64 protein-coding genes, 1 tRNA gene and 1 pseudogene (1 of these 66 running past the window's edge) are annotated in these 52541 nt (G+C 66.1%); 29 read left to right on the top strand and 37 right to left on the bottom strand.

Features of this window, described 5'->3' with window-relative positions; translation table 11 throughout:
- Positions 1-623 carry the 3' portion of a lipoyl protein ligase domain-containing protein gene (locus VB734_RS07370; protein ID WP_231594734.1) on the top strand. 145 nt of this gene lie to the left of the window's left edge, so only the last 623 of its 768 coding nucleotides appear in the window; its start codon lies off the left edge, out of view; the stop codon is at positions 621-623.
- A gap of 26 nt (positions 624-649) precedes the next feature.
- Here the strand turns inward: VB734_RS07370 and VB734_RS07365 are convergent, their stop codons facing one another.
- A complete protein-coding gene (locus VB734_RS07365) occupies positions 650-1876 on the bottom strand; it encodes a site-2 protease family protein (protein WP_197164238.1) in 1227 nt (408 codons plus the stop codon).
- 82 nt (positions 1877-1958) lie between these two features.
- Between VB734_RS07365 and VB734_RS07360 the strand changes: the two genes are divergently transcribed.
- On the top strand, positions 1959-2618 hold the full coding sequence (locus VB734_RS07360; protein WP_322781451.1) for a phosphoribosylanthranilate isomerase: 660 nt from the start codon (positions 1959-1961) through the stop codon (positions 2616-2618).
- Positions 2619-2620: 2 nt separating this feature from the next.
- Here the strand turns inward: VB734_RS07360 and folE are convergent, their stop codons facing one another.
- From folE to VB734_RS07330, 6 genes are all read right to left on the bottom strand, one after another.
- Complete coding sequence (gene folE, locus VB734_RS07355; RefSeq protein ID WP_197164242.1) at positions 2621-3364, bottom strand: GTP cyclohydrolase I; 744 nt, start codon at positions 3362-3364, stop codon at positions 2621-2623.
- Between the two features lie 7 nt (positions 3365-3371).
- Positions 3372-4082, bottom strand: coding sequence for an SDR family oxidoreductase (locus VB734_RS07350; RefSeq protein ID WP_197164243.1), 711 nt, complete (start codon positions 4080-4082; stop codon positions 3372-3374).
- Between the two features lie 24 nt (positions 4083-4106).
- A complete protein-coding gene (locus VB734_RS07345; protein WP_322781452.1) occupies positions 4107-5096 on the bottom strand; it encodes an acetyl-CoA carboxylase carboxyltransferase subunit alpha in 990 nt (329 codons plus the stop codon).
- A gap of 76 nt (positions 5097-5172) precedes the next feature.
- On the bottom strand, positions 5173-6219 hold the full coding sequence (locus VB734_RS07340; RefSeq protein WP_197164247.1) for a long-chain acyl-[acyl-carrier-protein] reductase: 1047 nt from the start codon (positions 6217-6219) through the stop codon (positions 5173-5175).
- A 66-nt stretch (positions 6220-6285) separates the two neighbouring features.
- The gene (locus VB734_RS07335) at positions 6286-7047 is read right to left on the bottom strand and encodes an aldehyde oxygenase (deformylating) (RefSeq protein WP_231594736.1); all 762 of its coding nucleotides are present in this window, start codon (positions 7045-7047) and stop codon (positions 6286-6288) included.
- 58 nt (positions 7048-7105) lie between these two features.
- Positions 7106-7900, bottom strand: coding sequence for a creatininase family protein (locus VB734_RS07330; protein ID WP_197164249.1), 795 nt, complete (start codon positions 7898-7900; stop codon positions 7106-7108).
- A 51-nt stretch (positions 7901-7951) separates the two neighbouring features.
- Between VB734_RS07330 and VB734_RS07325 the strand changes: the two are divergent.
- The 3 genes and pseudogenes from VB734_RS07325 (at position 7952) to pgeF (ending at position 10965) form a co-directional block, all read left to right on the top strand.
- Positions 7952-9244 (top strand): annotated as a pseudogene (locus VB734_RS07325) (S1 RNA-binding domain-containing protein).
- The gene (locus tag VB734_RS07320) at positions 9241-10140 is read left to right on the top strand and encodes a Tab2/Atab2 family RNA-binding protein (protein ID WP_322781453.1); all 900 of its coding nucleotides are present in this window, start codon (positions 9241-9243) and stop codon (positions 10138-10140) included. The pseudogene VB734_RS07325 and the gene VB734_RS07320 overlap by 4 nt, the downstream one beginning before the upstream one ends.
- 12 nt (positions 10141-10152) lie before the next feature.
- Complete coding sequence (gene pgeF, locus VB734_RS07315) at positions 10153-10965, top strand: peptidoglycan editing factor PgeF (protein WP_197164255.1); 813 nt, start codon at positions 10153-10155, stop codon at positions 10963-10965.
- On the opposite strand, the gene VB734_RS07310 is transcribed toward pgeF, so the two are convergent.
- On the bottom strand, positions 10925-12601 hold the full coding sequence (locus VB734_RS07310; protein WP_197164257.1) for an NAD(P)/FAD-dependent oxidoreductase: 1677 nt from the start codon (positions 12599-12601) through the stop codon (positions 10925-10927). The genes pgeF and VB734_RS07310 overlap by 41 nt on opposite strands.
- 122 nt (positions 12602-12723) lie before the next feature.
- Here VB734_RS07310 and VB734_RS07305 point away from each other — a divergent pair, with 122 nt between their 5' ends.
- On the top strand, positions 12724-12858 hold the full coding sequence (locus tag VB734_RS07305) for a hypothetical protein (RefSeq protein WP_255518516.1): 135 nt from the start codon (positions 12724-12726) through the stop codon (positions 12856-12858).
- A 36-nt stretch (positions 12859-12894) separates the two neighbouring features.
- Positions 12895-13635 (top strand): MBL fold metallo-hydrolase, encoded by a 741-nt coding sequence (locus tag VB734_RS07300; RefSeq protein ID WP_322781454.1) that lies wholly within the window; start codon positions 12895-12897, stop codon positions 13633-13635.
- A 31-nt stretch (positions 13636-13666) separates the two neighbouring features.
- Here VB734_RS07300 and VB734_RS07295 read toward each other — a convergent pair whose 3' ends face one another.
- A complete protein-coding gene (locus VB734_RS07295) occupies positions 13667-14506 on the bottom strand; it encodes an Npun_R2479 family HD domain-containing metalloprotein (RefSeq protein WP_322781455.1) in 840 nt (279 codons plus the stop codon).
- Between the two features lie 129 nt (positions 14507-14635).
- On the opposite strand from VB734_RS07295, the gene gorA reads away from it, so the two are divergent.
- A complete protein-coding gene (gene gorA, locus VB734_RS07290) occupies positions 14636-16054 on the top strand; it encodes a glutathione-disulfide reductase (RefSeq protein ID WP_197166876.1) in 1419 nt (472 codons plus the stop codon).
- A 102-nt stretch (positions 16055-16156) separates the two neighbouring features.
- On the top strand, positions 16157-16990 hold the full coding sequence (locus VB734_RS07285; RefSeq protein ID WP_197164288.1) for a response regulator transcription factor: 834 nt from the start codon (positions 16157-16159) through the stop codon (positions 16988-16990).
- A gap of 298 nt (positions 16991-17288) precedes the next feature.
- Here the strand turns inward: VB734_RS07285 and VB734_RS07280 are convergent, their stop codons facing one another.
- On the bottom strand, positions 17289-17861 hold the full coding sequence (locus VB734_RS07280; protein WP_322781456.1) for a ferritin: 573 nt from the start codon (positions 17859-17861) through the stop codon (positions 17289-17291).
- Positions 17862-18027: 166 nt separating this feature from the next.
- On the opposite strand from VB734_RS07280, the gene VB734_RS07275 reads away from it, so the two are divergent.
- Both VB734_RS07275 and VB734_RS07270 read left to right on the top strand, forming a co-directional pair.
- Positions 18028-18300, top strand: a complete 273-nt coding sequence (locus VB734_RS07275; RefSeq protein WP_197164292.1) for a hypothetical protein — start codon at positions 18028-18030, stop codon at positions 18298-18300.
- 91 nt (positions 18301-18391) lie between these two features.
- Positions 18392-19696, top strand: a complete 1305-nt coding sequence (locus tag VB734_RS07270) for an NAD(P)/FAD-dependent oxidoreductase (protein ID WP_197164300.1) — start codon at positions 18392-18394, stop codon at positions 19694-19696.
- Here the strand turns inward: VB734_RS07270 and VB734_RS07265 are convergent.
- Positions 19669-20517, bottom strand: a complete 849-nt coding sequence (locus VB734_RS07265; protein WP_322781457.1) for a lysophospholipid acyltransferase family protein — start codon at positions 20515-20517, stop codon at positions 19669-19671. The genes VB734_RS07270 and VB734_RS07265 overlap by 28 nt on opposite strands.
- A 197-nt stretch (positions 20518-20714) precedes the next feature.
- Between VB734_RS07265 and VB734_RS07260 the strand changes: the two genes are divergently transcribed.
- The gene (locus VB734_RS07260; protein ID WP_197164304.1) at positions 20715-21209 is read left to right on the top strand and encodes a hypothetical protein; all 495 of its coding nucleotides are present in this window, start codon (positions 20715-20717) and stop codon (positions 21207-21209) included.
- Here the strand turns inward: VB734_RS07260 and cysK are convergent.
- Positions 21143-22129, bottom strand: a complete 987-nt coding sequence (gene cysK, locus VB734_RS07255) for a cysteine synthase A (protein ID WP_197164306.1) — start codon at positions 22127-22129, stop codon at positions 21143-21145. The genes VB734_RS07260 and cysK overlap by 67 nt on opposite strands.
- A gap of 48 nt (positions 22130-22177) precedes the next feature.
- On the bottom strand, positions 22178-23260 hold the full coding sequence (locus VB734_RS07250) for a calcium/sodium antiporter (protein WP_197164316.1): 1083 nt from the start codon (positions 23258-23260) through the stop codon (positions 22178-22180).
- 226 nt (positions 23261-23486) lie between these two features.
- Here VB734_RS07250 and VB734_RS07245 point away from each other — a divergent pair, with 226 nt between their 5' ends.
- Positions 23487-25181 (top strand): SulP family inorganic anion transporter, encoded by a 1695-nt coding sequence (locus tag VB734_RS07245; protein WP_231594737.1) that lies wholly within the window; start codon positions 23487-23489, stop codon positions 25179-25181.
- Positions 25182-25190: 9 nt separating this feature from the next.
- Here VB734_RS07245 and VB734_RS07240 read toward each other — a convergent pair whose 3' ends face one another.
- From VB734_RS07240 to VB734_RS07220, 5 genes are all read right to left on the bottom strand, one after another.
- Positions 25191-25742, bottom strand: a complete 552-nt coding sequence (locus VB734_RS07240) for a hypothetical protein (RefSeq protein ID WP_322781458.1) — start codon at positions 25740-25742, stop codon at positions 25191-25193.
- A gap of 369 nt (positions 25743-26111) precedes the next feature.
- Positions 26112-26261 carry a hypothetical protein gene (locus VB734_RS07235; RefSeq protein ID WP_197164322.1) on the bottom strand — a complete coding sequence of 50 codons (150 nt, stop codon included), beginning with the start codon at positions 26259-26261 and terminating at the stop codon, positions 26112-26114.
- Positions 26262-26711: 450 nt separating this feature from the next.
- Positions 26712-27872: a CobW family GTP-binding protein gene (locus VB734_RS07230; protein WP_197164324.1), complete on the bottom strand. Its 1161-nt coding sequence runs from the start codon at positions 27870-27872 to the stop codon at positions 26712-26714.
- 104 nt (positions 27873-27976) lie between these two features.
- The gene (locus VB734_RS07225) at positions 27977-29581 is read right to left on the bottom strand and encodes an iron uptake porin (RefSeq protein ID WP_322781459.1); all 1605 of its coding nucleotides are present in this window, start codon (positions 29579-29581) and stop codon (positions 27977-27979) included.
- 56 nt (positions 29582-29637) lie between these two features.
- Entirely contained in the window at positions 29638-30216 is a 579-nt protein-coding gene (locus VB734_RS07220; RefSeq protein WP_322781460.1) for a hypothetical protein, read from the bottom strand.
- Between VB734_RS07220 and VB734_RS07215 the strand changes: the two genes are divergently transcribed.
- Positions 30205-30375 (top strand): hypothetical protein, encoded by a 171-nt coding sequence (locus VB734_RS07215; RefSeq protein WP_197164332.1) that lies wholly within the window; start codon positions 30205-30207, stop codon positions 30373-30375. The two genes, VB734_RS07220 and VB734_RS07215, sit on opposite strands and share 12 nt — an antisense overlap.
- A 136-nt stretch (positions 30376-30511) precedes the next feature.
- Here the strand turns inward: VB734_RS07215 and VB734_RS07210 are convergent, their stop codons facing one another.
- Together VB734_RS07210 and VB734_RS07205 are read right to left on the bottom strand one after the other, a co-directional pair.
- Positions 30512-31489 carry a multicopper oxidase domain-containing protein gene (locus VB734_RS07210; protein WP_231594739.1) on the bottom strand — a complete coding sequence of 326 codons (978 nt, stop codon included), beginning with the start codon at positions 31487-31489 and terminating at the stop codon, positions 30512-30514.
- Positions 31490-31563: 74 nt separating this feature from the next.
- Complete coding sequence (locus VB734_RS07205) at positions 31564-32610, bottom strand: metal ABC transporter substrate-binding protein (RefSeq protein WP_231595012.1); 1047 nt, start codon at positions 32608-32610, stop codon at positions 31564-31566.
- A gap of 130 nt (positions 32611-32740) precedes the next feature.
- On the opposite strand from VB734_RS07205, the gene VB734_RS07200 reads away from it, so the two are divergent.
- The gene (locus tag VB734_RS07200; protein ID WP_197164346.1) at positions 32741-33436 is read left to right on the top strand and encodes a metal ABC transporter ATP-binding protein; all 696 of its coding nucleotides are present in this window, start codon (positions 32741-32743) and stop codon (positions 33434-33436) included.
- Positions 33437-33447: 11 nt separating this feature from the next.
- Here VB734_RS07200 and VB734_RS07195 read toward each other — a convergent pair whose 3' ends face one another.
- Entirely contained in the window at positions 33448-33861 is a 414-nt protein-coding gene (locus VB734_RS07195) for a transcriptional repressor (protein WP_322781461.1), read from the bottom strand.
- 71 nt (positions 33862-33932) lie between these two features.
- On the opposite strand from VB734_RS07195, the gene VB734_RS07190 reads away from it, so the two are divergent.
- The gene (locus VB734_RS07190) at positions 33933-34736 is read left to right on the top strand and encodes a metal ABC transporter permease (protein ID WP_197164348.1); all 804 of its coding nucleotides are present in this window, start codon (positions 33933-33935) and stop codon (positions 34734-34736) included.
- Here the strand turns inward: VB734_RS07190 and VB734_RS07185 are convergent.
- The 4 genes from VB734_RS07185 to VB734_RS07170 are packed head-to-tail and all read right to left on the bottom strand — an operon-like array spanning position 34725 to position 38213.
- Positions 34725-36107, bottom strand: a complete 1383-nt coding sequence (locus tag VB734_RS07185; RefSeq protein ID WP_197164349.1) for a hypothetical protein — start codon at positions 36105-36107, stop codon at positions 34725-34727. The genes VB734_RS07190 and VB734_RS07185 overlap by 12 nt on opposite strands.
- Positions 36104-36799 (bottom strand): TIGR03943 family putative permease subunit, encoded by a 696-nt coding sequence (locus VB734_RS07180; RefSeq protein ID WP_197164351.1) that lies wholly within the window; start codon positions 36797-36799, stop codon positions 36104-36106. Before VB734_RS07180 ends, VB734_RS07185 begins: the two co-directional genes overlap by 4 nt.
- Positions 36775-37740 carry a permease gene (locus VB734_RS07175; RefSeq protein WP_197166878.1) on the bottom strand — a complete coding sequence of 322 codons (966 nt, stop codon included), beginning with the start codon at positions 37738-37740 and terminating at the stop codon, positions 36775-36777. The genes VB734_RS07180 and VB734_RS07175 overlap by 25 nt, the downstream gene beginning before the upstream one ends.
- Positions 37741-37745: 5 nt before the next feature.
- The gene (locus tag VB734_RS07170; RefSeq protein WP_197164353.1) at positions 37746-38213 is read right to left on the bottom strand and encodes a 6-carboxytetrahydropterin synthase; all 468 of its coding nucleotides are present in this window, start codon (positions 38211-38213) and stop codon (positions 37746-37748) included.
- A 41-nt stretch (positions 38214-38254) separates the two neighbouring features.
- On the opposite strand from VB734_RS07170, the gene hisIE reads away from it, so the two are divergent.
- Positions 38255-38953 (top strand): bifunctional phosphoribosyl-AMP cyclohydrolase/phosphoribosyl-ATP diphosphatase HisIE, encoded by a 699-nt coding sequence (gene hisIE / locus VB734_RS07165; RefSeq protein ID WP_370594561.1) that lies wholly within the window; start codon positions 38255-38257, stop codon positions 38951-38953.
- Between the two features lie 37 nt (positions 38954-38990).
- Positions 38991-39347, top strand: a complete 357-nt coding sequence (locus VB734_RS07160) for a hypothetical protein (protein WP_370594562.1) — start codon at positions 38991-38993, stop codon at positions 39345-39347.
- Here the strand turns inward: VB734_RS07160 and VB734_RS07155 are convergent.
- Positions 39344-40093 (bottom strand): matrixin family metalloprotease, encoded by a 750-nt coding sequence (locus VB734_RS07155; RefSeq protein ID WP_231594740.1) that lies wholly within the window; start codon positions 40091-40093, stop codon positions 39344-39346. The two genes, VB734_RS07160 and VB734_RS07155, sit on opposite strands and share 4 nt — an antisense overlap.
- A gap of 9 nt (positions 40094-40102) precedes the next feature.
- Entirely contained in the window at positions 40103-40609 is a 507-nt protein-coding gene (locus VB734_RS07150; protein WP_197164355.1) for a DUF2214 family protein, read from the bottom strand.
- 212 nt (positions 40610-40821) lie between these two features.
- Between VB734_RS07150 and VB734_RS07145 the strand changes: the two genes are divergently transcribed.
- The 5 genes from VB734_RS07145 (at position 40822) to VB734_RS07125 (ending at position 43446) form a co-directional block, all read left to right on the top strand.
- Positions 40822-41745: a sigma-70 family RNA polymerase sigma factor gene (locus tag VB734_RS07145; protein WP_197164357.1), complete on the top strand. Its 924-nt coding sequence runs from the start codon at positions 40822-40824 to the stop codon at positions 41743-41745.
- Positions 41746-41840: 95 nt separating this feature from the next.
- Positions 41841-42263 (top strand): YkvA family protein, encoded by a 423-nt coding sequence (locus VB734_RS07140; RefSeq protein WP_231594741.1) that lies wholly within the window; start codon positions 41841-41843, stop codon positions 42261-42263.
- Positions 42263-42625: a hypothetical protein gene (locus VB734_RS07135; RefSeq protein WP_197164359.1), complete on the top strand. Its 363-nt coding sequence runs from the start codon at positions 42263-42265 to the stop codon at positions 42623-42625. The genes VB734_RS07140 and VB734_RS07135 overlap by 1 nt, the downstream gene beginning before the upstream one ends.
- Positions 42626-42733: 108 nt before the next feature.
- Positions 42734-42955 carry a hypothetical protein gene (locus VB734_RS07130; RefSeq protein ID WP_197164361.1) on the top strand — a complete coding sequence of 74 codons (222 nt, stop codon included), beginning with the start codon at positions 42734-42736 and terminating at the stop codon, positions 42953-42955.
- Positions 42955-43446, top strand: coding sequence for a phosphate-starvation-inducible PsiE family protein (locus VB734_RS07125; protein WP_197164363.1), 492 nt, complete (start codon positions 42955-42957; stop codon positions 43444-43446). The genes VB734_RS07130 and VB734_RS07125 overlap by 1 nt, the downstream gene beginning before the upstream one ends.
- Here the strand turns inward: VB734_RS07125 and VB734_RS07120 are convergent.
- Positions 43337-43921, bottom strand: a complete 585-nt coding sequence (locus VB734_RS07120; RefSeq protein ID WP_197164365.1) for a Nif11 domain/cupin domain-containing protein — start codon at positions 43919-43921, stop codon at positions 43337-43339. The genes VB734_RS07125 and VB734_RS07120 overlap by 110 nt on opposite strands.
- A gap of 10 nt (positions 43922-43931) precedes the next feature.
- The gene (locus VB734_RS07115) at positions 43932-44411 is read right to left on the bottom strand and encodes a GNAT family N-acetyltransferase (RefSeq protein ID WP_197164367.1); all 480 of its coding nucleotides are present in this window, start codon (positions 44409-44411) and stop codon (positions 43932-43934) included.
- 167 nt (positions 44412-44578) lie between these two features.
- Between VB734_RS07115 and VB734_RS07110 the strand changes: the two genes are divergently transcribed.
- On the top strand, positions 44579-44812 hold the full coding sequence (locus VB734_RS07110; protein ID WP_197164369.1) for a DUF3136 domain-containing protein: 234 nt from the start codon (positions 44579-44581) through the stop codon (positions 44810-44812).
- 25 nt (positions 44813-44837) lie between these two features.
- Positions 44838-45248 (top strand): c-type cytochrome, encoded by a 411-nt coding sequence (locus tag VB734_RS07105; protein WP_197164371.1) that lies wholly within the window; start codon positions 44838-44840, stop codon positions 45246-45248.
- 24 nt (positions 45249-45272) lie between these two features.
- Here the strand turns inward: VB734_RS07105 and VB734_RS07100 are convergent, their stop codons facing one another.
- A complete protein-coding gene (locus VB734_RS07100) occupies positions 45273-45542 on the bottom strand; it encodes a YciI family protein (protein ID WP_197164373.1) in 270 nt (89 codons plus the stop codon).
- A gap of 78 nt (positions 45543-45620) precedes the next feature.
- Entirely contained in the window at positions 45621-46007 is a 387-nt protein-coding gene (locus VB734_RS07095; protein ID WP_197164374.1) for a molecular chaperone DnaJ, read from the bottom strand.
- A 276-nt stretch (positions 46008-46283) separates the two neighbouring features.
- On the opposite strand from VB734_RS07095, the gene VB734_RS07090 reads away from it, so the two are divergent.
- From VB734_RS07090 to VB734_RS07080, 3 genes are read left to right on the top strand one after another with little or no spacing between them, the layout of a single operon-like run.
- Positions 46284-46448: a hypothetical protein gene (locus tag VB734_RS07090; protein WP_322781462.1), complete on the top strand. Its 165-nt coding sequence runs from the start codon at positions 46284-46286 to the stop codon at positions 46446-46448.
- 11 nt (positions 46449-46459) lie between these two features.
- Positions 46460-46609 carry a hypothetical protein gene (locus tag VB734_RS07085; protein ID WP_197164378.1) on the top strand — a complete coding sequence of 50 codons (150 nt, stop codon included), beginning with the start codon at positions 46460-46462 and terminating at the stop codon, positions 46607-46609.
- 16 nt (positions 46610-46625) lie between these two features.
- Positions 46626-46934 carry a FeoA family protein gene (locus tag VB734_RS07080; RefSeq protein ID WP_231594742.1) on the top strand — a complete coding sequence of 103 codons (309 nt, stop codon included), beginning with the start codon at positions 46626-46628 and terminating at the stop codon, positions 46932-46934.
- Here the strand turns inward: VB734_RS07080 and feoB are convergent.
- The 5 genes from feoB to VB734_RS07055 are packed head-to-tail and all read right to left on the bottom strand — an operon-like array spanning position 46870 to position 50797.
- Positions 46870-48678: a ferrous iron transport protein B gene (gene feoB, locus VB734_RS07075; protein ID WP_197164380.1), complete on the bottom strand. Its 1809-nt coding sequence runs from the start codon at positions 48676-48678 to the stop codon at positions 46870-46872. The genes VB734_RS07080 and feoB overlap by 65 nt on opposite strands.
- On the bottom strand, positions 48675-49328 hold the full coding sequence (locus tag VB734_RS07070) for a DUF938 domain-containing protein (protein WP_197164382.1): 654 nt from the start codon (positions 49326-49328) through the stop codon (positions 48675-48677). Before VB734_RS07070 ends, feoB begins: the two co-directional genes overlap by 4 nt.
- 8 nt (positions 49329-49336) lie before the next feature.
- Entirely contained in the window at positions 49337-50167 is an 831-nt protein-coding gene (gene trpA / locus VB734_RS07065) for a tryptophan synthase subunit alpha (protein WP_197164384.1), read from the bottom strand.
- Between the two features lie 43 nt (positions 50168-50210).
- The gene (locus VB734_RS07060; RefSeq protein ID WP_197164386.1) at positions 50211-50546 is read right to left on the bottom strand and encodes a DUF3007 family protein; all 336 of its coding nucleotides are present in this window, start codon (positions 50544-50546) and stop codon (positions 50211-50213) included.
- Entirely contained in the window at positions 50543-50797 is a 255-nt protein-coding gene (locus tag VB734_RS07055; protein WP_304623246.1) for an NAD(P)H-quinone oxidoreductase subunit L, read from the bottom strand. Before VB734_RS07055 ends, VB734_RS07060 begins: the two co-directional genes overlap by 4 nt.
- Positions 50798-50854: 57 nt before the next feature.
- On the opposite strand from VB734_RS07055, the gene VB734_RS07050 reads away from it, so the two are divergent.
- Positions 50855-50938 (top strand) — tRNA-Leu (locus VB734_RS07050).
- Positions 50939-51379: 441 nt separating this feature from the next.
- On the opposite strand, the gene VB734_RS07045 is transcribed toward VB734_RS07050, so the two are convergent.
- A complete protein-coding gene (locus VB734_RS07045) occupies positions 51380-51736 on the bottom strand; it encodes a hypothetical protein (RefSeq protein ID WP_197164388.1) in 357 nt (118 codons plus the stop codon).
- Positions 51737-52541 lie beyond the last annotated feature (805 nt).

Below are 52541 nucleotides of genomic sequence, written 5' to 3'. Positions count from 1 at the left end.
GCCTGTACAGCTGGAGCACACCGACCCTCTCGCTCGGCCACCACCAGCGCGCCATCACCCCGGCCTGGAGTCGCGCAGTCCGGCAAGGCCGTGTGGCGCTGGTGCGCCGGCCCAGCGGCGGTGGCGCCGTGCTCCATGCCGGCAGCCTCACCTACGCCCTGCTCTGGCCTGATCCTCCCCGCCAGCCAGGGGGCCATCGCGCCTACGGCCAGGTGGCCACCTGGCTGGCGCAGGCCATGGCCCCCCTGGGCCTGGCCCTCAGCCCAGGCCTGGAGAGGGTCTCGGTTCCATCCGACAACTGCTTCGCCAGCAGCACCGTGGCTGATCTGGTGGACAGCGATCACCGCAAGCGGGTGGGCAGTGCCCAGCTCTGGCGCCGGCGCCAGCTGCTGCAGCACGGAAGCGTGCTGCTCGACCCACCATCCGCGTTGTGGCAGGAGCTGTTCGGATCACCCCCAGCGGTTCCAGCCGCGGCTCCAGGACTGTCCGCGGATGCGCTGGAGGGCCAGCTGCGCCGCACGCTGATCAGCAGCCTGGGGGGGGGGCCGCTGCTGGTTGAGCCACTTGGGGGTCAGGAGTGGGAGGCGATTGATCGCCGGCGCCACCGGTTTCGTCTGTCCTGAGGAACGGCCCCCGTGCATGGGGCGAATCAGCCCTCGCCACTCTCGGCGATCCCCCGGGCCACCTGGGCCAGGGACAGCCCGAGGGGGTAGGTGCCCTGGCGCCTGGCCGCCTCCAGCAACGGTGCCGGCAGTCGAAGCCCCAGGCGGGCCAGCACCACTTCCGACAGTTCCGGCCGCTCCAGGGTGCCGCTCGGCAGGCCCGCCGAACCCAGCACCAGCAGGCGATCGACGCCGGGCTCATCCAGCAGCAGGGCGGCCTGCCAGAGCGGTGCATCGTGCTGGATGCTGGGAAGGGTGCTCAGGGGCTCAATGTGGTCCAGCACCCGCTCCTGATCCCAACGCTGAACCGGCAGGGTCTGCAGGGGGTCATCGCCGATCACCCCTTTCCAGCGCCCCCGCTCGCAGACGAGTACCCAGTCCGGAGTGCCGTCGCTGTCGTCACGACGCATCCGGGAGAGCTCGCGCAGGGGCGCATCACCCTCAAGCACCCGGAAGCGGCGGCGGGCGGCCTCACTGACCTTGAGGTCCTTGAGGGCTTTCTGCAGCGCCAGCAGCTGAATCTGGTTTCTGGAGGCCCCGAGCCCGAACCACCCGAGCATGATCAGCCAGAAGGCCCCCAGCCCACCGCCACGCAGGAGCAGCAGGGTGCCCATTCCCACGGCCATCAGCGAGAGGAAGCGGCCCATGGCGGCGGCCACTTGGACCCCGCGACGCTGACTGCCGGTCCACTGCCACACCAGCGCCTTGACGATCAGGCCCCCATCGAGGGGCAGACCGGGCAGCAGGTTGAACAGGGCCAGCACCAGGTTGAGGACGCCCAGCTGGCTGACCATTTCCCCCAGCAGGGGCGAGAGATGGGCGACCGAATGGCTGCTGCCCAGCAACAGACCTGCCAGCAACAGGCTGACCAGGGGGCCGGCGGCAGCCACCTGCAGAGCGGCCATGGCCGTGGAGCATTCCTTCTCGACACTGGCCACCCCCCCCAGCAGGAACAGGGTGATGCTGCGCACCTTCACCCCATGGGCGATGGCCACCAGGGAGTGGCCCAGCTCATGCAGCAGCACCGAAACGAACAGCAGCAGGGCCGTTCCCAGCGCCAGCAGCCAGAGGCTGGCAGCAGAGGCCTGGCCCGCCAGCTGAATGCCGTACTGCTGTTCGAAACCCAGCGTGGCCAGCAGCAGGATCACGAACCAGCTGGGGTGGATGCGCAGCGGGATGCCGCTGATCTTGAAAAGCTGCCAACCTTCACCCACGCGGTCCCGTCCTGCCGATGCCCAGGCAGATCCCGGGCGGTCTTTCGCCGATCCTAGAAAGGGTGGCCATGGCCTTCCTGTGGTGCTCCCCCCTCTGCTGAAGATCTGCGGCCTGCGTCAGCCGGCCCAGGCCCGGGCGGTGGCCGAACTCGGTGTGGATGCCGTGGGGGTCATCGCGGTGCGGTCGTCCCCGCGCTGGCTGGCCCCCGATCAGCGGCTGGAGCTGTTCCAGGCGATGTCCGACGGTCGGCCTGGCTGCCGGGGAGTGCTGGTGCTGGCGGATCCGGGCGACGAGCTGGGCGCGCAATTGAATCCTGACCAGGGCCATCAGGTGCTACAGCTGCATGGGCGGGAAACCCCAGCCCGCTGCCGGGAGCTTGCCGACAGAACAGGCTGCGCGATCTGGAAGGCCCTGAGAATTGCCAGCCCCAGTGATCTTGAGCGGGTCAACGACTATCGGAACGTGGCGGAGGCCGTTCTGCTGGACGCCTGGGTTCCGCACCAACTGGGAGGCAGTGGTCAGCGGATTCCACCCGCCTGGCTGGAGGGGTTCAGGCCCGCCCTGCCCTGGTGGCTGGCCGGAGGCGTGGGACCAGCCAACGCCGCTGAGCTGGTGGCGTCCTTTCATCCCGATGGACTCGATGTCTCCAGTTCCGTTGAGCGCGCCCCAGGCGAGAAGAACCTCGATCTGGTGCGCGCGCTGGTGGACGTGGTGAAGGGCTCAGCAGCAGGTGCGAGATGAGCTCAGGTGCTGAGCAGAGCCTGTTGCTGCTTCACCAGTTCGAAGAACTCATGCTTGAGGCTGGGGTCGTGGCGGAAATCGCCCCGCACCACCGAGTTCACCATGCTGGTCTGAGGTTCTTTGACTCCACGCCACTTCATGCAGTAATGCTGGGCTTTGACCAGGATCGCCAGGCCCTGGGGCTTGCACAGGCGCTCGATCTCATCCGCCAGGATCATCACGGCTTCTTCCTGGATGTGGGGACGTGAGAAGACCCAATCCGCCACTCGGGCGAACTTGGAGAGGCCGATCACCCGATCACCGGGCTTGATCCCGATCCAGCAGTTGCCCAGAATCGGCACCAGATGATGGGAGCAGGCCGATCGGATACTGATCGGACCCACTGTGTAGATCTCATCCAGATGCTTGACATTGGGGAAGCTGGCGATCTTCGGCTGTTTGTGGTATCGACCCTTGAATACCTCGTGGAGATACATCCGGGCAACGCGTTCTGCTGTTTCCTCGGTGTTGTGATCGTTGTCGATATCGATGACGAGGCTGCGCAGCATCTCGCGCACTTTCCCAGCCACCTCGATCTCCAACTGGTCGAGTTCTCCCTCGAGCAGGTGATCAGCAACGTTGTCGTTGGCGAAGAAGGGGACACCGGCCTGAATCAGGCGCTCGCGAATGCGCGCACTGACAGGGCCCGGGGCCGCGTCGGGTGCGATCGACCTGGAGCGAGGGTTGGAGGGGATGGTGGATGTCATGAAAGACTCAGAAAGCGCCAGAGGCGGGCATGAGGGTCAGGTCCTCCACCACCTGGGACGGAGGCTGCTGAGCAAGGAACAGCAAGGCTTCCGCGGCTTGATCGGGATCAAGCATGGCACGGCGATCGAAGGAGCTGTGGACGGTTTCCGTCACCCAAAGGGGTGTGTTGACCGCGCCGAGGGTGAGGGTGGAGACGCGAATGCCATGGCTGCGTTCCTCGGCTGCAAGGCAGCGGCTGAACGATTCCAGCGCCGCCTTGGTGGTGCAGTAGGCCCCCCATTCGGGGAAGGCATTCCTGGCTGCATGGCTGCTCACGTTGATGATCAGGCTCGATCCCTGTTGGCGTAATCCAGGCAGGACCGCCTGACAGACCTGGAAGACACTGGTGAGGTTGAGTTGAAGCAACCATTGCCATGAACCCAGCTCCATGCTGGCGAGCTTCCCGGTGTAAGCAGCCCCGGCGTTGTTGATCACCACCGTGGGCTGCAGTCCGCGGCCCAGCAGATCACTCAGGTGGCCGGGAAGGCTGTCGGCGTCTGTCAGATCCGCCATCACCCATTCCACTCGCCTGCCGGCGTCCCGCAGGGGAGCGGCGACGCGTTCGAGATCACGGCCGGAGCGTGCCAGGAGCAGAAGATCCCAGCCAGCAGCCGCGAAACGGCTGGCAGCAGCGGATCCGATGCCCCTGGAGGCACCGGTGATCAATACAGAAGCCAAGCAGGTTGCGTCTCGACCCGAACCTTAAGGGTTTGCCACAGTTTCTGTGGCCTCCGGCTCCAGGATCCTCCCCATGCGCCGGAACTTGGCATAACGCTGCTGGAGCAGCTCGGCTTCGCTGAGCCGGCCAAGGTCCTGAAGGTGCTGCATCAGGGCGGCGCGCAGGGTCTCAGCCGCCTGGAGCGGGGCCCAGTGGTTACCGCCTGAGGGTTCACTCAGCACGGTGTCGATCACCCCCAGCTGCAGCAGATCGTTGGCCGTGATGCGCAGGGCGGCGGCGGCGGCCGGGGCCTTGGCTGCATCCCGCCAGAGGATGGAGGCGCAGGCCTCCGGACTGGCCACGGTGTAGACGCTGTGCTCAAACATCAGCAGGCGGTCGGCAACGCCGATGCCGAGAGCACCGCCGGAGCCCCCCTCACCGATCACCGTGGCGATCACCGGAACCCGGAGGCGGAACATCTCGCGCAGGTTCACGGCGATCGCTTCACCTTGCCCCTGCTCTTCGGCCAGCACGCCGGCATAGGCGCCTGGCGTGTCGATGAAGCTGAGAATCGGCAGGCGAAAGCGATCGGCATGCTCCATCAGTCGCAGGGCCTTGCGGTAACCCCCCGGGGAGGCCATGCCGAAATTCCTGGCCACGTTCTCCTTGGTGTCACGGCCTTTCTGATGGCCGATCAGGACGACTCCCTGGTCACCGATGCGGCCGACGCCTCCCACCAGGGCCTGGTCATCGGAGCCGCGGCGATCCCCGTGCAGCTCGAACCAGTCATCGGTGATCACCTGGATGTAATCCAAGGTGCTCGGCCGCTGGGGGTGGCGTGCCACCTGGATCTTCTGCGCGGGGCTCAGAGACTGAAAAATCTCCTCCCGTCGTCTGGCCGCCAGGGTTTCCAGTTGCAGCAGCTGCTGACTGACATCCACTTCGGAATCCCTGGCCAGCTGGCGGATCTGATCGATCTGATCCTCCAGTTCCACCAGGGGCTTTTCGAAATCAAGCAATGGGCGGCGGGCCATGGTGTGGGAGGGGGATGGCTCTGGAGGGATCAGGGCTGGAGAGACGGAGATCGTCGACGGACGATGGCAGGCTCGATCAGACGGTTGCCAGCTGTGGCCGCTGAACCTGATTGAGGCCGATCGAGCGGAAGCCGTGGCGCAGGGACGCCGCACCGATCAGTTCCATGTTGGCGAGAGTGATGTTGTTGCGGCCCCAGCTGAAGTTGGTGTGCAGGCCCTCGAACTCCAGAAGCATGGCTTCGGCGAAACAGGCGAAGAGCTGGCGCTTCGGATTCTCCATCTCCGCCACCTCCATCATCTGCCAGCCGATGTCCTGCCAGAACTCGACGATGCCTCCCTTGATCACGTGCACTCCTGCACCGGCCACCTTGCTGTCCAGATTCTTGGGATAGCCGCCATCGATCATCAGGCAGGGTGAGTTGAGGCTGGCCGGATCGATGCTGAGACCCTGGGGCAGGCTGGCCACCCAGACCACCACGTCGGCTTCAGGCAGGGCCTCCTCAAGGCTGAGAATGCGGCCCCCGCCCAGTTCGGCCTGCAGATCGAGCAGGGGCTGGGGCTGCCGGGCCACCAGCAGCAGCTCGGCGACCCCGGTTTTCTGACTGAGCCAGCGGCAGACGGCACTGCCGATGTCGCCTGTGGCACCGACCACCGCCACCTTCGCCCGGCTCAGGTCGATGCCGAGGGCTGGGGCATTGGTTTCCACCTGCTGGGCGATGACCCAGGCGGTGTGGGTGTTGCCGGTGGTGAATCGTCCCCAGTCCAGAGCGGTGCTGCGGATCTGCTGGGTCTTGAGCAGGTTGAAGTTCTCGAAGATGATCGAGGTGAATCCACCCAGGGCGGTGATGTCGATCCCGCTCTTCTGGGCCAGATCCATGGCGCTGAGCACCTTGCGCCGCGCTGTCTTGAAGCGGCTGAGCATCTCGGGAACGAACACCGAATCGATGTAGGCACCCTCGATGGTTTTGCCCGTCGGGCTTGTGATGCTGACGTTCTCCACCAGCTGAGGTGGAGCCACACACCAGAGGTCGAGGTCCCCGTCGGCGTATTCGGGAAAACCCAGCTCAAGGGCCTTGCTTCGAGCCTGCTCGAGGCTGGTTGAGTGACCAATCAGACCGAACATGCAGCTGTGGCGGGGCGAAATGGGGACGGTTGTGGCCGACGACACATCCTGCCACGGCTGGAGGGCTCAGCCCAGAAGTGCGGCGGTGGCCATCCTGGCGATCTCCCGGGTGGTGAAGCCGATGTCGGTGAGGGCCTCCTGGTAGGAGGTCATGAAGTCGGCCATCAGATCTTCCTGGTCCATGTGCAGAACAGCGGCGTCCCCGGCCACCTGCTCCAGCATCTTGCGCACCAGAGGCAGGTTCACCCGATTGGCCTGCTCCAGTTCCTCACGGGAGGACTCCAGATTGGCCCTCAACCATTCCTGGCCATAGTTGAGATGAGTGTATTCATCCTTGACCACGCCCTCAGTTATTTTACGGGCGAAGGGATCAGCGACAGGGATATAAATATGGTAGGCCGAGATGGCGAAAGCCTCGATCAGAATTGCCTGAATCAGAAGGCAGGTCACCACCTTCCCTTCAGCCAGTGCCGCCTGGAAGTTGCCATGGAGGGGTGAGAAGAACTCCTTGGCGAAGTCCATGTCGGCAGTCACCGAAAGGTTATTGGCACATGCCGTGAATCCCTTCTTGTGCTTGAGCTCCATGCGCGCCAGCCTTGCCAGTTCTTCTGCCTGATCAGGAATCAGGCTGCCCAGGGAGATGTAGTTATCGTGAGCTTCCTGTTCGCCTTCGATCACGATCGCGTTGATGCGGCTATAGGCATCCTTGTAGGTGCTGCTGCTGAAATCAGGCAACCCGAGATCCTGTTCACCGCTGCCGCCGGCAGCCGTGGAGGCAGCGGCGGAGCCGGTCGCTGCTGCGGTGATGGTGGTCTCAAGGCTGGGCATGGCGTTGCCGGCGAAGCGATCAGTGCTGGCGACTGTAACCAGGCCTGCCGGAAATGGTTCAGGGGCGTGGTGGCCAGGTGCTGGAGAGCAGATCCCCCAGCAACGTGACCCAACCGTCCACCAGGGCTGCACAGAGGTCTTTGCCCAGGGCTGCGCTGGCCCCACGGGCATCTCCGACCACCCCACTGGCGGAGAGATCGGCGGTCAGCCAGGCGGTGGGGACGGCACCCTCCAGGCTCCAGCCCGCTGGCGGCGCCGGATCGGGCTGCCCCTCCCACGGACGCTGCAGCCCCACCAGTTCCGGGGCCAGATGCAGCATCAGGCTTGTTTCGGCCAGCGCCGCATGCAGTCCTTCGCTGCGTTCCGGCTCGGGCACCAGCGCCGCCACCCCCGGCGGACCGCTCCAGAGGAAGCAGGGCATCACCGCCAGGCGGGGATGGGCAGCCCTCAGCTGCCGTGCCGCCACCTGCAGCAGAGCGATCTGCCCGCCGTGGGCGTTGAAGAGCACCAGGCGCTGGAACCCGGCCCGGGCCAGGTCGCCCCCCACGGCCATCACCACCTGGAGCAGCACCTCGGGCGGCAGGCTGAGGGTGCCCGGGAAGGCGCCGTGCTCGGGGGAAAAACCCAGCTGGAACAAGGGCAGCCGCCAGATGGGCAGCTCTGCGGGCAAGCGTTCCAGCACGGCCTGGAGGATCCGTTCGGCAAAGATGGCGTCCGTGCCCAGGGGCAGATGCGGACCGTGCTGCTCCACAGCCCCGAACGGCCAGATCACGGTGCTGCCAGGCCGGGACGCGGCCTCCTGGGCCGCCATCCAGCTGAGCCCGTCGAGGGCGTGCTTGGCAGGTGCTCCCATCCGCTCCACGGGCTGATCCTTACAGTGTGCTGCTGTCAGATCACCTGGGCCATGGCTGGATCGCAGCGTCCCGTTCCTCCTGCAGGTCCCCGCTCCAAGCCGGTGGCTCCAACCCGGGCGGAGCCTCCGCTGCGCAAGCCTCCCCAGCTGATGTATCTGAGCCGTAAGGAGGAGGAGGACCAGAAGAGTCAGCAGGCCCCCACTGAAGAGCAGGCCACGGTCCGTGCCCCCGACGCTGCCGCGGCCGCTGCGGCGCCCAGGCCGGCCGCCTCGCCCCAGGCCGCTGCAGCGAGCATCAGTGATGACGACCGCTTCGAGACGGCAAGCCTGGAAGGCATGACCATGGCCGATCTGATGGGGTCCGCCGATGGCGCGTCCCGGCAGGGCCGCGCCAGCCGCTCCACCGGCTGAGCCCCTTCAGGGACCACCTCCTCACGGCCGGTGCGCACCGTCGACGACTTCGACTTCGATGAGGATGCCTTCCTCGCCGCCCTGGATGAGAACGAACCCGTGGGCGCCACCGGGGACGTGGTCACCGGCACGGTGATCAGCGCCGAGAGCGACGGAGTGTACATCGACATCGGGGGCAAGGCGCCGGGTTTCATGCCCAAGGCCGAAGCCGGCCTCGGTGTGATCGGCAACCTCAAGGAACGTTTCCCCAAGGGTCAGCCCGTGGAGGTGCTGGTCACCCGTGAGCAGAACGCCGATGGCATGGTCACGATCAGCGCCCGCGCCCTGGCCCTGCGCCAGAGCTGGGAGAAGGTCAAGCAGCTCGAGGCCGCCGGCAAGGTGGTCCAGGTGAAGGTGAGTGGTTTCAATCGCGGTGGCGTCACCTGTGAGCTGGAAGGGCTGAGGGGGTTCATCCCCCGGTCCCAGCTCCAGAACGGCGAGAACCACGAACAGCTGGTCGGAACCACCTTTGCCGTGGCCTTCCTGGAGGTCAATGCCGACACCCGCAAGCTGGTGCTCTCCGAGAAGCGGGCCGCCAGCGCGTCCCTGCTGGCGGAGCTGGAGGTGGGTCAGCTGGTCGACGGTCAGGTGGTGTCGGTCAAGCCCTATGGCTTCTTTGTCGACCTCGGCGGGGTGAGCGGTCTGCTGCACCAGTCGTCCATCACGGGCGTTCACCTGCGCGACATCCGTGAAGTCTTCAGCCAGGGAGAGCGGCTCAAGGCCCTGGTGACCCAGATCGATCCCTCCCGGGGCAGGATTGCCCTCAACACCGCTCTGCTCGAGACCCAGCCCGGCGAGCTGCTCACGGCCAAGGAGACGGTGATGGCCGAGGCTGAGGACCGGGCCAACCGCGCACGCCTGCTGCTGCGCCAACAGGAGCAGGAGGCGGGATGAGTCAGGCCGCTCCCGCAGCCCACGGTGCTCAGCTTTCCCCCGACTGGGAACTGGATTTCTTCTCCCGCCCGGTGCTCGATCCCGGCGGCAAGAAGCGCTGGGATCTGCTGATCACCGCCACTCCCGCCAGTGAGGGCAGCCACCCCCGCTTCCGCTGGGTGAAGAACTGTCCAGCCAGCACGGTCAACTCGGTCTGGCTCCAGGGCGCCCTCAACGAGGCCCTGGCCGCGGCGGCGGAGCATGGTCTGGGGCCTCCGCGGCGGTTGCGCTGCTGGCGGGCCACGATGCGCACCATGGTGCAGCGGGCCGCTGAGGCCGTCGGCCTTGAGGTCATCCCCAGTCGGCGCTGTTATGCCCTGGCCGAATGGCTGAGCGAACGGGAGCGCGACGTCTACCCCGCCGAAGAGGGGTACATGGCCGGCCCCCTGGCACCGCCTCCACAGCCGATCCGCTCGCTTCCCCTGCCCCTGCCGGAGGCGGCCCGGGGGGATTCCTGGGCCTGGGCCTCACTGCCCCTCGACGCCCTGCGCGAATCTTCCGAGTGGGAGATCGGCTTCGAAGGGCTGTTTCCTCTTCCGGTGGAGCTTTCCGGGGACCTGGTGGTGCCTGGTCTGCGTCTGTTCAGCCGCACCCGCTCCCTGGCGATCGCCGGCTGGATCGCCGGCCTCGAGCCGGCCCGGCTGGAGATGGAGGGCACCAACCTGGTGCTCGAGGCTGGCCTGGAAGACCGCTGGCGGCTGGCGACCCTGGCTGAGAAGGAAGCCAGTGAGGTGGCGGAAGCCTTCGCGGCGGCACGCGAGGCTGCCGCTGGCCTGCAGTTCATCGCCGTGCAGAGCGAGGCGCGATCCGAGCGCTTCGATGGCTTCTGGCTCCTGCGTGACATGCCCGATTGCTGAGGCCCCTGCCCCGTGGCTGAAGCCGTTGACCCACCGTTCGATCGACCCGACAGCGTCTTCAACGACCTGGACGGCTGGACCTGGGTCGGGACCTATGGCGGCTATGTCCTCCAGTGCGACCTGCTGGGGGAGTTCGAGCACGGGTTCTTCACCCGGCAGTGGAGTGGGCGTGGTCCCCAGGAACTGGCAGCCGCCATCAGTGCCGGTGTCTCGGTGCACCGCACCCGTCAGATCCACAGTGCCCGGGTGCTGGCCGCCAGTGAGGCTGGCGCTGAACCCTGGCCTGAGGGCGATGGGCTGGTCAGCGATGGCGGAGGCCAGTCGCTGTGGGTCTGTGGCGCCGATTGCACCCCGGTGCTGATCGCCGATCGTGTCCGGGGTTCGGTCGCTGCATGCCATGCCGGCTGGCGCGGGGTCGCCACCGGCATTCTTCCGGCGGCGATCGACGCGCTGGAGCGCTCAGGCAGCCAGCGCAGCGATCTGCTGGTGGCCCTGGGCCCTGCCGTACGTGGTGAGGCCTACCAGGTGGAGCTGGACGTGGCCCTTCAGGTGGGCGACGCCTGTTGTGCCTCTGGTGAGGATCCCGCGGGCAGCCTGGCGGCGGCCGGAGCACTGGTGCCCGATGCCTCACCCGGCTCCCCTGAGGATCGCTACCGCCTCGACATCCGCCTGGCCGCCCGTTCCCAGCTGCTGAACTCCGGCCTGGGGGCTGAGCAGCTGAGCCTCTGCCCCCTGTGCACGGTGGCGGAGCCGCTGCTGTTTCACTCCTGGCGCCGCGACCAGATCAAGGCGGTGCAGTGGAGCGGCATTGTGGCCCAGTCCTGAGCAGGCTGGAGGCCACCGCCTCAGCCACCCGGATGCCATCGATGCCGGCAGAGAGGATCCCACCCGCATAGCCGGCGCCCTCTCCGGCCGGGTAGAGGCCCCTGGTGTTCAGGCTCTGCAGGTCAGGCCCTCTCGGGATCCGCACAGGCGAGGAGGTGCGCGTTTCCACTCCGGTGAGCAGGGCTTCGCCCATGGCGTAGCCGGGAATGCTGCGCTCGAAGGCCGGGATCGCTTCCCGCAGGGCGGCCACCGCGAAGTCCGGCAGGCAGGCGCTCAGATCGGCGGGGGTGGTTCCGGGGGCGTAGGAGGGCTGGATCGAGCCTGGCGGCCGGCTCCTACCCCGGCCGGCCAGGAAATCATCGAGCCGCTGGACGGGGGCCCGGTAGCTGCCGCCACCGAGCGCAAAGGCCTTCGCCTCCCAGTGGCGTTGAAAGGCCACTCCAGCAAGGGGGTCGCCCTGGCCACGGCCGTAGGGGAGCAGATCCTCCAGCTCCAGACCCACCACGATGCCGCTGTTGGCGTTGCGCTCGTTGCGTGAGTGCTGGCTCATGCCGTTGGTGACCAGGTGGCCGGGCTCGGAGGCCGCTGCCACCACCAGGCCGCCTGGGCACATGCAGAAGCTGTAGACGCTGCGGCCATCGTCGAGGTGATGCACGAGCTTGTACTCCGCCGCCCCCAGCCGAGGGTGGCCGGCGCAGGGGCCCCAGCGAGCCGAGTCGATCAACGACTGGGGATGCTCGAGGCGCACACCGATCGAAAAGGGCTTGGGCTCCAGAAGCACCCCGTCGCGGTGCAGGCTTGCAAAGGTGTCGCGGGCGCTGTGGCCCACGGCCAGCACCACATGGCGGGCCTGCAGGCAGGAGCCATCGGCGAGCTCGACGCCACAGACCCGTCGTCCACCCGGATCTGCCTCGATCTCCAGGCGAACAACCTCGCTGCGGAAGCGGATCTCGCCGCCGAGGGCTTCGATGCGGCTGCGCAGTCCCCGCACCACCGTGGCCAGCTTGAAGGTGCCGATGTGAGGGTGGTGCAGCGTGAGGATCTCGGGGTTGGCACCGCAGGCCACCAGTTCCTCCAGCACTTTCCTCCCCAGGTGACGGGGGTCCCGCACCTGGCTGTATAGCTTGCCGTCGGAGAAGGTGCCGGCCCCGCCTTCGCCGAATTGCACGTTCGATTCGGGATCGAAGGGCCGTTGGCCCCGCCAGAAGCCGAAGGTGTCGGACGTGCGCTCCTTGATGGGCTTGCCCCGCTCCAGCAGCAGGGGCCGCAGCCCCATCTGGGCCAGCACGAGTGCCGCGAAATAACCACAGGGACCGGCCCCGATCACGATCGGGCGTTCAGGCCGCTGTAGCTCCCCAGGCATCAGCTGAGCCACGAATCGGTAGGTGGTGTCGGGGGCCGGTCGCAGATGGGGGTCCTTGCGCCAGCGCTGCAGCAGGGCCTTGGGATCGTCCACCTCCAGATCGAGGCTGTAGCTGAAACGGATAGCGTCCTTGTTGCGGGCATCCACGCTGCGCCTGACCAGCTTCAGAGCCCGCAGACTCCGGGCCGGCAGCCCAAGCCGCTTCAGCACGGCCTGGCGCAGCTCGTCGTCGGTGTGATCAAGGGGGAGCCTGAGTTCGCTCAGCCGCAGCACGATGCCTGCCTGGTCCCGGGAGGGAGTGTCGCTTGGTCCTGTATTCCAGCAGCCGACCCCCACGGACGCCTCGGGGCTGTCAGGCTGGAGTCACGAACCCGTTGTCCGAGAGAGCGTTTTCCATGGGTCTTGCCCACTGCCCGCTCTGCGTGGGCCTGGCCATTGTCAGCCTGGTACGGGGCGGCGCCATGGGGGTGCTGCTCTGGCGACTCTGCTTCCGCGAAAGCCAGCCACGCCTACTCCTCAACGCTGCCTAAGGTCTGAGGTCACAGCGGATTCCGGGCTCTGGCGTCATGGCACTGCAAGCCACTTGTTTCGGCGCCAACGGCTGGTTGCTGGACTTCGATGGCTGCAGGGTCCTTCTGGATCCCTGGCTGACAGGCCCCCTGGAGTTTCCCCCAGGTCCCTGGTTCTTCCGGGCCGAGCTGCCGCAGTCCTGGCCCGTGCCCGGAGGGCTGGATCTGCTCCTGCTCACCCAGGGGCTTCCTGACCACTGCCATCCGGACACCCTGGCGCTGCTGGATCCGACCCTGACGGTGGTGGGTTCGGCCGCTGCCGCCACCAAGGCCCGCCAACTGGGTTTTCAGGCGGTGAACTGCCTCGCCCCAGGCGAGCGGTTTCACCACGGGGAGCTGACGCTCACGGCCAGCGCCGGCGCTCCGGTGCCCCAGGTGGAGAACGGGTATCTGCTGCAGCATCCCGCCGGCAGTCTCTACGTGGAACCCCATGGGTTCCTCTCCTCTGACCTCCCGTCCCAGTCGGTTGATGCCGTGATCACGCCGGTGCTCGATCTGGGCCTGCCACTCGTCGGGGCCTTCGTCAAGGGGATGCAGGTGCTGCCGCAGCTGCTGGAGCGTTTCCAGCCAAGGGTTGTTCTGGCCAGCACCAGCGGCGGTGATGTGCGCTACGAGGGAGCTCTCACCCGAATCCTCTGGCAGAAGGGGAGCATGGAGGCGGCGGCCAGGGTCGTGGCAGGGGGCTCTCGCCTGATTGATCCGGTGCCGGGGGTGAGCTACGACCTCCTGGCGGCGTGAGGCGCTTGGGCCGGCGTGGGTGCTTCGCTCCTCAGGGACTCTCCAGCAGGTCGTGTTCCACCATGAAGATGTTGCCATAGAGATTGGCAAGAATGTCCTTGCCGGCCTGGGTCAGCTCCAGGTAGGGAATCGCGTTTTTGATGTAGGGAAACACCTGACCCCAGTAGAAGGTGGGGTAGGCCTTCAGCAGCTGTCCGGGGTTGGCACAGCCCAGCGCTTTGTTCACTCCTGTTTCCTCGAACTCCCAGAACAGGGCGGGAATCTTGTTGAGGTAGCGGGGATCACTCAGCTGGCCGATCAGATCGGAGGCCCGGACCAGACCAGGCATGTGGGTGGTGCACTGATGATCGGTGGAAGCAGGTACGGGGAAACGGGTGAGTTCGATGTTGCGCTTGATCGTCTCGGCATCGATCAGCCCGTGGCCGCCGAAGCGCTCTTCGATGAACAGCTTGCCGCGGTCGATGTGGTAGGGCGTGAGGGCAGCACAGGTGGCACCTTCCTTGAGCCTCACCGAGTCCCCGTTGACCCCGGTGGCGTAGTGGCCATCTTTGTCGTCACGGCAAACTCCCTTGATGTAGCCGATGTCGTGGCAGAGGTGTGAAATCGTGAAATGCAGCCAGTCATCCGGCGTGATGCCGCCCTCGCGCAGATGCTTGCCGTAGAGAATGTGCTGGCCCACCAGGGTGACCAGGATGGTGTGCTCGACATCGTGGTAGAGTGCATCACCTGTGGCGATGTTCTCCAGGGCCATGGAAGCGGCCCAGGAGATGATCTCCTCGTAGTCCCGCTTGAGCGTGCCGTAGGAGGATCGGTAGGTGGTGATCAGACGTTGCTGCACGTCGGCGATCATCAACCGTGTGGCGTTGAACATCGCGGTTGCTGACGGACGCCCCGCCTGAATCTTCGAGCCAAGTTTGCCATCTCCTGAGCGGCTGCGACGACTGGACGGCAATCGATCGACCATCCTGACGGCAGTGCACCAGCTCTGACCGTGACCACCATCGCTGATCCAGCAGCCAGCCCTCATGCCCTCTCCGTCGCCGACCACGACCGCTTCGACCTGGTGGTGATCGGGGCCGGATCCGGGGGTCTGGCGGCCGCCAAGCGCGCCGCCAGCCATGGGGCCCGGGTTGCCGTGATCGAGGGAGACCGGGTTGGCGGCACCTGTGTGATCCGGGGTTGTGTCCCCAAGAAGCTCCTGGTGTACGGATCGGCCTACAGACACCTGCTGGCCGATGCGGCCAGTTACGGCTGGAGCGTGGGCCGGACTCACAGTGATCCATCCCGGCTGCTGGCGGCGGTGCGCGCCGAAGTGGATCGCCTCAATGCGCTGCACATCGGCTTTCTCGAGCGGGCCGGAGTGGAGCTGGTGTCAGGCTGGGGCCGCTTTCTCGATGACCATCACATCGACGTGGGCGGTGCGCAGGGCAAGGGCAGCGCGGAGCGCAGCAGGCGTGTTCTGCGTGGCGAGCGTGTGCTGATCGCTGCGGGCGGTCGCCCTCACCGTCCCTCGATTCCCGGCGCCGAGCTGGGCTGGGTGAGTGATGACATGTTTCTGCTCGAAAGCCTGCCCCAGCGGGTCCTGATCGTCGGTGGCGGCTTCATTGCCTGCGAATTCGCCTGCATCCTGCGCGGTCTGGGCGTGGAGGTGGATCAGTTCGTGCGCGGGGATCATCTGTTGCGGGGCTTCGACCGGGAATTGAGCGCGGCGGTGCATGAGGGCATGGAAGCCGATGGCATCACCATCCACTTTGCCCAGACCCTGACCGCCATCTCCGGCGATTCGGGTGAGCTGATCGCCAGCACCTGCCAGGGCCGCCAGGAGCGCTGCGGCGGCGTGCTGCTGGCCACGGGCCGCCAACCCTTCCTGGCCGGACTTGATCCGGCGGCGGCAGGAGTGGCGGTGGACGGCGGCCGCATTCCGGTGGATGCCGATCAGCGCACCAACGTGCCTCACATCTTCGCGGTGGGCGATGTCACCGACCGCATCAATCTGACCCCGGTGGCGGTGGACGAAGGCCGTGCTTTCGCCGACAGCGTCTACGGCGGACGACCCCGCCAGGTGAACCACGACCTGGTGGCCAGTGCCGTGTTCAGCCAACCGGAGCTGGCCTCGGTGGGGCTGAGCGAGGAGGAGGCCGTTGCCCGCTTCGGTGCGGAGGGGATTCGCCTCCACCGGGCCCGCTTCCGCTCCATGGCCCAGGCCCTGCCTCAGCGTGGCCCTCGCTGCCTGCTGAAGCTGGTGGTGGAGGTGGCGTCAGACCGGGTGCTGGGGTGCCACATGGTGGGCGAACACGCCGCCGAGATCATTCAGATGGCGGCGATCGCGATCGGCATGGGAGCCACCAAGGCCGACTTCGATCGCACCATGGCACTCCATCCCACCGTGGCGGAGGAGTTCGTGACGATGCCCCAGTGACGCGGCCGAGGAGGGACGGAGCTCGAGGCTGTCAGCGGATGGAGACATCAGCAAAATTGACTACATTCTGGATGTTCTCCAGGTCACGCACGCTCCGCCGCGATGTCCGTTCTCGTTCTGCTCATCGATCATGAACGGATCGGCCGTGATCGCCTGGCCAGCCAGTTGCAGGAGGCTGGCTTTCTGGTGGCGGAGGCCGATGATGGTCACCGGGGCCAGGCGATGGCCCTGCAGGTCAATCCCCAGCTGATCGTGATCGATCTGTTGCTGCCGGGGATCGATGGCCTCACCGTTCTTCAGCGGCTGCGCCGTGATCAGCGCACGAGCCGGACACCCATCCTGGTGTTGACGGCCCTGAGCAGCCTCGATGACAAGGTCCGGGGCTTCACCTCCGGCGCCGACGACTATGTGACCAAGCCCTATGCCCCTGAGGAAGTCCTGGCCCGCGTCAAGGCTCTCCTGCGGGGACGTGCCACCACACCTCAGCTGGTGCGTGCTCCGGAAGTCCTCAGCTATGGCCCTCTCACCCTGATCCCGGAACGCTACGAAGCCCTCTGGCATGGCCTGCCGGTGCGCCTCACCCGCACGGAGTTCGAACTTCTCCATTGCCTGCTGCAACGCCACGGCCAGGTGGTGCCATGGGAGGTGCTGCTGCGGGAGATCTGGGGCTACGGACCCGACAGCGACGTGGAATGCATCCGCACCCACATCCGACATCTGCGCGGAAAGCTGGAACATGACCGCCACCGGCCGGCCTACATCAAAACGATCTACGGCACGGGGTACTGCCTGGACCTGCCTGCGGATCCTGCCCATCAGCCGGCTGTCGGCAGAGACCGCCTGGGCCTGGTGGGGGAGGCGCTCAATCCAGCCGATTCCGTCAGAGCGGCACCCCCCCTGCGCTGGGACCAGAGGAGCCGCCGCAGGGAGGCCTGAGTAACATTGATCACACGCTCTGGTCACTCCTGCACGCGGGGCCCGGGTGGGTGACGCTTGGATGGGTGCAGGAGTTTTCCATCCCCGTCATCCTGTGAACGACAGTTGCCCCTGGATCGATCCTTGCCTTGAGCGCGTGGCTTGTCCGGTGATGACCATGGCCAAGTCGAAAGGAAAAGGCTGCAAAGGCAAGAAATGTTCCAACTGGAAAGGGGGCCGTTGCCGCTGCGGCCGCGATTGATCCCTTCCCTGTTGCTGCCCTCTTTGCCGACCAGCTCGGGGCGGGCCGATCCGGGCCTCAGGCCGCAGCCGCGACGGCCGTCAGGGATTGATCCAGGATCATCAGAGCGCCGAAGTCGGTGCCGCAGTGACGCACCTGGGCCAGCAGATGGGCCACTTCATTCTCGGCATCCACCTGGCTCTTGATCATCGGGTCAAGAAAGATGGAACTGCGGTAGTCACCGCAGCGTTCAGCCAGGCTGTAAAGCTGTTGCAGCGACGTGGTGACTTCCGCCTCCATCTCGAAGACGGACATCAGCACGTCCTCGACATTCGTCCACGTCTGCCTGGGCTGGGACAGGGCGGAGAGCTCCACCGGCTGAGACCGCGCGACCAGGTAATCGACGAACAGGCCGGCATGGGCCCTCTCGCCATCGGATTCAGCCCTGGCATAGGAGGCAAACCCATTCAGTTCCCGCTGGGTGAACCACACGGCGAGTGAGAAATAGGTGTAGCTGGCCATCAGCTCCATCTGCAGATGGTTGCAGAGGCCCTGGTGCAATTCAGCCTCCATCTCCTGGGCCACAGGTCGCCGTGGCAGAAGAGGAACAGCATTCAGGCTGGTGGCGCTGGCCGGATTGCTGATCACCATGGGTCCAATCTCGTTGGCTTCAGCCTACAAAGGCCCCTGAGTCCGCGGCCAGGGCGCCGGAGGCGGATCCCCGGTTTCCGTGCCGGCCCCCGGGCCCCTAGGCTTCTTTCATCATGCCGTGATCCCGTTCGATCGCATGTCCGAGGACTGCCGTGCTCCTGGCAGCATGCCAACGGATCTCGCCTCCCTGACCCGCCTGAGCTGGTGCCTCGGGGTGCGCAGCCGCCATGCCCTCAAGGCTCTCAGGAGCTGTTCGAACCCTCAGCTGCGCACCCGGCTGGAGCACGACCTGCTCCGTCTTCGGCTGCAGGCCAATGCCATTGCCCGCCAGGGCGAGTCCATGGCGGAGCTGCTGGGTCCGCTGCACTGGGAGGTGGCGCTGCTGCGTGAGGTGATGCGCCGCAATCAGCGTCATTTCGGTGTTTCCAGCCTCAGCTGAGCTGGTGTTCCGTGCGGCCGTGGGAGGACGCCCACAGCCGTTGTCGTGTGACCCCGGCGGGCCCTAGACAGGAGAGGTGTGATCAGATGTCATGAGTCCATCCAGCCCGCCTTCGCAGCACCACCAGATCCTGATCGTCGGCGGCGGAGCAGCTGGGATCACGGTGGCCAGCCAGTTGCTTCTGGCCCGGAGCGGCCTCGACATCGCCATCCTCGAGCCCAGCACGGATCACTACTACCAACCCGGTTGGACCCTGGTGGGCGGCGGGGTGATGACCCAGGAGCAGACACGCCGAGATGAGGCCGATCTGATTCCCGCCGGCTGCAGCTGGATCCATGCGGCCGCCGCACGCTTCGAGCCGGAGGCCAACCGGGTGATCACCAGCACCGGTGACACCATCAGCTACGACGCCCTGGTGGTGGCCACCGGCCTGCAACTGCGCTGGGAGCGGATCAAGGGGCTGGACGAGGCCCTCGGTCGCCAGGGGGTCACCAGCAACTATTCCCGCGAGCATCTCCCCTACACCTGGGAGACCATCCGCCACTTTCCCGGCGGCACGGCGATCTTCACCTTTCCGGACACCCCGATCAAATGCGCCGGGGCCCCCCAGAAGATCATGTACATGGCCGACGACATCTTCAAGGCCACCAGCGGGGTGGGTGTCAACACCAAGGTGGTGTTCGCCACTGCCGGGCCCGGCCTCTTCGGTGTTCCCGTCTACGCACGGGTCCTGAAGAAGGTGGTGGAGGAGCGGGGAATCCAGGTGCTCCTGCGCCACAACCTCAAGGAGATCAGGGCCGATGAGAAGGTGGCGGTCTTCGAGGTCAGCGACGCGGAGGGCCACATCTCCAGCAAGGAGATCCCGTTCTCGATGATCCATGCGGTGCCGCCGATGTCGGCCCCCGATGTGATTGCCCAGAGTCCGCTGGCCACCAGCGGTCCCGGTGGCTGGGTGGAGGTCGACAAGTTCAGCACCCAGCACGTGCGCTACCCCAATGTCTTCTCCCTCGGTGATGTGTCGTCGCTGCCCACCTCCAAGACCGCGGGGGCGGTGAGGGGCGAGGCACCGGTGCTGGTGGCCAACCTGCTCGCCCATCTCGATGGCAGGCCCCTGCAGGCTCGCTACGACGGGTACAGCGTCTGCCCGCTGATCACCGGCTACAACAAGGTGGTGATGGCCGAGTTCGACTACGACCTCCAACCCGTGAGCTCCTTCCAGATCGACCCCACACGCGAGCGCTGGAGCATGTGGCTGATGAAGACCAAGGGCCTTCCCTGGATCTACTGGAACCGGATGCTCAAGGGCCAACCCCACGAGAGCCGCTACCTCAGACCCCTCAAGCCCCTGGTTCAGGCTCTCGGACTGGCCTACAAGGGCGAACCGGCCCCCCGCTGAGACTCCTCGCGCCCGGTGCTCGCCACCAGCTCGTCGAGCTGCTCCTGCATCTCCGCCACCACACGCCTGTAGCAGGACTGGACGTAGTCCCGATCGCGGCTGGCGGCATGGCCGCCACGCTCGAACTGGATCGGCCGGCAGACACGGGTGTGAATCTTCGCCGGCAAGGGCAGGTTGGGCAGGGGACCCACGGCCAGGCCCCAGGGCAGGCCGAGGTACAGGGGAAACACCTCGGGGTCGATGCCGAACAGCCAGGGAAGGCCGCGCTCATGCCAGCGCTGCATCGGTTCGTAGCAGTCCTCGAGAACGATCAGGGTGTCGTGACTGCCCCAGGAGATCAGCGGCACGATCGGCACGTCGTGCCACAGGGCCAGCCGGATGAAGCCGGTGCGCCCCCTGAACTGGATGCTCTGGCGGAGCCGGTGCGGGCGAAAGGCATCCTGGCCACCACCAGGGAACACCAGCAGGCTGTCGCCTCGCTCCAGTACGGCCATGGCCCCCCGCGGGTAGTAGGGGATCGCCCCGGTGCGGGCGGCCAGATGCGCCGCCTGGGGGAACACCTGCCACACCTTGGGATGAGCCAGGCCATAGACCCGCCTCTCGAGGCCGAAGCGCCGGAACCAGTCGAGCATCAGCATCGGCAGGTCGGGGCTGGCCAGGCCGCCGTTGTGGGACCCCACCAGCAGCATCTGGCCGTCGCTGGGAATGTGGTCCCAGCCGCTGGTGCTGACCCGGAAGTAGTGGCGGTAGAGCCACTCCCAGAGCGGCATCAGGCGCTGGATCACTTGTGGATCGCGCTCGGCCCCGGGTTCAGGACCCACGCTTGGTCCTTCAGACATGGGAGTTCGGTTTGAGCGTCCCCAGACCCTAGGGGCTGGGGACAGTGCTGCTCCAGAAGCCTCCATGGCGTGGCCGCGCGTTCCTGATCAGACTTCCTTCAGAACTGGCCTCCCAGCGCTCAGGCCTGAGGCCTGGGGCTCCATCACCCTTCGAACACCCTTCGCAGTCCTTGTTCGCCATGACAGCGTCCATTGATCGAGCCCTGCGCCTGCGGGCCCTGTGGATGGCCTGGTTGCTGTGCATGCTCTTTCACGTGGATCTGGGCCTGATGCCTCTGTTCCACGGACTTTCGCCTGAGATCGAAAGCCACGTGGCCCTGGAGAAGCTGCCCCTGCTCTTCGGTGGAATGATGGTTTACTTCCTTCTGCCGGTGGCGGCCGTGGTCCTGCTGGCCTACAGCGCCAGTGACCCTGAGCGTCCACAGCGCTGGCAGGGCTGGCGGCGGCTGCATTTCTGGCTGAGCGTGGTCTACACCGTCACCAATCTCCCCCACCTGGTGGCCGACATTCTGGTGCCCGACTCCCGGGTGGATCAGGTGGCCCTGATGGTGGTGCTGGTGCTGATCGGGCTGCTGATCAACTGGGAGGGCTGGTTGTGGTGGCGTGATCACCGTTCGACCGGAGCCAGGCCAGCCGCATCGAACACCCCCTCGAACAGCACCGAGCTCAGGTAACGCTCGCCGGAGTCCGGCAGGACCACCACGATCGTCTTGCCGGCGAACTGCTCCTCGGCAGCAAGACGCAGGGCGGCCACGGTGGCGGCCCCGCAGGAGATGCCCGCCAGGATCCCCTCCTCGCGCATCAGGCGTCTGGCCATGGCCACGGCCTCCTGGTCACTGACCGCTTCGACCCGGTCCACCAGATCCAGATCGAGGTTGTCGGGCACGAAGCCGGCACCGATCCCCTGGATCTTGTGGGGCCCGGGCTGGGGCGGCTCACCTGCCCTGGCCTGGGCGATGACGGGGCTGTTCACCGGCTCCACCGCCACCGAGAGCAGCTCCTGGCCCCGGGTGGTCTTGAAATAGCGGCTGACGCCGGTGATGGTGCCGCCTGTGCCCACACCCGCCACCAGCACATCCATCTGGCCATCGGTGTCGTTCCAGATTTCCGGGCCGGTGGTGTCGTGGTGGATCTGGGGGTTGGCAGGGTTGGAGAACTGCTGGAGCAGCACATAACGCTCGGGATCAGAGGCGGCGATCTCACGGGCCCGTCCCACCGCACCGGTCATGCCGAGTCTGCCCTCGGTGAGCACAAGCCGGGCTCCGTAGGCAGTGAGCAGCTTGCGCCGCTCCAGGCTCATGGATTCCGGCATCGTCAGGGTGAGAGGAATCCCCCTGGAGGCGGCCACGAAGGCCAGGGCGATGCCGGTGTTGCCGCTGGTGGGCTCGATCAGTTCCTTGCCCGGGCCGAGCCGGCCGTCCTTCTCGGCCTGCCAGATCATCGCGGCGCCGATGCGGCACTTGACCGAATAGGCGGGATTGCGGCCTTCGATCTTGGCGAGAACGGTCGCCCGGCTGTCACCGACGACCCGGTTCAGCTTCACCAGGGGCGTGCGGCCGATGCTCAGGCTGCTGTCAGCAAAAATCGATGCCATCAATGACACAGGAACTGCGGGCACCCTCGCACCCCTGGGCCGAGAAGATCAATTTCCCGCTCTGACAGGATCGGCGATCTCTCGCCAGTGCCTCCAGACCTGAACCGCCAGCAGCAGCACCAGCACCGGAAGGACCACCACCAGCGTGAAGGAGCGCAGGGGTGAGGCCAGCGCCGGAAGGGTGAGGGGAAGGATCTGCTCCACCAGGTACAGCCCGTAGAGGCCCACCAGCAGCACCCCCTCTCTCCTGGAAATCACCCCGCCCGTCCAGAAGATGGGAAGCAGGGCCAGAGTGGTGGCCACCATGATCGGCAGGTCCCGGTGGATCATCGATGGATCCACGTTCAGTCCGCGTGATCCTGAGAGGAAGGCGCAGCCCCCGAGAATCACCAACTGGTTGAGCAGGTTGCTGCCCACCACGTTGCCGATGGCCAGATCAGCCTTGCCTTTCAGGGCCGCCATGATCGAGGTGACCAGTTCCGGCATCGACGTGCCCGCCGCCACGATCGTGAGGCCGATCAGGGTTTGACTCACCCCCAGGCCGAGGGCGATGGCGGTGGCCCCCTTCACCAGGATCTGCGAGCCCCACACCAGCAGGCCAAGACCGGCAGCCAGCCGCACCAGGGCCGGTCCGTAGCCCCCTTCCGCATCGGATGGATCGACTTCGTCGCCGCCGGATTCACCTTCCTCTCGGGCCGTGCGGGTTTCCCAGACAGTGTTGATCACCACGGCGGTGAGCAGGGCCAGACCGGCCTGCCAGGTCACCCGGCCTGAGGACGCCATGCCCCAGACGGCCATCGACACGGCCAGCAGCACCGGCACATCGCGGCGGATCAGGCGGCTGTGCACCCTCAGCGGCAGGATCACGGCGCTGATGCCCAGCACCACCAGCACGTTGAAGATGTTGCTGCCCACCACGTTGCCCACCGCCAGGTCATCGGCTCCCTTCAATGTGGAGATCAGACTCACGAACAGCTCGGGCGCACTGGTGCCCAGAGCCACCACGGTGAGACCGATCACCAGTTGAGGCACGCCCAACAGCAACGCCAGAGCGACTGAGCCCTGCACGAACAGCTCTCCACCGCCGAAGAGCAACAGGATGCCCACCACGATCTCAATGACGCTCAACAAGGTGGTCCTCCAGGCGGACCCAGATTCTGCCTCTTCCCGCTCATCACGTCCCCGCAGTCGAAGGCCGACCTGGACCCGCGGCCTGGGTGAAAGGGATCACAGCCCTGGTGATGGAGGCACAACGCGGCTGGATTGTCACAGGCTGATCTGATCGGGACATCGGCGGGGACCAGACTCCATCCAGCCCCTTAGGTTCGCCCCATACATTCGTAACGACGGAATGGCCGTGGCCCGCCCACTGACCTGGTTGAACCAGATCAGCTCACACCACATCAAAGGCGATGTCTTCGGTGGCCTCACCGCGGCGGTGGTGGCTCTGCCCATGGCCCTCGCCTTCGGGGTGGCCTCCGGCGCAGGGGCGGTTTCGGGGCTCTGGGGGGCGGTGCTGGTGGGTTTGTTCGCGGCGCTCTTCGGCGGCACCCCCACCCTGATCTCGGAGCCCACCGGTCCGATGACGGTGGTGATGACAGCGGTGATCGCCAGCCTCACCGCGAAGGCCTCCAGTCCCGAACAGGGACTGGCCATGGCCTTCACGGTGGTGATGATGGCCGGAGTTTGCCAGATTCTGTTCGGCCTCCTGAAGCTGGGCCGCTACATCACGATGATGCCCTACACGGTGATCTCGGGCTTCATGTCCGGCATCGGCTTCATCCTGATCATTCTCCAGATCGGTCCTTTCCTGGGCCAGTCCATCCCCAAGGGCGGAGTGATGGGCACGCTCACCGCCCTGCCTCAGCTTCTCGCCGCCGCGCGGCTGCCTGAGGTGATCCTGGCCGTGGTCACCGTGGCGATCATCTGGTTCACCCCGGCCCAGGTGAAGCGCTTCGCTCCGCCCCAGCTGGTGGCTCTGGTGATCGGAACCCTGTTGTCCCTCACCCTGCTCAATGTCGGCGATGGCCCTGAGGTGGAGGGGATCCGGCGCATCGGCGAGATCCCGAGCGGATTTCCCCATCTGGTGGTGCCCCACATCGAGCCGGGCCTGTTCCAGCTGATGGTGGTCGATGCCCTGGTGCTGGGTCTGCTGGGTTGCATCGATGCCCTGCTCACCTCTGTGGTGGCTGACAGCATCACTCGCAGCGAGCACAACTCCGACAAGGAGCTGATCGGTCAGGGCCTGGGCAACATCGTTTCAGGTCTGTTCGGTGGAATCGCGGGCGCCGGAGCGACCATGGGCACGGTGGTGAACATTCAGGCGGGAGCCCGATCCGCTCTCTCAGGCATCACCCGCGCCCTTGTGCTGATGGTGGTGATTCTGGGCGCCTCGGGTCTCGCCGCCTCGATCCCGATGGCTGTGCTGGCAGGCATCGCCTTCAAAGTGGGGATCGACATCATCGACTGGAGCTTCCTGGGTCGCGCCCACCATGTTTCGATCAAGGGTGCGGTGATCATGTATGGCGTGATCCTGCTGACCGTGCTTGTGGATCTGATCGCAGCGGTTGGGGTTGGCATCTTCGTGGCCAACATCCTCACGATCGAGAAGATGAGCAGCCTGGAAACCAGGTCCGTCAAGGCGATCAGCACCGCTGACGACGATCTCAACCTGCCTGAGGCCGAGAAGGCACTGCTCGATCAGGGGGGCGGCAAGGTGCTGCTGTTCCAGTTGATCGGTCCGATGATCTTCGGTCTGGCCAAGACCATCTCCCGCGAGCACAATGCCATTGAGGAGTGTGACTCGATCGTGTTTGATCTCAGTGAGGTTTCGCACATGGGCGTCACAGCATCCCTGGCCTTGGAGAATGCTGTCAAGGAAGCTCTGGAAAAAGAACGCAATGTCTATGTGGTGGGGGCCCAGGGCAGCACCCTCAAGCGTCTCAGGAGTCTGAGGGTGTATGGCCTGTTGCCTGCCGGTCACGTGGAGCTCAGCCGCAAGGAAGCCCTGGCGGATGCCGTGAACTCCCTGCCTCAGAGCAGCATGGCCTGACGTCCTGACTCAACCGGCACTGGAAGGGGAAGCCCATGGCTGCATCACCACAGCCTGTGTGATCAGCCCCGCCTCCGGTCGATGGGGAAGCAGAAGATCACCATGGGTCATCAGGATGGCCTGACCCAGTGACTTGTACTTATTCAGGCCTTTGGTGACGGTCACCCGGGTCAGTCCGGTGAGCTCTGCGATCACCTGATGGGTCAGGTTCATGTCCTTGAGGGAGAGACTGTGGCCCAGGCTGTTCACCCGCCCGAACTGGGCGGCCAGCCAGCGCAGCATGGTCAGCAGGCGGACATCGGCCTTGCGGATCCGACTGATCCGCATGATCTCCATCGAGCGGCTGATCTGGCGTTTGAGGGCTTCGAGGAGCTCGTTATCCGTGGGCTCATGACCCTCAAGCGAGGCAGGAGAGAGGGTGCTGGTTTCGTTGCGGCATTCAAAATTTGCCTGGGTTCCGAGGATGAGATCGCCGGGCCCCCACAGCATCAGGGTGATCAGTTCGGCGTCTTCATTCCAGGTCACCTGCCGAACATAGCCATCGCTGATCAGCCAGCTCATTCCAGTCGGTATCACTGAGTTGGACTTGAGCTGCAGACATGGACATGGTCCAGGCATGAGTGGAGGCAGGCATCACTGGACAGAGCTGCACGGCAGAGAGCGCTCATCCGAAGAATCAGATGGGCTGTTGGTAGTCGGCGAACCGGCCTGAAACGACTGCTCGTGTCGTTGGGCAAACGTAGAACCGTCCCAATCCCTTTGGGACTCCGGTTCAGACAGGATCGGCAATTCCCGGGATCAGCCGCGTTAATCAATCCAGATCAGCTGACCCCCCGGATACAGGAAACCACCGCTGCCCGGAGGCCGCGGTGGTTCGAGGGTCGTGACGCGGACTGGAGCTCGAAGTGAGGGGGCTGGGTGCTTTGAAGCTCAGCGGTCGCTGGAACGGGAGACACGAACCGGGACGAGCACTGGCTGCATCATGCCGCCCCCTCCGTTGTCGTCGTCGGAATCGGTGGTCAGCCAGAAGGCGAGGCCGAAGAGCGCGAGAACGCCGGAGACAAGCAGCAGTTCAGCCATCGTTCAGGCGCGGAGTGACCATAAGCTAGCCAGATTTCCTGGCCGTGCTGTGGCCAATGCTGCGTTCGGGTGGCATGTCCAACGGCCTGGACAGGGGTGGATGCGGCGGCTTCCATCCGTGGCGGAGCATCTGGACCTCTGGCGGTGAACTGCTTGTGGAGCTTTGTGCCCGTGTTGGTAGCCCGGAGGGAGTAGGGAGCAACCTCGGCACCCCTGGGCGACTGGAGATCGGGAGCCAGTGGTCGGGTCGTGAGGGTAGTGGAGAAGGTGGTGTGTGCAAGCCGGAGGCGCCCAGGTGGATCCGGAGGAATCGATCGGGCTTGATCAAGAGTTCTGGCTGACTGAAACGCCGGGATGACCCTTGAACAGAATCCATGATTCTCGGAAGCCCTGACTGGAATTGAACGGAATCGTGGGGTGGGGGTGTACTGGACCTGACCAGTGTGCAATTCAGGCAAACCCCCGGCCTGCATCCTTGGCCACGCAGGCCTGGAGCTGGCGGCGCAGACGGTTGTGATCCAGATCCTTGCCGATCAGCACCAACTGGTTCTTGCGTTCACCCGTCCAGTCACTGTCGTCGATCGAGAAACGCTTGCCGGCCAGATGGAAGACATGACGTCGTTCACTTTCGTTGAACCAGAGAATACCCTTGGCTCTGAAGACTTCCGTGGGCAGCTGATTGTCGAGAAAATTCTGAAACTTGCGTAAGGCGAAAGGCCCGTCGCTGGAGAAGGAGAGCGAGGTGAAGCCCTCGATGGCGAGATGGTCGGCCGGATGCTCGCCGGAGTCGGCGTGGTGGGCATGATCGTGCCCGTGGTGGCTGTGGTCGTGGTGACCATGGTCGTGGCCGGTGTCATGACTGCAGTGGCCATGCTCGTGGTCACAGTCCCCATGGTCGAGAGCCGCTGTTTCCACGCCCTTCTCCCCAGCCGCTGGGATGGCCTCGCCAGTGGCCACCACCCGGTCGGATTCGAACAGGCCCACGCTCAGCAACAGAGGCAGAGCCACGTCGCCCTTCACCGATCGCAGGATGCGGGCATCCGGTTTGAGATTGCGCAGAAGGCCTTCCAGCTGCAGCAGTCTGGGCTCAGGGACCAGATCACACTTGTTGAGCATCAGGATGTCGCCGTAAATCACCTGAGCGCGCCCCACTTCACTCTCGAGGCTACTCTCTTCGAAGTTCTCGGCATCGATCAGGGTGATGATCGAATCCAGGCGGGTGCTGTCACGCAGCTCACTGCCCAGGAAGGTCATCGCCACCGGGAGGGGATCGGCGAGACCGGTGGTTTCCACCACCAGATAATCCACGGGCTCCGGGCGCGCCAGGATCCGCTCCACCGCTTCCAGCAACTCCCCGTTGATCGAGCAGCAGATGCAGCCGTTGCTGAGCTCCACCATGTCTTCGCCTGTGGCGATGATCAGGTCGTTGTCGATGCCGATCTCACCGAACTCATTGACCAGAACAGCGGTTTTCAGTCCGCTCTGATTGCTGAGGATGTGGTTGAGCAGGGTGGTTTTGCCGGCACCGAGGAAGCCTGTGAGGATCGTCACCGGCAGGCTGGCCGTCATGGCGTCTTGGCTCGTGGCTGGGTTGGTTGCTGTGCTGGTCATGGAGTCAGGGATGCCGCCGGAGGGGAACGCCGCCCGTGCGAGGTGCGCTCGCTGCAGTCTGACGCCTGGCTTCGAGCCGTGGACAGGGCTGGCCGGTGGCGTCCTCAGAACTGAAAGCTGGTCTTCAAGAGTCCCCCCAGCTGGCTGAAGCTCTGCCCTGACGGAGTGTCCTGTCCCAGGGGTCGGCTCAGGTAGAACACGGCTGGAGTGACCGAGATGGCGTCGCTCAGCTGAACCTTGAACCACCACTCCCAGGTGAAGGTCTGATCCTGGGGCGTCTCTCCACCCTTCAGGGCGGTGGCGAACACCGGCTGACCGACCGCCAGGCCCAGGGCATTCCCCTTGGCGATCACGTCGCTCCACTGGAGCCCCACCATCCAGGACTGGCTCGTGGTCAGGGCACCATCATCCTGAGAGTCGTCGTAGGAGGTGGAGTTGAGGCCCCAGCCGGCGCTGATCGAGGGGATCCAGCCGGAAGCGGCAGGCTGCCAGTAGCCACTCAGGCCGAAGGCGTTGGTGCGGCTGCCGGGCGTTGCAGTGGCGCTGCCGGTGAAGGGTGTGGTGCCAGGCACCTCCACGCCGCTCTGCAGATGGGAATAGATGGCCGCCAGAGCCCACTGCTCCTGGGCATAGCCGATCTGGACTGTCCCCGTGCCCGCGGAGGAGCTGGTGCCGATCCCCCCCAGGTTCGGGTTGCCGACGTTGCCGTTGGCGGCCACGTAGCTCCCGCTGATGCTCCAGCCGTTGCTCTGCCACCAGAGGCCGGCGCCGGGGCCAAGGTTTTTGTTGTAGGCCGCCGGCGCTCCGTTGAGGGTGAGCACATTCAGGATGGTGTCGGACGGATACACGCTGGGCCAGAGGGCGAGCATGTCCTCCTGGCCGACGCGGCCGCCGATGGTGGCGGTGAATCCCCTGCCGATCGGAACCTGGTAGTACAGCTTGTCGATGCCGAGGGAATCGGGGCCGGAGGCTTCCTGGAAGGCGATCTCCAGGCTGGAGAGGCTTCCGGTGGGCCCAGCCCCGCCAAAGGCCGAGTCGCCGAAGTTGCCGGCCCGCAGGATCGTGCGCAGCAGGTCCTTGCCGGTGAAGCTGGTGTCGAGGGTGAGTTGCAGGTCATAGGAGAAGGTGGTGGCCCCCACCTCGGCCCGGGCCGCGTTGACGGCCTCGCCAGCGCTGCCGCTGAAGGCATTGGCCCCCACCACGAAGGTGGCCAGGCCGCTGAGCCTGGTGGTGGTGGAGAACTGATTGGCCTCCAGTTCACCGACCTTGGCCTCGAGGTTGTCGACGCGGCCGCGCAGGATGGCGAGTTCCTCCTCGAACTCCTTGAGCAGACGGCGCAGCTCGTCGGTCACTTCGGTGATCCGATCGAGGCAGGCGTTCAGCAGAGCGGCGGCTTCCCAGCGGCTCAGCGGCTTCTTGCCACGGAAGGTGCCATCGGGATAGCCGGCGACGCAGCCGTAGCGCTCGATCAGGTTCGAGAGCGCCTGATAGGCCCACTCGGTGGGCTGCACGTCGGAGAACTGAGTGATGCTGGTGACCTGATCCTGGCTGGGCCTGCCGGTGCCGCCGGCATAGCGCCCGATGCCCTCGAGGTCGAGCTCAGTGGCCGTGGCGGCTGAGGGTGTCAGCAGCAGCCAAGGCCAGAGTGCTATGGCGGCAGGGACAACGGCCCAGCGCAGAAGTCCTGGAGTCAGGGGGGCGGTGGCCATGCCGGAGTGAGGAGCAGAAGTGGAATGATAACCATTGTCAGTTGTGGGGTTGACCCTCAGAGCGCCTGGATCAAGGCCTGCACCTGATCGGGTGCCTTGATCGGCCGGCCAGGGGGCATCGGCGAGGGCCACACCGGCAGCAACGCGTCCAGGGTGGTCCTCACCTTGGCGTTCAGCTCTGGATCCCTGGCCTGCAGGGTCGTCGCCATCTCCTGGTGGAGCTGATCGGCATAACGAACGAACCCGCGGGAATCCTGGTACTCCACGGTTTCGGCAAAGCGGCCATCGGTGATCGCCGCCGCATATTCACTGCCAGCGGCCTCGAGCAACTGCCGGATCACGGCCACAACGAAGCTGGAATCCAGGCGCTCCTGCTCAGGAATGGCCTGCAGGGCCCTATCGATCTGCTGTTGTGCGTTCTTGAAAGCGGCGTCGGTCTGGGGTGAGGTCGGAGCCGACTGAACCAGGTCCAGAAGTGTGGTGAGCTGCTGTTTGAACGGAGGAACCCCCCTCGCCATCAAGGCCGGCTCGAGATCTCCATAGAGCTCGTCGACAGGATGGCCGATGTGCTGCTCAGCCGCCTTGTAATCCTTGAGCTGCATCAGTTCACTGGCGGCCAGGAGATGCCCCTTCATCATGCCGAGCACGGCGGCGTAGCTGATGGGATCCTCGATCCCCTGACCACCTTCCCCGCCCTCACCTCCTTCCCCGGCCTGATGGTGTGGGGCGTGGGCTCCTCCTCCACGGTCACTGCCCGACGTGAGGAGAGGACCCCCGCAGGCCACGGACAGTGAGGCGGTTGTGGCGACAGAAAGAAAGAGAGAAAGGGTGCGGCGCCTGTCAATCACGAGGGTCTCGGCTTGCTCGCCCCATCGTGATGGTGAGCCGGTGGTCCAACCGATCAGATGAGACGGGCCCCAGTGACCAAAGTCACAGGCCGCCGGGCACAACGCGGAAGTGACCCATGCAGCCACGCTCGGCGATCTGATCCTGATGGGGATGAAACATGTAGAGGCCTGGATCGCGGTAGGTGAACTCCAGGATATGGCGCTCGGCCATTCCCATCGTGATCACGTCGGTGATGTCATCGCGACTGGTGGAGAAGCCACCTCTGAACACGTCGAAGAGGTTGGCATGCAGATGAAAGGTCAACGGACCATCCCACTCCACCATGTTCAGGAGATAGAGGCGAACCCGTTGTCCCTGGACGATGGTGATGGGTTGATCGCGATACAGATTGGGACGGCCATTGAAGGCATAGAGATCGTTGCGGCCCCGGCCCTTGAGGTCATAACCACCCATCACCAGCACCATCTCGTCAGCCGCTGGACGGGGGGACGGGGGATCCACAATCAGCAGCCCGTAGAGACCCTTGCTCACATGGCGCGTCACCGGCGCCACATGACAGTGGTAGGGGTACAGGCCGAAGGATTCCGCGTCGAATTCGTAGACCGTGCTGCCACCGCGGCGCACCGGGCGGATGCCATCCATATCCGCCGGGTGGACACCGTGGAAGTGAAGGCTGTGGGAGGTGCTGTCCTCGTTGCGGAAGCGGATGCGCAATCGGTCACCGGCCCGGGCGCGCAGGGTGGGCCCCGGCACCCGACCGTTCACGGCCCAGGCCTTGAAGGTCACCGCCGGGTTGAGCTGCAGCAGGGTGGTGCTGGCCGTGAGATCGAACTCACGCACCCGGCGGCCGTTCTCCCAGAGAACACGGCCTGCCTCGAACTCCCGCAATCCGCCCGGCGCCGGCGGCTGCGGCGTGGCTGCGTTCTCCGTCCAGCCGGGGGAGCCACCTCGTCGCAGCAGCAGTCCCCCCAGCCCAACACCCAGGGCGGCGGCGCCGAGCGGCAGCAGCTCACGCCGCCTCCAAAGGCGCTGGGGTCCTGAATCCGGTGGGGAGGCCATGGCGAGGAACGGCCCACTCATCCTCGGCCCACCACAGACTCCAGGTGGTGTGACCAATGGCACCCGGGCGGGTCTCAACTGATCCGCGCCCAGGCCTGAATCAGGGACTCGCCGCCCTTGCGGTCGCAGCGGCCACCCCAGCCCTCGACGATTGTGCAGGTGTTGCGCACAAGGGTGGCCATCAGGCTGAGCGGACCATCGGGGCCCATCGCCAGACCATCGGCGGCCAGGGGCACCGGGGCGATCGGCACGCCGCTGAGTTCACTGATGCGCTGGAGGGCCCTGGCCGGAGGGGTCTGCTCGGCGAACAGCCGAGGCGTGGAGCCGGCCTTGAGAGCCTCGATCACCTGGCGGAATCCTTCCGGCCGCAGTGCATCGCTGCTGCTGGTGGCATCCACCAGAGGCATCTCCTCGAGGCCGTAGGTCCGGGCCAGGCTGGCAAAGGCGCGGTGGCTGCTGGCCAGAGGAGGCCAGGGCCTGGGAAGGGTGCTGAACTGGATCCGGTTCCAGCCATCGAGGCGGCCGAGCTGCTCGGCCATCGCCCGGGAACGCCGCTGGATGGCCTCGGCTGCGGGGGGATCGAGGCGGCTGAGCTGGCTCGCGATCACCACCGCCATGGCTGCAGCCTGACGCGGGTCGTGCCACACATGGGGGTCGAAGTCACCGTGGTCATGTCCAGCCCCGTGGTCGTGGTCGCCGGCGGGATGGCCGTCGGCCGGCGTGAGCCTGAGGGGCTGGGGCACGGCTTGCTCGGACACGGCCACCGCTCCAGGCAGGGGCTCCAGGGCAGGGGTGAGGCCGAAGCCACTGATCAGCAGCAGGCTGGCGCCGGTGATCTGGGCCTTCTGGTCAGGTCTGATCCGAAAGTCGTGGGGATCATCGGCGGGTTGCAGCAGGCAGCTCACGGCCAGCTTGCCGGCGGCCAGCCTCTGGGTGAGATCGCAGAGCACACCATCGGCGGCCACCACCTGAGGCTGGCCGGGGGGCTGGCCCGCGGGGGCTGAGCCGCCCGGTCCCTGGCCGCAGGCCTGCAGTGAGAGCCAGAGTCCGCCGCAGACCAGGAGCAGAGCCGGGATGTTCGGGTTGCGAGGGCGGTCAAACCGGAATCCGGAGAGCTGCACCAAGGGCCACAGGCAGAGACCGGAAACGATAACAGTTCTCATTTCTGCCGCTGCCTTCCGCGGGCCCGACAGCTGGATCACCTCTCGCTTCTCGGTAGGTTGCCTCTACGTTCTGCCGCTGCCGGCGCCGATGGCCCTCGAGGCTCGTCATCTCAGCGTGCGCCGTGGAGAGGGGCTGGCCCTGGAGGACATCAGCTTTCGGCTCGAGCCCGGCACGCTCACCGCCCTGGTGGGGCCCAATGGCGCCGGCAAGAGCACCCTGCTCCAGGCGATCGAAGGCCAGATCCCCCTGGTCTCCGGTGAACTTCTGCTCGATGGTGAGCCGCTCACCCCCCGTCTGGCCCGGCGCCAGCTGGCCTTGATGCCCCAGCGGGGTGAGATTGCCTGGCAGTTCCCGATCAGCGTGCGTGAGCTGGTGGGCCTCGGCCGGCTGATGTCGGCCCGGCCCGGCTGCTGCGCCGTGGAGGCGGCCCTGCAGCGGGTTGGGATCGATGGCCTGGCCTCACGCCGCCTCGATCAGCTTTCCGGCGGCCAGCAGCAACGGGCCCTGCTGGCCCGCCTGCTGGTGCAGCCCGCCTCGGTGCTGCTGCTGGACGAACCCTGCGCGGCAATCGATCCTCCCTCCCGTACCCAGCTGCTGCAGGTGATGGGCCAGTTAAGAGATGCCGGCTTCACCCTGCTGGTGAGCAGCCACGACTGGGGCCATGATCTCGACGCGTATGACCGCGTGCTGGTCATCGACCGCCGGCTCCTGGCCGATGGCCCCCCGGCTTCGGTGCGTCACTCGCTGGGGGACCTGCGACTGGGGAACCATTGCTGCGGCTGATGCGTGAGTCCTCAGGGGTCCGCCGTGGCGGATTGGCGGCAGCTGGAGCAGCGGCCGAAGTATTCCAGGGTGTGAAAGAGCAGCTCGAAGCCATGGGCCGCCTCGGGTTGGGGCTGGATGCCATGCATCGGACAGTGATCCAGAGGCAGCGTCAGGCCGCAGGACACGCAGGTGAGGTGGTGGGTGTCCCGCTCCCGGGGGGCATAGAGGGCCTCGCCGCTGGGGAGGTGGCGGCAGCGGGCCAGTCCCAGGCGCTGGAGCTGGCGCAGGTGCCGGTAGACCGTGGCCAGCCCGATCGGCTGGCCGTTGAGACGCAGGCGCTGATGCAGGTCCTGCCCGGAGAGCTCCTCGGGGCTCTCGCGCAACATCGCCAGGACGCTCACCTGTTTGGCGTTGAGTTGCTGGGTGGCCGCCTCGGAATCCATCGGTGTCTGTTCGGGCCCCTGGCCGGGATCTTATGCAGACCGGCCCCGTTCTTTCGCCCAGTGGCAGCCCGATGAGCGCGAGCTGGTGGATACTGCCACTGGCCCTGGCCTTGCTCAGCGGCCTGCTCTGCCCCCTGGCGGGCACCCTTCTGCTGGTGCAGGGGCGACTGTTCCAGGCCAACCTCATCTCCCATGCGGTGCTGCCCGGTCTGGCGGTGGCGCTGGCGCTGGGCCTCGATCCAGGTCTGGGTGGTGTGGTGAGCGGGGTGGCTGGCGCCCTGCTGGCGGAGCGGTTCAGCCGGCCCGCCAGCTCCGGCGGCCGTGGCGATGAGGCGGTGCTGAACACGGTGCTGGCCGGATTTCTGGGTCTTGGGGTGCTGCTGATTCCGCTGCTGCGCATCCGGGTGAACCTCGAAGCCGTGCTCTTCGGTGATCTGCTCGCGGCTGGACTACCGGATCTGCTGCGCACCGGCCTGTCGCTGTTGGCGGTGCTGGTGCTGCTGGCGTTCCGCTACCGCCAGCTGGTGTTTCTCGGTGTGGACCCTCTGGGGGCAGCCAGCTCCGGGCTGGCGGTGGGACGCCTGCGCCTGCTGCTCACCCTTGTGACCGCCCTGACGGTGGTGAGCGCGATGACAGCCGTGGGGGTGGTTCTGGTGATTGCTTTGATGGGGGCGCCGGCTCTGCTGGCCCTGGAGGGGGCGATCAGCCTGCGCCAGGCTCTGCTGCGGGGGGCGCTGATCGGTTCCTTGCTGGCCGGCAGTGGCTTTCTGCTGGCGATCCAGCCAGCCATCAACCTGCCTCCCGGGCCCCTGATCGGCGTGCTGAGCCTGCTGCTGCTGCCCCTGGTGCTGCACCGCCGAGGGTCAGCCCGGTGAGAGCCAGCTCACCTGTCGCACCGGACCCTTGAGAAGGGTCAGCTCCAGGCTGGTGGCATCGATCAGGGCAGCCTGGGGTTCCGCTCGGGAGGTGCCCGGCGCCGGTTTTGAGCTTTGCAGGGGTCGCAGGGCCAGCAGCAAGCGGTCGGTGGTGGGGTCGTAGCTCAGGCCGGTGCCCGGCTCCAGTTCCCAGCCCTCCAGGCGTTGCCGCCGTTCGCCGCCCCCGCGGCGGAGGGCGAGGATGGTTAGCTCGGGCCGCTCGATTCCATCGAGCAGCAGGGCCCAGACCCGCTCGCCTCCCCTGGAGCAGGCACTGGCCAGCAGAGCCTCCGGCCCCAGCCAGAGGGTTCTGGGCGCCTGGGCCGGCTCCACCAGCTCCAGGGAGCGGCGGAAGTCGGGCCAGTGGCGGCTGAGCAGGGCCCGGCCCGCGACGGGGCAGAAACTGCTGAGATCGCGGCTGCCCGGCAGCAGTTGGCGGCGCTCCGGACGTGGGGGAAGGGTCCTCAGCGCCAGGCCATCGGCCTCGGGCACCACCAGCGCTCCCCCCTGGGGCACCAGGGCAATCGGCCCGCGGGGGTCCAGCTCCAGACGGCGACGGCTGCCGTTGCGCTCCCACAGCACCACCTCCTCCTGCGGGGGCTCAGGCCCCTGGGCCTGGGCGGCCGCCTGCACCAGCAGATCGCCGCTGGCGTTGCTGCTCAAATTGGCGAACACAAAGCTCTCGGAACTGAAGGCTTCCAGGGCCCCAACCTGGGCTGGAGCCAGTTCGCTGGAGCGTGGGGCCAGGTGCCGGCGCTTCAGTTCGAGCTTCCAGACCCGATGGCCCCCCTGCAGGTCGCGGCTGACGACTCCAAGACCCGAGCCATCGCCGAGGGCCACGGTCTGGGGGATGGAGGGCCATACGGGAGTCAGGGGCCTCCAGGCCCCCCCGGCTGTGCGAAGTCGCACCTGCTCGCCTCCGGGCACGGGCACCACGGCCAGCAGATCGGGGCGGGGATCCCAGAACCAGCGCTGGGGGGGAAGGGACAGCCCCCGCTGGTCGCGCCCCTCCAGCCGCAACTGCAGGGGTTCTTCAATGCGGGTCCCGACGGCGGGCAGCAGCAGCAGCGGATTGCCCTCCCCCTGGATGCTGAAGGGCAGGGGCGGTTGCAGCTGGCTGCTCGTGGCCACGCTGGGAGCCCGCATCGGCCGACTGAAGCGCAAGCTCAGAGCCGCCGGTCCGGAGCTGGCGCTGGCCTGGCGCAGCTCCAGCAGGCGTGGGGGCCGGTGCCAGAGCAGTTGCTGCTGCAGCAGAGCCACGGCCACAGCGACGATCAGCATCACTCTCAGGCGCTTCTGCCGGCGCCACCAGTGCAGTGGAGACACCCTCATGGCTCCAGCGGTTGGCGGGGCCTGGGGATCGGCTCCACCCGCCGGGCTTCCACCACGCTGCGTTGGCGGCCTCCCACCGATTCGCTCACCATCACCCCCTCCAGGCGCAGCCACTGGTCAGCCCGGGGGCTGGGCTGACCGGCGGGCCAGCGCACCGGCAGCCCCACCGGCACGGCATCCACCAGGCAACAGCGCACCAGCAGACGGGCGAGGTGAGGGTCCTCACCGGGCACCGGCAGCACAAAGCCGCTGATCCGCACCGCATCTCCGGCGTAGAGATCCGGATCCGGATCGCTGCGCAGCAGGCGCACCCAGTCGGTGAGGCTGCGCTGGGCGGGGGGGAGCACGAAGCTCAGGCCGGGCTCCTCCAGCAGGTTGGCCTGGCGGTTGGCGGCCAGACCGGAGAAGGAGGGGCGGGGGGGCAGGACCATCACCGCCAGTGCCGCACCGATGCTCAGCAGAGAAGTCATGCGCCCGCTCCTGCGGCTGTCGTTCCGCCAGCGGCCGCTCATCTCCACCGCGGCCAGCAGCAGCAGCAGGATCCCGCTGCCCCAAACGAGTGGATGAAAGACCGACCTCAGGAGCAGATCGAGGCGTCCGCTCAGGGCGCTCTGCAGCAGCGCGAGGCCCCAAAGGCCCAGAGCCAGGGCCTTGAGCCGTTGATGGCTCAGAGCAGGACCAGATTGACCCATTGACCGATCAGCAAGACCACCAGGGACGCCGCCCCGGCCGTGAGCAGGATGGCGCGCGGCCGCAGCAGGATGCCGAACAGACCCACCAGCTTGAGGTCCATCACCGGCCCCAGCAGCAGGAAGGCCAGCACCGCCCCGGGGGTGACCTGAGCCGCAAATCCCAGGGCCAGAAAGGCATCCACGCTGGAGCACACGGACACCACCAGGCTGAGCAGCATCAGGCTCAGGATCGAGAGGGTGGGGGCGCCCCCCACCGCGATCAGCCACTGGCGGGGCACGAGGGTCTGAACCAGGGCGGCGATGGCACAACCCATCACCAACAGCAGGGCCAGCTCCAGAAACTCGCTGCCGCCGTGGGAGAGCACCTGGCCGAGGGGGGGGCGGCGGCTCGATCCCAGCACGGCTGGTGTGGAGCCGCTGGCCGGAGCACCGATCAGGCCACTGCGCCGCTCCAGCAGGGTCACCTCCCCGAGGGGCTGACTCAGACGCCGCTCCTCCAGCAGGGCTGGCTGCAACAGCTGACTTTCAGGCAGGAACCGCAGCAGCGTGGCCAGAGTCACGGCGATCAGCACGGCCCCCAGGGGCCGTGCTGCCAGGAGCCAGGGCTGATCAGGAAAGGCGGCCCAGGTGCTGGCCAGCACGATCGGATTGAGCACCGGAGCCGCGAACAGAAACCCCAGGGCGGTGGCGATCGGTGCCCCTTTCACCAGGAGATGCCGCGCCATGGGCACGTTGCCGCATTCGCAGGCGGGCAGGGCAAAGCCCAGGGCCGCGCCGCTCAGGGGGCCCAGCAGCGGGTGGGCTGGCAGGGCCCGCACCCACTGCCCTCCGGGGCTGATCCAGCGGGCCAGACTGGAGAGAGCCACCCCGATCAGCAGAAAGGGCATCGCCTCCACCAGCAAGGCCTGGAACAGCGCCCAGGTGGTGGCCAGCCGCTCCACACCCGTCACGGCCTCTCCAGGTCGAACCACGCAGGGGATGCCTCATAGCAGGCGGCGTTGCGTTCGTTCTCGCGCGCCTCCACCTTCCAGCAGCAGCTGCGGCCGTCGTCGCGGGCCTGCAGGAGCTCGTTGGCCCAGCACCAGACCAGCTCGGCGCTGCTCTCCATCCCGACGTTGGCCATCACGCGCAGGTCGAGGGCCCCCAGATCGTGCAGCGAGCGCCAGTGCTCCAGCAACGGGTCATCGGCATTCACCAGAAAGGTGTGGTCGAACTGCCCTGCCAGCCGGACCTCCAGCTCCTTGAGGCCCGAGAAATCCACCACGAAGCCGTTGGCATCGAGCTGACGGGCGCGGAACCAGCAGGTGAAGCTGCGGCTGTAGCCATGCACGTAGCGGCAGTGTCCCGGGTGCCTCCACTGGCGGTGGCAGCAGGGATACCCGCTGAACTGTTTCGAGCAGGTGAACAGGGCCATCGCCGGGATGGGAGAGGATCTCAGCAGCCGGACTCCCCTCCTTGGAGGCATCATTTCAGCCCCGCAGCCCGATCGGGGCCGATCCAGTCCCCTGGTTGGATCAGCTGCGCTTCGATGCGGCCGGCCTGATCCCCGCCATCGCCCAGGACTGGCTCGATGGGGCGGTGCTCATGCTGGCCTGGATGAACCTGGAGTCGATCCAGCGGACCCTGGCCACGGGCGAGGTTCACTACTGGAGCCGTTCCAGGTCCGAGCTGTGGCACAAGGGAGCCACCAGTGGTCATCTGCAGCGGCTGAAGGGCCTCCGCTACGACTGCGACAGCGACGTGCTGCTGCTGACGGTGGAGCAGGTGGGCGATGTGGCCTGCCACACGGGCACGCGCAGTTGCTTCTTCACGGCTGTTCCGCCTCAGGCGGTCGGCACGCCGGAGTCGGCCGACCCTCCGGCGGATGCCTGCACCGAGCTCGCCAGGCAGATCAGGGATCGCCGGGATCACCCCGTCGATGGGAGCTACACCAACCGTCTGCTGGAGGGGGGGGACAACCGCATCCTCAAGAAGATCGGTGAGGAGAGTGCCGAGTTCGTGATGGCCTGCAAGGACGACGAGGCCGATGGCATCGCCGGTGAAGCGGCCGATCTGATTTTTCACATCCAGGTGGCCCTGGCCCGGCACGGGGTCGAGTGGCGGCGGGTGCTGGAGGTGCTCGCCGCCCGCCGTGGCGCTCCGCGCCGGAGTTGAAGCCGCGAATAGGGTCGGAGCACTTGCGCCCAGCCCCTTGGTTCCCACGCCCCAGGACCCCTCCGCCAACTGCGGAGGCCGACCGCCGCTCGTGGCCACTGGCGTCGCCCCCCTGGGGATCATCTCGATCGGGATCGTTCCCATGGGGGTGGTGGCCATCGGCGTGGTGCCGATGGGGGTGATCAGCCTCGGGGCTGTCTCGATGGGACTGGTGTCGGCGGCGGTGGTGAACATGGGGGTGCTCACCGCTGGGGTCACCACCATGGGTGTGTGGTGGGCCGGACTCGAAGGTCATGGACTGGTGCGGCTGAACGCACCGGCGACCCCGCCTGTGGCCCTGCCGGTGGATCCGGCCAGGGATCCCGGTCATCAACACCATCAGCACACGCCCTAGGGCGGCAGTCCGAAACGGCTTGGTTGTCGGTACAGCCAGCGCACGGTGGCCCGATCGCGAGCGCTGAGGCTGAGTACCGGCTTGGCGCCGGGTACGGCCGCCATCGCATCGGTGGGCTCATCGCTGTGGCCCCAGAGCCCGATGGCGTGGCCCAGCTCATGCAGCGCGGTGGCCTGAAGGGCGTCCAGTCGCTGATCGGGGCTGAGCAGCACCTCCACACGGGGTTCCAGGCGCCAGGTCCCCTGGCGCTGCACCTCCAGCAGCTCCAGCAGGGCCCGGCCATGGCTGGCCCGACGTCGGCCCTGGGCGTCCAGGAGCGGCGGCCGCCGCCGCTGGATCAGGATCTGGGCCCTGGAGGGATCACTGACCCTCACCAGGGTGAGTTCCGAGGCCCAGCTGGTCAGAGCAGCGTTGACGCCCTGCTGCCAGCGCTGCTCGAATCGGGAGCCGGGCCCCTCTTCCCCGAGGGGCTGCACCCAGACACACCAGCGATCGAGCCGTGGCCAGCCCAGCGGTGTGGCCTCCAGGACGTGCCGGTAGTCGTGGGCTCCGGGCTCCCCGGCTGCTGCTGGGCTCGGGGTGGAAGCCTCGACCTCTGCCGTAGGGGGAGCGGGTCGGGCAGGACGGCTGGCGTCGGCAACGGGGCAGCTCTCCTCTCCTGCTGCAACCGGTGCGACCAGAATCAGGACGCTCAGGACAAGGGTGGCCCGACCTCGACCATGCCGTGACAGAAGGAAGCGGGGCACTGAGCGCCCTCAGCCCGGCAGACCCACACCGCGGGCCATCAGGGTGGCCAGCAGGGGGATGGTGGCGAAACCCACCAGCTCGATGTTGAGAATCCATGCCAGCCGGGTGGCCAGCCCCTGGCTCACCTTGGGCAGCTCGCCCTTGCGCAGGGGCAGGGCCCAGAGGATGTAGGTGACTGTGGGGTAGAGCGAGAGGGCTCCCACACTGAGATACATCCCCACCTTCCACCAGAACAGTGGATTCTCGGTGTAGAAGCTGCTGCCCTGGCCGTAGTGCAGCACCCGCAGGATCCCGCTGAGGAGCACCAGCAGGGCGGCGATCCCGTAGACGATGTCAGTGATCACCATGGTGATGGCCACCGAGCGATCGGGATCCGGCCGGATCAGACGGCGTTCCAGCACCAGGGCTCCGAAGCAGACCATGAAGCTGAGGTAGTGGACATAGGCCACGGCCGCACTGGGCAGCACGCCGGTGGGCAGCACCAGGGCGGCGGGCAGATGAACCAGGGCAGTCATGGCCAGGGCCGTGATCGATCGGGGCCATGACGGTAGCGACCCGGGGGCGGCACTGAGACGCCAGTGCAGACGATCGTCCCGGAGCTCTGTCCTGCAAACCACATTCGAAATTAATTCCGAATACCGAAGCAAGTTGGAAGTTGGAAGCCTTTCAGGTGATTTTGGTTCAATTGAATTTCCGCTCTAGATTCAACAAAGCTTCGAGGTGAGTCATGGCCAGTTCGTTGAGTGCCTTTCTCGGAGAGATCGGACGACATCAACTGCTCACCCCATCCCAGGAGCTCACTCTCGGGCGCAAGGTGCAGGCGATGATCGCGCTCAATGAGCGTTGTGCCCAGGCCGGTGGCTACGGCGAAGCCTGTGAGTACAGCGATGTGGAGCGCCGCACCATCCGCACGGGCGAGCGGGCCAAGGATCAGATGATCACGGCCAATCTGCGCCTGGTGGTGAATCTGGCCAAGCGTTATCAGGGCAAGGGTCTGGATCTTCTCGATCTGATCCAGGAAGGGACCCTGGGGCTGGTGCGGGCCGTCGAGAAGTACGACCCCACTCGCGGTCACCGATTCAGCACTTATGCCTACTGGTGGATTCGTCAGGGACTGAACCGTGCCCTCTCCACCCAGAGCCGCACGATCCGTATCCCGGTGAATGTGAATGAAAAACTCACCAGATTGCGTGCCGCCAAGGCACGCCTTCTGCAGGCCAACGGACTGACCGCCTCACCGAAGGAACTGGCCGCCAGCCTGGATCTTCCCCTCACGGAAGTGGAGGACCTGCTGTCCTGTGAACTGCGCAGTGTCACGGTCAGCCTGCAGGGAGTGGTCAAATCCAAGTCGGATCCCACCGAGCTGGTGGATGTGCTGGCGAGTGATGAAATGCCCCCCATGGAGCGGGCCGAGCTGGCCGAGCGCAGCGCATCGGTGTGGAGATTGCTGGACGTCTCGAACCTCACCCCCCGGGAGCGCACGGTGGTGATGCTGCGTTTCGGGCTTGATGGCGGCCACGAATGGCGCACCCTCGCCGAAGTGGCGCGTCAGCTGGGCTGCAGCCGTGAGTATTGCCGTCAGGTGGTGCAGCGGGCCCTGCGCAAGCTGCGCAAGGCCGGAGTCCAGAGTGGCCTCGTGGAAGCGGGCTAGGGCCGGATCACCGTCCCAAACAGGACTGAAACCGTCCTTGTCCGCTCAGGCTCAGCTGACGATGATGGGGGTGTCCAATGCTCCCAGAGCGAGCTATGGCTCCATCCGACGCCGGCCTTTCCGATTTCTCCGACGGGTCCTCCTCCACAGGAGACTCAGGTTCGGGAGATCAGACCACCGTGGAAGCGGAAGTGCTGGAGAGCACAGTCGTCGATGAAGGAGTGCTGCGACGCCTGTTGCGCCGAGCCGGCAGGGCGATCGCCCTGCCGGCCCTGGAGTGTCTGGAACTGCTGCTGGATGGCAACACCCCGAGCCAGGTTCGGTTGACGATGCTGGCAGCCCTCACCTACCTGCTGCTGCCCTTCGATCTCATCCCCGATTTCATCCCCGCAGCCGGCTTCAGCGATGATCTGGTCGCGCTCACGGCATTGCTTGGCCTGACAGGGCGCCACCTGACCCCCGACATCCGCTCCAGGGCCCGGCGCAAGCTGGATCGCTGGTTTCCTCCCGGTCGTTGATGCCAGACCACAGCACCCCACCCGTCAGCACGGCACCCGTCGCTCCTGGATCCTTCAGCAGCGAAGAGCTGGAGGATCTCCAGACCTTCCTCAAGGACTGGCTGCGCCACCAGGGACGCACTCAGGCCGATCTGCGTCGGGCCCTGAGGGCTGAGTCGATCCGGATGCCGGTGCTGCTCGATCATCTCCTTCAGCTTCACGCCCAGGGGGGACTGAGCGCTCTGGCCGCCCGCCTCTGTGGCATCGAGGAGCTCTGGCAACGCAGTGAGGTGGACGAAGGCCCTTCGAGTGAGGCTGGAGAGATTTCCCCAAGTCAGCTGGATCTCCTGCTTGAGGAGATCCGGCAGGACCGTCGGATCTAGCCTCCGGAAGGCAGAGTGGCATCAGCCACGATGCTTCCCATGGCACCCACGTCCCCACCAACCCTGACGAGCCCAGGTCTGATTCCAGAGTCAGCCGCGCCACTGTGGATGGCGGTCGTCGCCCTGCTCCTCCTGGCCCCTTCAGCCCTGCAGGCCCAGAGCCTGCGTTACCAGCTCGGCCCTGGCAGCAACGTGGGTGAACCCACACAGGTGGAGCCCACCGACTGCGTCACTGATCCCAAGGATGGGTCGGTCACCTGCGGCACCAGGCTCAAGAACCCTCCAGGGGACACCCCTGCTCGACCCCAGTTCGAGCCCTTCAACAACTGATGGCCAGATTCTCCCGTCTCTTCGACGACGGCTCGTTTCTGGCGATTGTCGATCGATTCGAGCGCCAACTGGCCAAGGTGCTCTCGATCCTGCTCTGCGTGGTGCTCATCGCTGCCACCTCACAGCTGATTTATCGGGTGTTTCAGGAGTTCTTCAATCCAGGCACCGGCTGGTTGGGGAATGATCTGATCAAGATCCTCGGTGATGTCCTCACCGTGCTGATCGCCCTGGAGGTGCTTCAGAACGTCACCGCCTACCTGCGCCACCATGTGGTTCAGATCGAGCTGGTGCTGCTCACCGCCCTGACGGCCGTGGCGCGAAAAGTGATCGTGCTTCAGCCCGGTGCCGAAGACAAGCCACTGCTGCTGGTCGGCCTGGGGATCACGGTGGTGAGCCTGTCGGCAGGCTACTGGCTGGTGCGCTCCTCCACCCTGATGGAGAAGACGTCCAGAAGAGGGCGAGCCAAAGTGTTCCGGGATCCGGATCAGTAGCCACCACCCGGTGGCGGCGACGGGGCGTGATCAGGAGGCTGTCGCCTATGGCCAGATCACGCGCTTCGGCCTCATCCTCGAAGCGCAACCTGGCACTGCCGCGAAGCAGCAGCACCCACTCGGTCTCCGGCTGGTCGTACCACCGGCCCAAGGCGGTGCTGTGGGCACAGGAGTGAATCCGCTCCAGCCGCAGGCCCGGGCCCTCCAGCAGGACATCCATCCGTTCCTCTCCCGCTGGAGGACAGGGGCTGTCCAGCAGATTGTCCTGTCCTGCAGTCGCCCCTGGCCCGGGGACCGGTTCTCCCCAGCGCCTGCCGATCTCATAGCCCTGGGCCCGCGCCAGGGCCACCACCTCGTGGTGGCTGGAGCAGGCTGCGAGGGCCGCGCGCAGGTCGGGCCGTGCTTCGCTCTGGGCCACGAAGGCGTTGAGCTGGCGCACTTTCTCGAGAAAGGCCTGCAGCTGCTCCTCGGCCATGGCAGGGCGCTCAGTCGTGCGGCAGATCCTTGACCATACGGAAGCGGCGAAAGGGTACCGAGGCGATCGTGAGCTCCTCGATCCAGTCCACGCACCAGCCCTGCCGCTCGAACAAGGGGCGCGAGAGGAAGCTGGCCTCGGTGCGCAGCCGCCTGCTGCCGTAGCCCCTGGCGAGGGCTTCGAGGGCCTGCAGCAGGGCTGTGGCCCGTCCCTGGCGGCTGGCCCGTCCCCGGCAGTAGAGCAGTGAGATCCGATCGGCTGGCTCCAGCACCGCAAAGGCCTCGATCACCGAGCCGGCGCCGGAGCAGCTGGCCAGTCCCACACCCTGCTCCAGGATGGTGGCCAGGCTGGAGTTCTCGAGCACCACATCCGCCCAGGCCTTCACCTGTTCAGGGGTGTAGAGAAGCGGGGCCTGGCTGAGCACCGCGTCGCGGTACACCTCGCGGACCGCTTCGAGATCGTGGGGGGTGAGCGGTCGCAGGCTAGGCATGGGGAGACCCCTGGCTGGCTGTTCGGAAGGTATCGGGGCCGCCCAACAATTTGAGACAACTTTGCCGGTGGAGGCTGGTATTCGCCCGGTGTCGCGCGGCCTGCTATATAGCGTGGATTCAGGTTCAGCGTTCGCCCGTGCCCACACGGTGAGCGCCAGGGATCGCCATGGCCGACTCACGACCGCTCAGCATCGGTGAACTGGAAGCGGGCTTTTCGGCCTATTGCCAGGCCCTCAGGCGGCTGGTGGCCGACGGACGCAGCCTCGAGCGCATCGAGCGCACGCTCTGCTGGCACAACCTCAGCGCCCTGCACGGCTCGCTGCCCCACCGGTACCGCTCCCCGGAGGATCTGTACCGCCGCTATCTGCGGGCCCTGTCGTCTGAACAGCGGTCAGACTGAACGTCCTGGCACGACGCGAGCCCGGATGTCCTCGATCCATTCACCCACCTCAGGACCACCGGCCTGGCGCCGCTGGCTTGGGTTCCTGGCGTTGCTTGGCCTGCTGCTGCTGCTCTGGTGGCCCCGGCCGGTGTGGGGTGACACGGCGGCGGTTTCCGGCGAGAGCCTGTTCGCGAACCACTGCGCCGGTTGCCACATCAACGGCGGTAACATCCTGCGCCGCGGCAAGACCCTCAAGCTCAAGGTTCTGGAGCGCAACGGCATCACAGGGCCAGAGGCCATCGCCTCTATCGCCTCCACTGGTCTGGGCCAGATGTCGGGCTATGGAGAGGTGCTTGGACCAGGGGGAGCTGAGGCGGTGGCTGCCTGGGTGTGGCAGCAGGCGCTGCAGAACTGGGCGTCACCGACACCGCCCAGCGCAGGTCCAACAGCGTGATGAACCGAAGGTTGCTGCGGGAGTTCAGAAGGCCTGAATCCAGGGATACACCTCGACGCTGGTCCAGATCCCCTGCTTCCAGTAGATATCCCCTTTCACCAGGGCCTCCACCTGCTCCTGGTTCTCGGCTTCATAGAGACCGAACACCCGGGTGGTGCAGGCGGTGGGCCCGAGGGTGAGCAGCACCCCCTCCTCCTTCTGCAGCTGAAGCCCCGCCAGATGCTCGTCCCGGAAGGGCCCGCGCCGCTCGAGAGCATCGGAGCTGTAGGTGCCCCAGAGGACGAATTTGGCCATCGATTGCCCCTGTGGGACTGCTTCCGCTGGGGAAGGTTAAGGGTGCGCTGGGTTGTGGAACCACCGAACTCCCTGATCTCAGCCCTTCACGCCCCGGCCCAGGAGCAGGTCGCGCGCGCCGTTGACCAGCTGCATGGTGTCGTGCTGGCCGCCGCGGTCGGGATGGTGCTCGGCGGCTGCCAGCTTCCAGGCACGGGTCACGGCGCTGGGGGTGATGCGGCCGCAGCGGGGCAGGTGCAGGCGTTGGCGGGCGACGATGGCGTCGAGGTCGGGGTGCTTGCCGAGGGGACCCCAGTCCGCCTTGCTCAGGACCGGATGGCGTTTCCTGCCTCCCTTGGTCGGGTTTTTGGAGCGGCCGTTCCTGGTTCGTGTGGCCTTGCTGGCCCCGAACCCCTTGCTCGGCTCCTGCTCAGCTCGCCGGCTGCGCGCCAGGGGGGAGACAGGTTCACGCAGCGTCTGAGGCATCTCCATCACCGTTCGTGAGTCAAGCCTGATGCATCACCAGCCACGGGCTCAGTTGAACGTCATGGGCAGCCGGGTCCCAGGTGTTCATCCCCGAACAGTGACTACAGAACAATGACTGCTTGTCAAGCCGCCGAAATACTCCGTTACGTTGCTTGGCAGTCCGGGTTCTCCCACGGCCGCCGTCACCCTTTTGTTCAACAACCTGCGGCCTCCAAGCACCGGGGCCCGGACAGTCCAGTGAACTCCCCACATCCCATGACTCTCCACCAAGGACAGATGGTCCGGCTCACCAGCAGCCCTGATCACACCTATCAGGTGCTCAGCATCGACCTCGACTCCAGGACCTGCTGGGTGCGCCGCTGGCCCCTCTCCCGCCATGGCTCACCAGCCTTTGCCCTGACACTCGATCAGCTCCAGGTGCTCGACACCGCCAGGGCCTGATCTCTCCCTCCGTGTCTGACCTCCCGATTCAAGGAGACCCCGTTGTGATTCCCATCCGTTACCTGATCTGTTCCCGCCTCCTGGGCGGCACCACCCGCCTGCTCCTGGTTGGAGCGCTCACGGCCACCCTCGGCGAACTGCTCGTGCACACCGGCCTCTGATCGCCGCGCTGCTTAAGTGCAGGCAGCTCTGAACCAGGACATGAACCTGGCCGACGCGCCGCTCGATCAGCCGCTGGAGCTGCTCAGCCTCCCCAGTCGTCCCAGCCTCGGGAATCGCCTGCGTGCCATGGGGGTGAAGCCGGGCTGCCACCTCGTGGTGGTGCGCCGCGGGCGCCCGGGAGGCATCCTGCACCTGCGCATGGGCCTGCTGGATTTCATGCTGCGCCGTGGGGACGCCGCCCAGATGGAGGCCCTTCCCCTCAGTCCAACCCCAGGCGAAGACCCCCCTGGTACAGGAGGAAGGCCATCACCCAGGCCAGGCTGAACGACCACACCAGTGACAGTGCCACGAAGCGGCCGCTGCGGCTTTCCCTCAGCTGCACCGCCACCGTGGAGAGGCAGGGGGTGTACAGAAGGGTGAACATCATGAAACTGAGGGCCTGCAGCGGTCGGATCGCCCCCACCACCGCGCCGGCCAGCGCACTCTCGCGGGTGGCGTAGATGACTGCCATGGCCCCCAGCAGGATTTCCTTGGCGATGAAGCCGAAGATCAGGGAGATGGTCAGCTCAGGAGTCATGCCGATCGGTCCCAGCAGCGGTTGCACCAGTCGACCGATCTGACCCGCCAGTGACTGTCCGGAGAGGTGATCCACCCCTGGGGGAAGGTTGTTGAGCAGCCAGATGGCGATGACCCCCAGGATGATGAAGCGGCGGGTGGTGAAGAAGAAGGTCACCATTTCACGCCAGGCCCGGCTGAACACCGTTCCCAGGCTGGGAGTCCGGTAAGGGGGCAATTCCAGGACGAACCCCCCCTGGCTCGGGAACACCCGTTTGAACAGAAGGGCGGTGAGAACAGCCGCTGCGAAACTGACCATGTAGAAGCCGAAGATCACCGCCCCAGCTGCCCACCAGGGCCTTGGAAAGAAAGCTCCGGCCATGAAGACGAACACCGTGAGCCTGGCCTGGCAGAGCGAAAACGGGATCATCAGCATTGCCAGCCAGCGCTGGGGCCTCTCACGGATCACCCGGGTGCCCATGATGGCCGGCACATTGCAGCCGAAGCCCATGATCTGCAGCACGAAGCTGCGGCCATCGAGCCCCAGTGCATGCATCACTCCATCCATCAGAAAGGCCGAACGGGCCAGATATCCCGAGTCTTCGATCAGGGCGATCATCATGTAAAAAAGAAAGATGATCGGCATGAAGCTGATCACGGTGGTGGCACCCATCCACAGCCCTTCACTGAGTAACCGACGGAAAAAATCCGGCAGGCCCAGGCCCTGCAGGGCCGGTTGCAGCAGCTGGGCCTCCAGAGCGTCGAACAGCGTTCCCAGCCAGGACTGGATCGGTCCGCCCACGGCATAGATCAGCTGAAACACAGCCAGCATCACCACAAAGAAACTGAGGAGTCCCAGGAGTGGGTGCAACAGCACCCGATCGAGACGGTCCTGCCGGGGATCCCGGTTGGGTCGGTCGTGACCCTTGATGCAGCCCTCCACCAGCTGCGCCTGCTGTGCCTCCAGCTCCGCTTCGGGCAGCAGCCGGGTGGGCGCGGGCTGCAGCTGATCAAGGCCGTGGATGCACTCCAGCAGCGTGTCCAGTCCCTCGCCCTGACGGGCGCTGAGCAACAGCACCGGCAGCCCCAGGTCGGCAGACAGGCGCTGATGGTCGATCCTCACGCCGAAGCGCTGCGCTTCATCGGCCATGTTCAACGCCAGGATCAGGGGCAGTCCGGTGGCCTGAAGCTCCAACGCCAGTCTCAGCTGGGTATCGGCATGGCTGGCGTTGAGCACCACCACCGCCAGATCGGGGCGAGTGGCGCCCAGGAAGCGGCGCACCACAGCTTCATCCTCACTGTCGCCGCGCAGGTCGTGGATGCCGGGCAGATCGATCAGGTCGTAGGGGCGGCCGGCGACATCGGCGGGCAGGGCACCGCGCATCAGCTCCACCGTGAGCCCAGGCCAGTTGGCCACGTGGGCATGGCCTCCAGTGAGCTTGTTGTAGAGCGTCGATTTGCCGGTGTTGGGCAGCCCCAGCAGAGCCACCTGCACCGCAGGGGCACTGGTCATGGCCGAGGGTCAGAGGCTGCTGCGGCCTGCCGGCGGAACACCAGCAGCCTGTTGTTGGCCGGCATCGCCAGATCGTCGATGGCCTGCAATCCGCAGCCTGCGGCCATGACGGTGAGCTCATGAGCGTCGCGAACCCCCATGGCGGGATCAAGGCTGCGCAGATGCTGATCAAACGCGACGTTGCTGGAGCTGGTGTGACGGCCGCCGTCGTGAAAGGGGCCGTACAGCAGCAGCAGACCTGACTCCCGCAACACCCGGGCGCTGCCCTCGAGCAACTTCGGCACAGCGCTCCAGGGCATGATGTGAATGGTGTTGGCACTGAACACCGCGTCGAAGGGTCCTTCAGGCCAGTGCGGCTGGAGCACGTCAAGTTCGGTGGGAGGGAGAAGCCAGCCCAGAGGCCCGTTGGCCTGGCCCTCCAGCTGACAGCGTCGGCGCAGATCGCTCAGGTTGATGGCCCGCTCACTGGGCTGCCACACCACCGGCAGATGCCGGCAGATGTGCACGGCGTGCTGGCCGGTGCCGGAACCCACCTCCAGCACCCGCTGGCCCCTCTCCAACCACTGACGCAGCACCTCCAGGATCGGTCCCTTGTTGCGTTCGCAGGCCTCCGAACAGGGAAGAGAAAAGCTCAACTCGTCGGCTGCCATGGCCGGTCTCAGGCGTCGAGGGCCTTGCGCAGCCCGGCGATGAAGTCCGCGGCCGCTGCCGCGGGATCCGAGCCCTGCTCATGGGCCGCTGCCATCACGTTCACCAGAGCGCTGCCCACGATGGCTCCATCCGCTCCCCAGTCACGGACCTGACGGGCCTGCTCGGGGCCCGAGATGCCGAAGCCCACCGCCACCGGTCGTGGACCCAGGCCCTTGAGCTGCTGCACCAGATCACCCACCCGGCTCTCCAGACTCGTGCGAACCCCCGTGACCCCCGTGACGCTCACCAGGTAGGTGAACCCCCGGCTGGCCTCGGCAATCCTCGCCATCCTCCCGGCGGGGGTGGTGGGGGCCACCAGAAGCACCAGATCGAGGCCGTGGCTGGTGGCGATGGGTGAGAGACGCTCCGCTTCCTCCAGGGGCAGGTCGGGCACCACCAGTCCGGCAGCACCGGCGGCGGCGGCCTCTCGGCAGAAGGTCTCGAGACCGCGGTTGAGCAGCGGGTTGGTGTAAGTGAAGAGCACCACGGGCAGAGTCAGCTCTCCCTTCAGGCTGGCGAGCATCTCCAGCACCCCAGTGGGGGTGGTGCCGGCGGCGAGGGCCCGGCCGGCGGCGGCCTGGATCACCGGTCCGTCCGCCAGAGGATCGCTGTAGGGAATGCCCAGCTCGATCAGATCGCTGCCCTCGGACTGCAGGGCCAGAAGGGTGGCCCGGGTCGTGGCCAGGTCGGGATCCCCGGCCATCAGGAACGGCATCAGGGCGCAGCGGCCCTGCTGCAGGAGCCCGGTGAAGCACCGCTGGATGGGGGTGCTGGCGACGGTGGCTGGAGCTGCGCTCATCAGGGCCGAGGGGCGGAGGCGGGCATCCTCCGAGCCTATGGGGTCAGGCTGCGGCGTCGTCCTTCCACTGCCCGATCTCGCGAAGCAGCTTCTCCTGCTCAGCAGGGCTGAGGGCATCGAATTCCTTCTGCAGCTCTTCGGTGGTGAGGGCATCGAAGGCGGCGCGATAGCGGCGTCGCTGCTCCATGAAACTCATCTTTCCGGTGACCACCCTCAGCAGGTAGGTCCCCGTCCAGCCCATCACCAGCAGAATCAGCAGCGCCTCCGCGGCGATGCCGGCGGAAAACCCTTCGAAGCCCGCCGCTTTGAAACCCGCGTAGCCGAGCCCGCCGGCCAGGAACACCCCCAGCCCGATCAGCAGTGCCTGGCCCCGATTCATTCCCCCTGACCCGCCATGCGCAGATTCAGGAAGGGGGCGAACAGAATCAGGCCGGGGAAGAACAGAAACACCAGGCCGTAGACCGCTGTGCGCTCGATCTTGCCCATCACGGTCCAGCGCTTGTGCATCCAGGCATAGAGGGCCAGGGGCACCACCACCAGGTAGGCCCCGCCGAGAACCAGATAGGCGCCGAGCACGAGCAGAGTGTCGGGGGGGATCGACCCCGGGTCGATGGTGATGGAGCTCAGCAACCCGGGCAGCAGCACGACCGTGGAGGCAACGTACCGCGAATCTAGGATCCCAGAGCCGGGGGCATGGCGGAATTGGTAGACGCAGCGGACTTAAAATCCGCAGACGGCGACGTTGTGGGGGTTCAAGTCCCCCTGCCCCCATCACCCAGAACCACTGCAGCACAGTGAATCAGCTGGATCAAGCGAATTGGCGACTTCTGAGCCACTGGTCACGCTTTGATCAGAAAAAAGCCCAATGACGACCAGAGTGGTCATGGTTTCGCTCGGGGGCCCGTGCCTGTCAATGAACCCAATCTCGGGCGCATCAACAGGGCTCAGCGGGATCTTGGCAGTCAGGTCTCTCGCAAGGTCACACAGTGCATCGTGAAAACCGTTGACAGCCAGGCTGACGCCTCGACTGAACTGTTGCTGCTGTGGCCCGTTCTGCAGGCAGGCCTGTCAGGAAGCGCAAGGGGAGAGAGGCCGGCCAGAGCCGTGGCAGTGGAGTGTGGCGGGGAAGAAGTCACTTGGGGATGAGCTGGTGGTGATCACCGTCAGTCACCACCCATCGCGCACACCGCGGCAGTGCCTGCTGGCGCTCGGTCAGCTCTCGGATGCCTTCCGGAAGTGGCAGGAGGAGCTGCGGTGCAGCAGTGTCCGGTCACCCAGCGGAAAACGGTTCCTCGCTGCCAGACCTCCCTGGCGGGTCTGCCGTCCGGGCAGGAACACCAGCAGCAGAGACCAAGGGCAGCGGCAAGCGATCCGGAGCAGGCCGGTATGGAGCAGCTCAGGCTCAGCCGGTTTCTGGGGAATCTGCAGTTGTTGCGACAGGGGAGCCAACCGCTGCAGGAACCCTGGCAGAAACTGCCCTGCAACCAGGGCCGAACACCAGAGCAGATCGAGCAGTGGGTTGAGGGAGTCGACGATGAACGTCGCAGAGACCCTCAGGCGGCTGATCATGCTGGACCCCGGCGCCCACCACGAGAGTCGGCTGCACTCGATGGAGCGGTGCGTCAGGGAATGGAGAACCGACTGAGCAGCGCGGCGGCTGGGGACGATGCAATCAGCCGGTCATGTTGCGCGGAAAATGAAAACGACCAATCCACTCGCGATACCGTTTTGAGGCAGCACATTGTGAAGGGTTCCCATGGAACTGGACAGGCCTCCCCCTAGAGGAAGGACAAGTTCATCATGGAAGCCTGCGAGCTGCCGATCCTTCTCAGTGGCGACAAGGCGGCCAACCCTCGGGCACATACTCCACGCCCTCGTCTCTTGCATGACTGACGTGACCCCTTTATCGGACCAGGCCTTATGAGAGTGGGTGGTTGTGGTCATGCTGCAGCTCTCTGTTGAGCTGCCTCCAGGGACGTCAGCCCCTGGAGGTCGAATGCGGCCTGAGTGAGTTGTACTCCCAGCCCCTACGATCGACCAGGATCTGAGCCTCAGGAGCCGTGGTGAACAACACGGTGGGTAGCGCCCCTCCGAGTGGTGTAACTCAGGAGGTCCTGTGACCCTCTCCGGAGGGTGAACAGGAGCAGTCAGGGGATGACTGCTTGGAAGCTGATTGCGCAGCTCCATTGATCCATTATGAACCCTGATCGCTGAATTGGCAACTCAGCGATCGATGTGTTCTGTGTAGGGACTCCTGAAAAACGGCCGACTCCATATCTCGCCGTAACGGGCGTCTGAGCTGGACTTGTGCAGGCTATGCCCACGTCTATGCGGTGACTGGCCAATCGTTCCAGCTTTCGTCGGTAAAGGCCCA

Source organism: Synechococcus sp. BA-124 BA4, assembly GCF_034931165.1.
The sequence above is the reverse complement of the archived record's forward strand: the minus strand, read 5'-3'. Positions and strand labels throughout refer to the sequence as shown.

Bases quoted from the DNA above. Each gene is read 5' to 3' on its own strand.
- folE (WP_197164242.1), bottom strand. From the start codon at position 3,364: ATGACATCCACCATCCCCTCCAACCCTCGCTCCAGGTCGATCGCACCC.
- VB734_RS07345 (WP_322781452.1), bottom strand. From the start codon at position 5,096: ATGGCCCGCCGCCCATTGCTTGATTTCGAAAAGCCCCTGGTGGAACTG.
- VB734_RS07340 (WP_197164247.1), bottom strand. From the start codon at position 6,219: ATGTTCGGTCTGATTGGTCACTCAACCAGCCTCGAGCAGGCTCGAAGC.
- VB734_RS07335 (WP_231594736.1), bottom strand. From the start codon at position 7,047: ATGCCCAGCCTTGAGACCACCATCACCGCAGCAGCGACCGGCTCCGCC.
- VB734_RS07330 (WP_197164249.1), bottom strand. From the start codon at position 7,900: ATGGGAGCACCTGCCAAGCACGCCCTCGACGGGCTCAGCTGGATGGCG.
- VB734_RS07320 (WP_322781453.1), top strand. From the start codon at position 9,241: ATGAGTCAGGCCGCTCCCGCAGCCCACGGTGCTCAGCTTTCCCCCGAC.
- VB734_RS07305 (WP_255518516.1), top strand. From the start codon at position 12,724: ATGGGTCTTGCCCACTGCCCGCTCTGCGTGGGCCTGGCCATTGTCAGC.
- VB734_RS07300 (WP_322781454.1), top strand. From the start codon at position 12,895: ATGGCACTGCAAGCCACTTGTTTCGGCGCCAACGGCTGGTTGCTGGAC.
- VB734_RS07295 (WP_322781455.1), bottom strand. From the start codon at position 14,506: ATGTTCAACGCCACACGGTTGATGATCGCCGACGTGCAGCAACGTCTG.
- VB734_RS07285 (WP_197164288.1), top strand. From the start codon at position 16,157: ATGTCCGTTCTCGTTCTGCTCATCGATCATGAACGGATCGGCCGTGAT.
- VB734_RS07280 (WP_322781456.1), bottom strand. From the start codon at position 17,861: ATGGTGATCAGCAATCCGGCCAGCGCCACCAGCCTGAATGCTGTTCCT.
- VB734_RS07275 (WP_197164292.1), top strand. From the start codon at position 18,028: ATGCCAACGGATCTCGCCTCCCTGACCCGCCTGAGCTGGTGCCTCGGG.
- VB734_RS07270 (WP_197164300.1), top strand. From the start codon at position 18,392: ATGAGTCCATCCAGCCCGCCTTCGCAGCACCACCAGATCCTGATCGTC.
- VB734_RS07260 (WP_197164304.1), top strand. From the start codon at position 20,715: ATGACAGCGTCCATTGATCGAGCCCTGCGCCTGCGGGCCCTGTGGATG.
- cysK (WP_197164306.1), bottom strand. From the start codon at position 22,129: ATGGCATCGATTTTTGCTGACAGCAGCCTGAGCATCGGCCGCACGCCC.
- VB734_RS07240 (WP_322781458.1), bottom strand. From the start codon at position 25,742: ATGAGCTGGCTGATCAGCGATGGCTATGTTCGGCAGGTGACCTGGAAT.
- VB734_RS07235 (WP_197164322.1), bottom strand. From the start codon at position 26,261: ATGGCTGAACTGCTGCTTGTCTCCGGCGTTCTCGCGCTCTTCGGCCTC.
- VB734_RS07230 (WP_197164324.1), bottom strand. From the start codon at position 27,872: ATGACCAGCACAGCAACCAACCCAGCCACGAGCCAAGACGCCATGACG.
- VB734_RS07225 (WP_322781459.1), bottom strand. From the start codon at position 29,581: ATGGCCACCGCCCCCCTGACTCCAGGACTTCTGCGCTGGGCCGTTGTC.
- VB734_RS07215 (WP_197164332.1), top strand. From the start codon at position 30,205: ATGCCCCTTCATCATGCCGAGCACGGCGGCGTAGCTGATGGGATCCTC.
- VB734_RS07220 (WP_322781460.1), bottom strand. From the start codon at position 30,216: ATGAAGGGGCATCTCCTGGCCGCCAGTGAACTGATGCAGCTCAAGGAT.
- VB734_RS07210 (WP_231594739.1), bottom strand. From the start codon at position 31,489: ATGGCCTCCCCACCGGATTCAGGACCCCAGCGCCTTTGGAGGCGGCGT.
- VB734_RS07200 (WP_197164346.1), top strand. From the start codon at position 32,741: ATGGCCCTCGAGGCTCGTCATCTCAGCGTGCGCCGTGGAGAGGGGCTG.
- VB734_RS07195 (WP_322781461.1), bottom strand. From the start codon at position 33,861: ATGGATTCCGAGGCGGCCACCCAGCAACTCAACGCCAAACAGGTGAGC.
- VB734_RS07190 (WP_197164348.1), top strand. From the start codon at position 33,933: ATGAGCGCGAGCTGGTGGATACTGCCACTGGCCCTGGCCTTGCTCAGC.
- VB734_RS07185 (WP_197164349.1), bottom strand. From the start codon at position 36,107: ATGAGGGTGTCTCCACTGCACTGGTGGCGCCGGCAGAAGCGCCTGAGA.
- VB734_RS07180 (WP_197164351.1), bottom strand. From the start codon at position 36,799: ATGGGTCAATCTGGTCCTGCTCTGAGCCATCAACGGCTCAAGGCCCTG.
- VB734_RS07170 (WP_197164353.1), bottom strand. From the start codon at position 38,213: ATGGCCCTGTTCACCTGCTCGAAACAGTTCAGCGGGTATCCCTGCTGC.
- VB734_RS07150 (WP_197164355.1), bottom strand. From the start codon at position 40,609: ATGACTGCCCTGGTTCATCTGCCCGCCGCCCTGGTGCTGCCCACCGGC.
- VB734_RS07145 (WP_197164357.1), top strand. From the start codon at position 40,822: ATGGCCAGTTCGTTGAGTGCCTTTCTCGGAGAGATCGGACGACATCAA.
- VB734_RS07140 (WP_231594741.1), top strand. From the start codon at position 41,841: ATGGCTCCATCCGACGCCGGCCTTTCCGATTTCTCCGACGGGTCCTCC.
- VB734_RS07135 (WP_197164359.1), top strand. From the start codon at position 42,263: ATGCCAGACCACAGCACCCCACCCGTCAGCACGGCACCCGTCGCTCCT.
- VB734_RS07130 (WP_197164361.1), top strand. From the start codon at position 42,734: ATGGCGGTCGTCGCCCTGCTCCTCCTGGCCCCTTCAGCCCTGCAGGCC.
- VB734_RS07125 (WP_197164363.1), top strand. From the start codon at position 42,955: ATGGCCAGATTCTCCCGTCTCTTCGACGACGGCTCGTTTCTGGCGATT.
- VB734_RS07120 (WP_197164365.1), bottom strand. From the start codon at position 43,921: ATGGCCGAGGAGCAGCTGCAGGCCTTTCTCGAGAAAGTGCGCCAGCTC.
- VB734_RS07115 (WP_197164367.1), bottom strand. From the start codon at position 44,411: ATGCCTAGCCTGCGACCGCTCACCCCCCACGATCTCGAAGCGGTCCGC.
- VB734_RS07110 (WP_197164369.1), top strand. From the start codon at position 44,579: ATGGCCGACTCACGACCGCTCAGCATCGGTGAACTGGAAGCGGGCTTT.
- VB734_RS07105 (WP_197164371.1), top strand. From the start codon at position 44,838: ATGTCCTCGATCCATTCACCCACCTCAGGACCACCGGCCTGGCGCCGC.
- VB734_RS07100 (WP_197164373.1), bottom strand. From the start codon at position 45,542: ATGGCCAAATTCGTCCTCTGGGGCACCTACAGCTCCGATGCTCTCGAG.
- VB734_RS07095 (WP_197164374.1), bottom strand. From the start codon at position 46,007: ATGCCTCAGACGCTGCGTGAACCTGTCTCCCCCCTGGCGCGCAGCCGG.
- VB734_RS07090 (WP_322781462.1), top strand. From the start codon at position 46,284: ATGGTCCGGCTCACCAGCAGCCCTGATCACACCTATCAGGTGCTCAGC.
- feoB (WP_197164380.1), bottom strand. From the start codon at position 48,678: ATGACCAGTGCCCCTGCGGTGCAGGTGGCTCTGCTGGGGCTGCCCAAC.
- VB734_RS07070 (WP_197164382.1), bottom strand. From the start codon at position 49,328: ATGGCAGCCGACGAGTTGAGCTTTTCTCTTCCCTGTTCGGAGGCCTGC.
- trpA (WP_197164384.1), bottom strand. From the start codon at position 50,167: ATGAGCGCAGCTCCAGCCACCGTCGCCAGCACCCCCATCCAGCGGTGC.
- VB734_RS07060 (WP_197164386.1), bottom strand. From the start codon at position 50,546: ATGAATCGGGGCCAGGCACTGCTGATCGGGCTGGGGGTGTTCCTGGCC.
- VB734_RS07045 (WP_197164388.1), bottom strand. From the start codon at position 51,736: ATGATCAGCCGCCTGAGGGTCTCTGCGACGTTCATCGTCGACTCCCTC.